59 protein-coding genes, 1 tRNA gene and 1 other annotated feature (2 of these 61 only partly in view) are annotated in these 57,671 nt (G+C 38.1%); of the genes, 54 read left to right on the forward strand and 6 right to left on the reverse strand.

Features of this window, described 5'->3' with window-relative positions; translation table 11 throughout:
* From OZZ83_RS03860 to dinB, 4 genes are all read left to right on the forward strand, one after another.
* Window positions 1-790, forward strand: partial view of a PSP1 domain-containing protein gene (locus tag OZZ83_RS03860; protein ID WP_002335412.1) — the 3' portion only. Its footprint begins 35 nt before the window's first position; only the last 790 of its 825 coding nucleotides appear in the window; its start codon lies beyond the left edge, outside the window; it ends in the stop codon at window positions 788-790.
* On the forward strand, window positions 783-1,130 hold the full coding sequence (locus OZZ83_RS03865) for a DNA replication initiation control protein YabA (protein ID WP_002288076.1): 348 nt from the start codon (window positions 783-785) through the stop codon (window positions 1,128-1,130). Before OZZ83_RS03860 ends, OZZ83_RS03865 begins: the two co-directional genes overlap by 8 nt.
* Before the next feature lie 68 nt (window positions 1,131-1,198).
* Window positions 1,199-2,071 carry a 16S rRNA (cytidine(1402)-2'-O)-methyltransferase gene (gene rsmI / locus OZZ83_RS03870; RefSeq protein WP_002314230.1) on the forward strand — a complete coding sequence of 291 codons (873 nt, stop codon included), beginning with the start codon at window positions 1,199-1,201 and terminating at the stop codon, window positions 2,069-2,071.
* Window positions 2,072-2,179: 108 nt separating this feature from the next.
* The gene (dinB, locus tag OZZ83_RS03875; RefSeq protein WP_002316927.1) at window positions 2,180-3,301 is read left to right on the forward strand and encodes a DNA polymerase IV; all 1,122 of its coding nucleotides are present in this window, start codon (window positions 2,180-2,182) and stop codon (window positions 3,299-3,301) included.
* Between the two features lie 53 nt (window positions 3,302-3,354).
* Here dinB and nrdG read toward each other — a convergent pair whose 3' ends face one another.
* Window positions 3,355-3,957, reverse strand: coding sequence for an anaerobic ribonucleoside-triphosphate reductase activating protein (nrdG, locus tag OZZ83_RS03880; protein WP_002292348.1), 603 nt, complete (start codon window positions 3,955-3,957; stop codon window positions 3,355-3,357).
* Between the two features lie 557 nt (window positions 3,958-4,514).
* Window positions 4,515-6,704 (reverse strand): anaerobic ribonucleoside-triphosphate reductase, encoded by a 2,190-nt coding sequence (gene nrdD / locus OZZ83_RS03885; protein WP_002292349.1) that lies wholly within the window; start codon window positions 6,702-6,704, stop codon window positions 4,515-4,517.
* Between the two features lie 319 nt (window positions 6,705-7,023).
* Between nrdD and OZZ83_RS03890 the strand changes: the two genes are divergently transcribed.
* The 11 genes from OZZ83_RS03890 (at window position 7,024) to OZZ83_RS03940 (ending at window position 18,377) form a co-directional block, all read left to right on the forward strand.
* Window positions 7,024-7,791, forward strand: a complete 768-nt coding sequence (locus OZZ83_RS03890; RefSeq protein WP_002310242.1) for an ABC transporter ATP-binding protein — start codon at window positions 7,024-7,026, stop codon at window positions 7,789-7,791.
* A complete protein-coding gene (locus tag OZZ83_RS03895; protein WP_278023456.1) occupies window positions 7,781-9,823 on the forward strand; it encodes an ABC transporter permease in 2,043 nt (680 codons plus the stop codon). Before OZZ83_RS03890 ends, OZZ83_RS03895 begins: the two co-directional genes overlap by 11 nt.
* 279 nt (window positions 9,824-10,102) lie before the next feature.
* Window positions 10,103-10,252: a teichoic acid D-Ala incorporation-associated protein DltX gene (locus tag OZZ83_RS03900; RefSeq protein WP_002292353.1), complete on the forward strand. Its 150-nt coding sequence runs from the start codon at window positions 10,103-10,105 to the stop codon at window positions 10,250-10,252.
* Between the two features lie 10 nt (window positions 10,253-10,262).
* Window positions 10,263-11,777 (forward strand): D-alanine--poly(phosphoribitol) ligase subunit DltA, encoded by a 1,515-nt coding sequence (dltA, locus tag OZZ83_RS03905; RefSeq protein WP_278023457.1) that lies wholly within the window; start codon window positions 10,263-10,265, stop codon window positions 11,775-11,777.
* A complete protein-coding gene (dltB, locus tag OZZ83_RS03910; protein WP_086310134.1) occupies window positions 11,774-12,979 on the forward strand; it encodes a D-alanyl-lipoteichoic acid biosynthesis protein DltB in 1,206 nt (401 codons plus the stop codon). Before dltA ends, dltB begins: the two co-directional genes overlap by 4 nt.
* Window positions 12,980-13,023: 44 nt before the next feature.
* Window positions 13,024-13,257 carry a D-alanine--poly(phosphoribitol) ligase subunit DltC gene (dltC, locus tag OZZ83_RS03915; protein ID WP_002310246.1) on the forward strand — a complete coding sequence of 78 codons (234 nt, stop codon included), beginning with the start codon at window positions 13,024-13,026 and terminating at the stop codon, window positions 13,255-13,257.
* Window positions 13,258-13,259: 2 nt separating this feature from the next.
* Window positions 13,260-14,525, forward strand: coding sequence for a D-alanyl-lipoteichoic acid biosynthesis protein DltD (gene dltD, locus OZZ83_RS03920; RefSeq protein ID WP_002316928.1), 1,266 nt, complete (start codon window positions 13,260-13,262; stop codon window positions 14,523-14,525).
* A gap of 141 nt (window positions 14,526-14,666) precedes the next feature.
* On the forward strand, window positions 14,667-15,749 hold the full coding sequence (locus OZZ83_RS03925) for a M42 family metallopeptidase (RefSeq protein ID WP_002310248.1): 1,083 nt from the start codon (window positions 14,667-14,669) through the stop codon (window positions 15,747-15,749).
* A complete protein-coding gene (locus OZZ83_RS03930; RefSeq protein WP_002310249.1) occupies window positions 15,749-16,552 on the forward strand; it encodes a DUF975 family protein in 804 nt (267 codons plus the stop codon). The genes OZZ83_RS03925 and OZZ83_RS03930 overlap by 1 nt, the downstream gene beginning before the upstream one ends.
* A gap of 69 nt (window positions 16,553-16,621) precedes the next feature.
* Window positions 16,622-17,362 (forward strand): MBL fold metallo-hydrolase, encoded by a 741-nt coding sequence (locus OZZ83_RS03935; protein WP_025477114.1) that lies wholly within the window; start codon window positions 16,622-16,624, stop codon window positions 17,360-17,362.
* Window positions 17,363-17,372: 10 nt separating this feature from the next.
* Window positions 17,373-18,377, forward strand: coding sequence for a lipoate--protein ligase (locus tag OZZ83_RS03940; RefSeq protein WP_002310251.1), 1,005 nt, complete (start codon window positions 17,373-17,375; stop codon window positions 18,375-18,377).
* A gap of 46 nt (window positions 18,378-18,423) precedes the next feature.
* Here the strand turns inward: OZZ83_RS03940 and OZZ83_RS03945 are convergent, their stop codons facing one another.
* On the reverse strand, window positions 18,424-20,268 hold the full coding sequence (locus OZZ83_RS03945) for a hypothetical protein (protein WP_278023458.1): 1,845 nt from the start codon (window positions 20,266-20,268) through the stop codon (window positions 18,424-18,426).
* 210 nt (window positions 20,269-20,478) lie between these two features.
* Here OZZ83_RS03945 and OZZ83_RS03950 point away from each other — a divergent pair, with 210 nt between their 5' ends.
* The 5 genes from OZZ83_RS03950 to OZZ83_RS03970 all read left to right on the forward strand — a co-directional run bounded on the left by OZZ83_RS03950 (window position 20,479) and on the right by OZZ83_RS03970 (window position 24,463).
* Entirely contained in the window at window positions 20,479-20,997 is a 519-nt protein-coding gene (locus OZZ83_RS03950) for a signal peptidase I (RefSeq protein WP_002292363.1), read from the forward strand.
* A gap of 127 nt (window positions 20,998-21,124) precedes the next feature.
* Window positions 21,125-21,808 (forward strand): O-methyltransferase, encoded by a 684-nt coding sequence (locus OZZ83_RS03955; RefSeq protein ID WP_002310254.1) that lies wholly within the window; start codon window positions 21,125-21,127, stop codon window positions 21,806-21,808.
* Between the two features lie 313 nt (window positions 21,809-22,121).
* A tRNA-Arg gene (locus OZZ83_RS03960) sits at window positions 22,122-22,195 on the forward strand.
* A gap of 156 nt (window positions 22,196-22,351) precedes the next feature.
* Window positions 22,352-22,711: a DUF1304 domain-containing protein gene (locus tag OZZ83_RS03965; protein WP_002310256.1), complete on the forward strand. Its 360-nt coding sequence runs from the start codon at window positions 22,352-22,354 to the stop codon at window positions 22,709-22,711.
* Window positions 22,712-22,831: 120 nt separating this feature from the next.
* The gene (locus OZZ83_RS03970) at window positions 22,832-24,463 is read left to right on the forward strand and encodes a SulP family inorganic anion transporter (RefSeq protein ID WP_002314221.1); all 1,632 of its coding nucleotides are present in this window, start codon (window positions 22,832-22,834) and stop codon (window positions 24,461-24,463) included.
* Between the two features lie 61 nt (window positions 24,464-24,524).
* Here OZZ83_RS03970 and OZZ83_RS03975 read toward each other — a convergent pair whose 3' ends face one another.
* Window positions 24,525-25,166: a uracil-DNA glycosylase gene (locus OZZ83_RS03975; RefSeq protein WP_002310259.1), complete on the reverse strand. Its 642-nt coding sequence runs from the start codon at window positions 25,164-25,166 to the stop codon at window positions 24,525-24,527.
* 189 nt (window positions 25,167-25,355) lie between these two features.
* Window positions 25,356-25,432: a sequence feature (ribosomal protein L21 leader region), on the forward strand.
* Window positions 25,433-25,451: 19 nt separating this feature from the next.
* Here OZZ83_RS03975 and rplU point away from each other — a divergent pair.
* The 20 genes from rplU (at window position 25,452) to recN (ending at window position 42,905) form a co-directional block, all read left to right on the forward strand.
* The gene (gene rplU / locus OZZ83_RS03980; RefSeq protein WP_002289450.1) at window positions 25,452-25,760 is read left to right on the forward strand and encodes a 50S ribosomal protein L21; all 309 of its coding nucleotides are present in this window, start codon (window positions 25,452-25,454) and stop codon (window positions 25,758-25,760) included.
* Window positions 25,761-25,787: 27 nt separating this feature from the next.
* Window positions 25,788-26,132: a ribosomal-processing cysteine protease Prp gene (locus OZZ83_RS03985; protein WP_002289451.1), complete on the forward strand. Its 345-nt coding sequence runs from the start codon at window positions 25,788-25,790 to the stop codon at window positions 26,130-26,132.
* Between the two features lie 12 nt (window positions 26,133-26,144).
* Entirely contained in the window at window positions 26,145-26,438 is a 294-nt protein-coding gene (gene rpmA / locus OZZ83_RS03990) for a 50S ribosomal protein L27 (RefSeq protein WP_002289452.1), read from the forward strand.
* Between the two features lie 431 nt (window positions 26,439-26,869).
* Complete coding sequence (locus tag OZZ83_RS03995) at window positions 26,870-29,677, forward strand: sigma 54-interacting transcriptional regulator (RefSeq protein WP_172757305.1); 2,808 nt, start codon at window positions 26,870-26,872, stop codon at window positions 29,675-29,677.
* A gap of 190 nt (window positions 29,678-29,867) precedes the next feature.
* On the forward strand, window positions 29,868-30,359 hold the full coding sequence (locus tag OZZ83_RS04000; RefSeq protein ID WP_002289455.1) for a mannose/fructose/sorbose PTS transporter subunit IIB: 492 nt from the start codon (window positions 29,868-29,870) through the stop codon (window positions 30,357-30,359).
* Between the two features lie 102 nt (window positions 30,360-30,461).
* Entirely contained in the window at window positions 30,462-31,451 is a 990-nt protein-coding gene (locus OZZ83_RS04005; RefSeq protein ID WP_002289456.1) for a mannose/fructose/sorbose PTS transporter subunit IIB, read from the forward strand.
* A 32-nt stretch (window positions 31,452-31,483) separates the two neighbouring features.
* Window positions 31,484-32,287, forward strand: coding sequence for a PTS mannose/fructose/sorbose transporter subunit IIC (locus OZZ83_RS04010; RefSeq protein WP_002310261.1), 804 nt, complete (start codon window positions 31,484-31,486; stop codon window positions 32,285-32,287).
* A gap of 20 nt (window positions 32,288-32,307) precedes the next feature.
* Window positions 32,308-33,222: a PTS system mannose/fructose/sorbose family transporter subunit IID gene (locus OZZ83_RS04015; protein WP_002310262.1), complete on the forward strand. Its 915-nt coding sequence runs from the start codon at window positions 32,308-32,310 to the stop codon at window positions 33,220-33,222.
* Window positions 33,223-33,304: 82 nt separating this feature from the next.
* Window positions 33,305-33,679: a DUF956 family protein gene (locus OZZ83_RS04020; RefSeq protein WP_002310263.1), complete on the forward strand. Its 375-nt coding sequence runs from the start codon at window positions 33,305-33,307 to the stop codon at window positions 33,677-33,679.
* A gap of 137 nt (window positions 33,680-33,816) precedes the next feature.
* Window positions 33,817-34,062: a GlsB/YeaQ/YmgE family stress response membrane protein gene (locus OZZ83_RS04025; protein ID WP_002310264.1), complete on the forward strand. Its 246-nt coding sequence runs from the start codon at window positions 33,817-33,819 to the stop codon at window positions 34,060-34,062.
* Between the two features lie 172 nt (window positions 34,063-34,234).
* Window positions 34,235-35,299: a M24 family metallopeptidase gene (locus tag OZZ83_RS04030; RefSeq protein WP_002310265.1), complete on the forward strand. Its 1,065-nt coding sequence runs from the start codon at window positions 34,235-34,237 to the stop codon at window positions 35,297-35,299.
* A 245-nt stretch (window positions 35,300-35,544) separates the two neighbouring features.
* Window positions 35,545-35,970: an Asp23/Gls24 family envelope stress response protein gene (locus OZZ83_RS04035; RefSeq protein ID WP_002291889.1), complete on the forward strand. Its 426-nt coding sequence runs from the start codon at window positions 35,545-35,547 to the stop codon at window positions 35,968-35,970.
* The gene (gene nusB / locus OZZ83_RS04040; RefSeq protein WP_002286662.1) at window positions 35,963-36,412 is read left to right on the forward strand and encodes a transcription antitermination factor NusB; all 450 of its coding nucleotides are present in this window, start codon (window positions 35,963-35,965) and stop codon (window positions 36,410-36,412) included. Before OZZ83_RS04035 ends, nusB begins: the two co-directional genes overlap by 8 nt.
* A gap of 96 nt (window positions 36,413-36,508) precedes the next feature.
* On the forward strand, window positions 36,509-37,363 hold the full coding sequence (locus tag OZZ83_RS04045) for a bifunctional methylenetetrahydrofolate dehydrogenase/methenyltetrahydrofolate cyclohydrolase (RefSeq protein WP_002310266.1): 855 nt from the start codon (window positions 36,509-36,511) through the stop codon (window positions 37,361-37,363).
* Window positions 37,364-38,701, forward strand: a complete 1,338-nt coding sequence (xseA, locus tag OZZ83_RS04050; protein ID WP_002310267.1) for an exodeoxyribonuclease VII large subunit — start codon at window positions 37,364-37,366, stop codon at window positions 38,699-38,701. It begins immediately after the preceding gene.
* Window positions 38,702-38,705: 4 nt separating this feature from the next.
* The gene (locus OZZ83_RS04055) at window positions 38,706-38,930 is read left to right on the forward strand and encodes an exodeoxyribonuclease VII small subunit (protein ID WP_278023459.1); all 225 of its coding nucleotides are present in this window, start codon (window positions 38,706-38,708) and stop codon (window positions 38,928-38,930) included.
* Between the two features lies 1 nt (window position 38,931).
* Window positions 38,932-39,822, forward strand: a complete 891-nt coding sequence (locus tag OZZ83_RS04060; protein WP_278023460.1) for a polyprenyl synthetase family protein — start codon at window positions 38,932-38,934, stop codon at window positions 39,820-39,822.
* An 8-nt stretch (window positions 39,823-39,830) separates the two neighbouring features.
* Window positions 39,831-40,649, forward strand: coding sequence for a TlyA family RNA methyltransferase (locus OZZ83_RS04065; RefSeq protein WP_002310269.1), 819 nt, complete (start codon window positions 39,831-39,833; stop codon window positions 40,647-40,649).
* 106 nt (window positions 40,650-40,755) lie between these two features.
* Window positions 40,756-41,205 (forward strand): arginine repressor, encoded by a 450-nt coding sequence (locus OZZ83_RS04070; protein WP_002286653.1) that lies wholly within the window; start codon window positions 40,756-40,758, stop codon window positions 41,203-41,205.
* A 17-nt stretch (window positions 41,206-41,222) separates the two neighbouring features.
* Complete coding sequence (recN, locus tag OZZ83_RS04075; protein ID WP_002316937.1) at window positions 41,223-42,905, forward strand: DNA repair protein RecN; 1,683 nt, start codon at window positions 41,223-41,225, stop codon at window positions 42,903-42,905.
* Window positions 42,906-42,958: 53 nt separating this feature from the next.
* On the opposite strand, the gene OZZ83_RS04080 is transcribed toward recN, so the two are convergent.
* A complete protein-coding gene (locus tag OZZ83_RS04080; protein ID WP_002291876.1) occupies window positions 42,959-43,075 on the reverse strand; it encodes a DUF4044 domain-containing protein in 117 nt (38 codons plus the stop codon).
* A 72-nt stretch (window positions 43,076-43,147) separates the two neighbouring features.
* Window positions 43,148-44,104: a magnesium transporter CorA family protein gene (locus OZZ83_RS04085; RefSeq protein ID WP_002310271.1), complete on the reverse strand. Its 957-nt coding sequence runs from the start codon at window positions 44,102-44,104 to the stop codon at window positions 43,148-43,150.
* A gap of 170 nt (window positions 44,105-44,274) precedes the next feature.
* Here OZZ83_RS04085 and OZZ83_RS04090 point away from each other — a divergent pair, with 170 nt between their 5' ends.
* The 14 genes from OZZ83_RS04090 to OZZ83_RS04155 all read left to right on the forward strand — a co-directional run.
* Window positions 44,275-44,643 (forward strand): DUF3397 domain-containing protein, encoded by a 369-nt coding sequence (locus tag OZZ83_RS04090; RefSeq protein WP_002310272.1) that lies wholly within the window; start codon window positions 44,275-44,277, stop codon window positions 44,641-44,643.
* Window positions 44,644-44,812: 169 nt separating this feature from the next.
* Window positions 44,813-45,244, forward strand: a complete 432-nt coding sequence (gene mraZ, locus OZZ83_RS04095; RefSeq protein WP_002291870.1) for a division/cell wall cluster transcriptional repressor MraZ — start codon at window positions 44,813-44,815, stop codon at window positions 45,242-45,244.
* Between the two features lie 20 nt (window positions 45,245-45,264).
* Entirely contained in the window at window positions 45,265-46,224 is a 960-nt protein-coding gene (gene rsmH / locus OZZ83_RS04100; protein ID WP_002314217.1) for a 16S rRNA (cytosine(1402)-N(4))-methyltransferase RsmH, read from the forward strand.
* Between the two features lie 4 nt (window positions 46,225-46,228).
* Window positions 46,229-46,630 (forward strand): cell division protein FtsL, encoded by a 402-nt coding sequence (gene ftsL, locus OZZ83_RS04105; RefSeq protein ID WP_278023462.1) that lies wholly within the window; start codon window positions 46,229-46,231, stop codon window positions 46,628-46,630.
* Window positions 46,631-48,823, forward strand: coding sequence for a penicillin-binding transpeptidase domain-containing protein (locus OZZ83_RS04110; RefSeq protein ID WP_002310275.1), 2,193 nt, complete (start codon window positions 46,631-46,633; stop codon window positions 48,821-48,823).
* Between the two features lie 25 nt (window positions 48,824-48,848).
* Window positions 48,849-49,811, forward strand: coding sequence for a phospho-N-acetylmuramoyl-pentapeptide-transferase (gene mraY, locus OZZ83_RS04115; RefSeq protein ID WP_002291862.1), 963 nt, complete (start codon window positions 48,849-48,851; stop codon window positions 49,809-49,811).
* 13 nt (window positions 49,812-49,824) lie between these two features.
* A complete protein-coding gene (gene murD / locus OZZ83_RS04120; protein ID WP_002314216.1) occupies window positions 49,825-51,186 on the forward strand; it encodes a UDP-N-acetylmuramoyl-L-alanine--D-glutamate ligase in 1,362 nt (453 codons plus the stop codon).
* Between the two features lie 25 nt (window positions 51,187-51,211).
* Entirely contained in the window at window positions 51,212-52,300 is a 1,089-nt protein-coding gene (gene murG, locus OZZ83_RS04125) for an undecaprenyldiphospho-muramoylpentapeptide beta-N-acetylglucosaminyltransferase (RefSeq protein ID WP_002310278.1), read from the forward strand.
* A gap of 14 nt (window positions 52,301-52,314) precedes the next feature.
* Window positions 52,315-53,547 carry a cell division protein FtsQ/DivIB gene (locus OZZ83_RS04130; protein ID WP_002316940.1) on the forward strand — a complete coding sequence of 411 codons (1,233 nt, stop codon included), beginning with the start codon at window positions 52,315-52,317 and terminating at the stop codon, window positions 53,545-53,547.
* A 155-nt stretch (window positions 53,548-53,702) separates the two neighbouring features.
* On the forward strand, window positions 53,703-55,028 hold the full coding sequence (ftsA, locus tag OZZ83_RS04135) for a cell division protein FtsA (protein WP_002291855.1): 1,326 nt from the start codon (window positions 53,703-53,705) through the stop codon (window positions 55,026-55,028).
* A 22-nt stretch (window positions 55,029-55,050) separates the two neighbouring features.
* Window positions 55,051-56,292, forward strand: coding sequence for a cell division protein FtsZ (gene ftsZ, locus OZZ83_RS04140; protein WP_002291854.1), 1,242 nt, complete (start codon window positions 55,051-55,053; stop codon window positions 56,290-56,292).
* 16 nt (window positions 56,293-56,308) lie between these two features.
* The gene (locus tag OZZ83_RS04145) at window positions 56,309-56,986 is read left to right on the forward strand and encodes a YggS family pyridoxal phosphate-dependent enzyme (protein WP_002310280.1); all 678 of its coding nucleotides are present in this window, start codon (window positions 56,309-56,311) and stop codon (window positions 56,984-56,986) included.
* Between the two features lie 13 nt (window positions 56,987-56,999).
* A complete protein-coding gene (locus OZZ83_RS04150; protein ID WP_325066012.1) occupies window positions 57,000-57,599 on the forward strand; it encodes a cell division protein SepF in 600 nt (199 codons plus the stop codon).
* A 23-nt stretch (window positions 57,600-57,622) separates the two neighbouring features.
* Window positions 57,623-57,671, forward strand: the 5' portion of a protein-coding gene (locus OZZ83_RS04155) for a YggT family protein (RefSeq protein WP_033627191.1). Its footprint extends 230 nt past the window's final position; 49 of the gene's 279 nt are visible here — the first part of the coding sequence; it begins with the start codon at window positions 57,623-57,625; its stop codon lies off the right edge, out of view.

The raw sequence follows: 57,671 nt of genomic DNA on the forward strand, positions 1-57,671 counted from the left end.
AGGTCATATCTATTATTTTGCACCAGGAGACTCTGAATATAGTTATAATGACAAGGTATTAGTCGAATCTCAGCAATCCTTACATATTGCTACTGTTGTCCTTCCTAAAAAAGAGATTGATCCAAATGACCTTCCTGAAGCTATTCGTCCAATCTTGCATAAAGCGTCAAAAGCTGAACTAGAAAAAGACAAAAAAAATAAAGAAGATGCGTGTGATGCATTGCAAATCGCAAAAGAAAAAGTGCAGTTGCGTGAGCTGGAAATGAAAATAGTCAAAGCTGAATATACATTTGATCGAAACAAACTGATTTTTTCTTTTACGGCGGACGGGCGAATCGACTTTAGAGAATTGGTAAAGGATCTAGCCGCTGTATTTCGTACTCGTATTGAGCTTCGACAAATTGGTGTACGCGATGAAGCGAAGATAATAGGCGGAATTGGTCCATGTGGGCGTCCATTATGCTGTTCTTCTTTTTTAGGCGAGTTCGTGCCCGTATCGATCAAAATGGCAAAAGACCAAAGTTTATCTTTGAACCCAACAAAAATTTCCGGTTTATGCGGACGCTTGATGTGCTGTCTACAATATGAGAGCGAAGAATACGAGACAGCAAAAAAAGAACTCCCTGACTTTGGAAAAGTAATTGTTACACCTGATGGTAAAGGGAAAGTCGTAGGGTTGAATCTGCTTAGCCGTATCGTTAGTATTCGGCTGACTGGACGGGAAAATCCTGTCGAATATGAATGGGATGAATTGAAAGAATTTATCCAAGTAGGTGAGATAAATGGATAAGAGATCATTATACGACGGATTGAATCAGTTAGAATCAGAGTTGAGAAATACATTAACAGAACTTGTTGAAATGAAGCATGCTTTGCATGAGATCGTAGAAAAAAATACGACTTTGGAGATGGAAAATCAACGCTTGCGAGAACATCTTCGGGAATTGAATCAAGTTGCACAAGCTCCAGCTGAAAATGTGAAGCAAGAACTTTCCAAGTCTCGTATGAATCTTGAAAAAATTTATGAAGAAGGCTTCCATGTCTGCTACGATTTATATGGATCAAGACGGGACAATGACGAGCCTTGTGCGTTTTGTCTAGAAGTGATCTATCGCGAAAGCGGTCGATGATCAATAACAAGAGGAGACTGGAGCGGAGAAAGACTGCTCCAGTTTTTTTATTAAGGAGATTGTGACAGATGTATAATCAAAAAAGTTTCAAAGGAAATCCAGTATACGGAAATTTATATCTTGTACCAACGCCAATCGGAAATCTAGAAGATATGAGCTACAGAAGTGTTCGTATGCTACAAGAAGCAGACCTTATCGCAAGCGAAGATACGCGTAATACACAAAAATTATTGAATCACTTCGAGATTCATACACCCCAAAAAAGTTTACATGAACATAATTATAAAGAACGTGTCCCTCAATTGATTGCTTTGTTAAAAGAAGGAAAAACGATTGCTCAAGTCAGTGATGCAGGAATGCCTTCCATCAGCGATCCTGGACATGAGCTAGTTTTAGCTTGTATAAAAGAAGGGATTTCTGTGATCTCTATCCCAGGACCTACAGCTGGGATGACGGCTTTGATTGCTTCAGGGTTAGTGCCTCAACCATTTTTATTTTATGGCTTCCTTCCACGCAAGAAAAAAGAACAGAAAGAAACATTGGAAAAACTAAAAGAACAAACAGCTACGCTGATTTTCTATGAGTCACCTTATCGAATCACAGCTACGTTGACGAATTTCTTAGACATTTTTGGTAATCGCCAAGTCGTTTTGTGTCGAGAATTGACAAAGATCCATGAAGAATACCTTAGAGGAAGTACAGAAGAACTACTTGCATATATCGAAGAACATCCAGTAAAGGGGGAATGTTGTCTGCTTGTAGAAGGAAATTCGTTTGAAACGGCAGGGACAGAAGTGGATGAAGAGCAGGGAACCTTAAAAGAACAGGTAGAAGCAAAGATTGCATCAGGCGAAAAGCCAAATGCTGCTATCAAAGCAGTAGCGCTTAAAAATGGACTGAAAAAACAAGAAGTTTACCGTCAATATCACGAATTAGGCTGAAATAGTATAAGTAGTATACAATGAAGCGACAATGTGGAAAACAGCTACTAACTTCTCAAATCTCTTGAACGCGAACGAACGTTCCTGTATAATAGCTAAGAGGTGAGGATGATGGAGCTGCAATTTCCTTTACATAATGATACATCAAGAAAAATCATTCATATCGATATGGATGCTTTTTTCGCTTCTGTTGAAGAACGAGATCATCCTGAGTTTCGTGGGCACCCATTAGTAATTGCTAGACATCCCAGTGACACTGGTGGGCGTGGAGTAGTGACTACGGCAAATTATGAAGCAAGAAAATTCGGAATTCATTCAGCAATGAGTGCACAAAAAGCGTATGAGCTTTGCCCACAAGCCATCTTTAAGCCTGGCGACCATCATAAATACAGCGAGATTTCCAAACAAGTACGGGAAGTATTCTATCATTATACAGACATTGTGGAACCAGTTAGTATCGATGAAGCGTATCTTGATGTGACCGAAAACAAAATCAATTGCAAGTCAGCCATCAAAATCGCCCGAATGATCCAGGCAGATATTTGGGAAAGAGTCCAGCTAACATGTTCTGCGGGAGTAAGTTACAATAAGTTTTTGGCCAAATTAGCATCAGACTATCAAAAACCTAGAGGAATCACAGTAGTTGCACCTCAAGATGCTGTGCCATTTTTAAAAACTTTGCCAATTGAAAAATTTCATGGAGTAGGGAAGAAAACTGTACCTAGAATGCATGAGTTAGGAATTTATACAGGAAAAGACCTATATGAATGCACAGAAATGACGTTGATTCGAAATTTTGGAAAAATGGGCTATTCTCTTTATCGTAAAGTGAGAGGAATCCATGATTCTCCAGTAAATGTTACAAGAGAGCGAAAATCTGTGGGAAAAGAGCATACGTATGGACAGCCATTGCAAACGGAGGAAGCCGTGCTGGCTCAGTTGCGCCAACTAGCCGAAAAAGTAGAAGAAGCACTGAGAAGAGTCCAAAAACATGGGAAAACAGTGGTTTTGAAGGTCAGGTACACCGATTATTCTACTGTGACCAAAAGAGTGACATTGCCAGAATACATCTATAAAAAAGAAGCGCTCTTTTATCAAGCAAGTCTTATATGGGAGGAAATCTTGGGAGTAGAAAAAGGGATCCGATTGTTAGGAATCACCTTGACGAATCTTGACCCGATGACCTATGAAAATATCGTTCTTCCGTTATGGGGAAATCAAGAAATATAAAAACAGCTTTGAGAGTTGAAAATGGAAATCCGTTTTCTCTCTCAAAGCTGTTTTTATATCAAGTCTTGTTTTTTGATTTGTTCATAGGTTTCTGTTGCATCCGTACATTTTTCCCAAATCATAACTTGGTTGGATTCTAAAGATTTTTGGACATCAATGATTCGCTGGTTGCTGCTTCCTCGAAATTGTAGTTTTAGGTCACGTTTGCTCAATTCAAAGCGTCCGTCAACAAGGATATCGATTTGCGAAAGGAGTTCTAATTTATCTTCTGAATCTTGTAGCAATTCATCAAAGGTATAGCCTGTCCATGACCAGATATCTTTTGTCGTACCGAACTCTTTTCGGATACGTCGTACGACTTGCAAGCAAACATCTGTATTCAAAAAAGGCTCGCCGCCCAATAAAGTCAGTCCTTGTACGTAATCGTTGCGCAAGTCAGCGATGATTTGTTCTTCTAATTCAGGTGTGAATGGTTTGCCATATCGAAAATTTTGTGCCGCTTTGTTGAAGCAACCTTCGCAGGCGAATAAGCAGCCACTAACGTAAAGACTGTTACGGACACCTTCACCATCGACAAAATTAAACGGTTTGTAGTCAGCAATATAGTTTTGACTGTAGTCTTTTGCTAACCATTCTTTTGGTTTTGGATTTCTCATAAAAAAACTTCTTTCATTTAAGGTTCAAAGATATAGCTATTGAAGATAAAATCCACTCGACCATATAAATAAGAACAAACTGACCTAAATCCATTGTTCAAGAAAGCTTGTTCTTATTTTGATAGAGGGCGTTCAAAGATACAAAGCCATCGAAAGAGGGTGGTGAAAAAAGACTTGTCACAGCCTCTTATTCTGAATAAACGGTGTTCAAAAGCCAGTTTCTCGGTATTAAGTTCAATTTATGCAAAAATGTGGAAAGCCATTTTCACAAAATTTTTCTTAATACTCGAAACTAAGCGGCTTTTTCACAACCTCTCAATAAACGGTGTTCAAAAGCCAGTTTCTCGGTATTAAGTTCAATTTATGCAAAAATGTGGAAAGCCATTTTCACAAAATTTTTCTTAATACTCGAAACTAAGCGGCTTTTTCACAACCTCTGATAAACGGTGTTCAAAAGCTTGCATCTGTGGTAATAAGCCCAACTAAACGAAAAATATGAGGAGCTATTTTTGTTTAGCTGTTCTTATTACTTGATGCAGGACAGCTTTTTCACAACCTCATTTCATGTGTTTCACACGTGAGGAAATTTCTTTGTGGCGACCATGTACCATCGGACGAGCTTGTGGATTTCCTAAATAGCCACAAGTACGTTTGACTACATCACATGTTTTTGGGTCATGATTTCCACATTCTGGACATTCGAATCCTCGTTCTGTTGGTTTGAAATCACCTTCAAAACCACATTGGTAGCAATGGTCAATTGGCGTATTCGTACCAAGATACCCGATTTTATCATATGCAAAATCCCATACAGCTTCTAAGGCTTTCGGGTTTTGTTGGAGCATAGGGTATTCACAGTAGTGGATGAATCCACCTGAACAATATTTTGGATAATCCTTCTCAAATTCCAATTTTTCAAATGGCGTTGGGTTTTTACGCACATCATAGTGGAAACTGTTTGTATAATATTCTTTATCTGTGATGTTTTCGATGATACCAAATTTTTCTGTATCTAAACGACAGAAACGATCAGTCAGACTTTCACTTGGTGTTGAATAGACGCTGAAATGATAACCGTATTCATCACCCCATGCATCCGCATTGGCTTTTAATTCTTTGACGATGTCAAGTGTGAAAGCTTTTGCCTCTGGGTTTGTTTCCCATTCGCCACCGAAGAAAGCTGAAGCAACTTCATATAATCCAATGTAGCCTAATGATACAGTAGCTCGACGGTTTTTGAATAATTCATTGACAGAATCGGTACGTGAAAGACGTTTTCCGAAAGCACCATACATATATAAGATTGGCGCATTTGCTGGAATGGCTTCTTTACAACGTTCTACACGATAGAGAAGCGCATCTTTCATGATTTCTAAACGGTCAGACAATAGCTGCCAGAATTTGTTCTGATCTCCTTTTGATTCGATCGCGATTCTTGGTAAATTCAATGTAACCACACCTAAATTCATTCGTCCAACATTTACTTCTTGACCATTTTCGTCTTTCCATCCTTGCAAGAATGAACGACAGCCCATAGGTACTTTGAAACTTCCAGTTAATTCGACGATTTTGTCGTAATTCAGAATATCAGGATACATTCGTTTCGTTGCACATTCCAATGCTAGTTGTTTGATGTCGTAATTAGGATCTTCAGGGTTTAAGTTTACACCTTTTTTCAAAGTGAAGATCAGTTTAGGGAAGATAGCTGTGCGCTTTTCACTCCCTAATCCATTGATTCGGATCTGTAAAATCGCTTTTTGGATTTCTCTTTCAAACCAGTTTTCCCCCAAACCAAACCCTAATGAAGTGAAAGGGGTTTGCCCATTTGAAGTAAATAAGGTATTGATTTCATATTCCAAACTTTGCATAGCATCGAAGATATCTTTTTTGGTTTTTGCTTTTGCATATTCTTTTTGGCGTTCTGGCGAATCGATCCATTCTTCCGCGTCTTTTAGATGTTTTTTATAGTTCAATTCTGCAAAAGGAGCCAGCAATTCATCTGTTCGGTCGGCAGAACAGCCACCATATTGACTTGACGCAACATTAGCAATAATCTGTGAGATTTGTGCTGTCGCTGTCTGGATAGATTTAGGTGATTCCACTTCCGCATTTCCAATTTTGAAACCGTTGTTCAGCATACCTTTGAAATCAATCAAGCAGCAATTTGTCATCGGTGTGTAAGGATGATAATCCAAATCATGGTAATGGATATCACCTTTTTGATGCGCATTTGCTATATGTGGCGGCAACATTTTCAGTCCGATTGATTTTCCGACGATGCCGGCTGTTAGATCACGCTGTGTATTGAAAACATTACTGTCTTTATTTGCATTTTCATTCACGACAGTCTGGTCTTTGTTGATTAGTTTTTCAATCGAAAAGTTGATATCTGTCGCTTTACTACGAGCAAAATCCCGTTTTGTACGGTAATTGATATACTCTTCTGCTAATTCATATTCGTTTTTTTCTAATAAGATATGTTCCACGATGTTTTGAATCTCATAGATTTTGACATTTTCAGCAAACCGGCTTTTGATTTCTTGGACAACCAAGTCTGCAATCATTTGGATTTTTTCGTAAGTAAGTGGGGATAATGAGCCGTGAATTTTCTTTTCAGCTTTGATTAGTGCTTCGTTGATCTTTTGTTCATCGAAATCAACATGGCGACCATCTCGTTTGATAACTTTCATCTGGTGTGCCTCTGGTTGCTGAGTAACGACTGTTTTCTCTTCATAATTTACTTTCATTATCTTCAACTCCTGCTAAATTGTTCTTGTCTATCATAAAACAAAATTTAGGAAGGAGCAACTAATTATCAGCTATATATAGTATTCAATCTGCTGTATAATTGGATTTCTATACTATATGTAGTGTATATTTTATTGTGAAAAAAAGTGAAAACTTGTAGTTGATGGATTTATTTTTTGCATATTTAATTTAGCTGAATAAAATAATTGAATAAAATTTTTTTATTTGGGCTAAGAAAAAGTGACAAAAACATAAGAGCAAATTGTTCGTAGATATGCTACTATGCAAATAAACAGAAATGAAAGAGGAGAAGAAGAATTGGAAAAGATGATCGAAGTGAAACATCTCAGTAAAAGCTACGGTAGCAAACTTTCTCCCGTCAAAGCTTTAGATAATATCTCATTCACAGTCGAAGAAGGCGAATTTGTTGGAATCATGGGTCCAAGTGGTGCAGGTAAAACGACGTTGATGAATATTTTATCCACGATCAATTTGCCTACGATGGGTAGTGTCTTGATCCAAGGAAAAGAAATAACAAAAATGAAAAATAGTGAGCTGAGTGACTTTCGTCGAAAAAAACTAGGATTCATTTTTCAAGAATTCAATTTGATTGATACTTTAAATGCCAAAGACAATATCCTATTACCCCTAGCAGTTGAACGGATGACTAAGGAAGAGATGGAAAAGAGAGTAAGACACGTAGCTCAATTGTTGAATATAGAAGAACTGCTAAAACGATATCCAGATGAGCTTTCTGTCGGTCAGCGACAACGAATTGCAGCCGCTAGAGCCCTTGTTGTTCAGCCACAAGTAATCTTTGCAGATGAACCAACTGGATCTCTAGATTCGAAGTCGGCCACAGAATTGTTGAATTATTTACAGACTATGAATCAAAAAGAAAAAGCGACAATTTTGTTAGTCACCCATGACCCATATACAGCGAGCTACTGTGACAGAATTTTATTTATTAAAGACGGCGTGATTTTTTCAGAAGTTGTGAGAAGAGGGACAAGAAGGGAATTCTTTGAAAAAGTAATCGACATGCAGGCGACGATTGGTGGAGGAGGAAAAATGAATGCTGTATAAACTAGCCGTCAAAAGTTTTTTTCGGCAGTCCCGAGGGTATCTTGTTTATTTTTTCAGTTTGACTTTATCCGTGATGATTTATTATTCATTCAGCGCAATGACCTATGATCAATCTTTAGTTAGAAGAGCAAGTCCAGATACTTCGATAGATGGCGGATTGAGTTTTGGCGGACTGATCATTACTGTCGTTTTACTTTTTTTCGTATTCAGTGCCAACCGATTTTTTTTGAATAGAAGACAAAAAGAAATAGGTATCTATCAACTTTTTGGTATGAACAAACTACAAATTTCAGGCATATATGTGTTGGAAATCATGATAATCGGGTTATTTGCCTGTATTTTTGGGATATTGCTCGGTATTATTTTCTCCAAACTCTTTTCCATGATTTTGGTTCGAATGATGGATATGGATCTTAATAGTCCGTTTTTTATCTCCATTCCATCAGTCGCAGATACTTTATTTGCTTTTTTCATCATCCTTTTAGCAGTATCTGTGTATTCGATATGGAAAATCTGGCGCTACCCGATAATTCGAAGTTTTGGAGAAAAAGAACAAGCAGATAGTTCAACGATGCGTTTCAGAACAAGGCATCGATTACTCGCTGTCATTGGGTTATTGCTTTTAACGAGCGGATATTTTGGGGCTAGTCATTTTAGAGAAATCACTTCATGGATGGTCAGTCATCATTACCTTGAGACATTCATTCTCTTTTTGCCTTTTCTGATCTTTTTCATTTGTGTGATTGGTACTTATTTGTTTTTCTGCTATACATTTCGGCTCTTTTTGATCATATTGAGTAAATGGAAGCTCTATTACTATGGGATCAATTTTTTAATAATAGGTAATACACAAGTGCACCTGCTCAAAAGCTGGCGTACGAATTCTCTAATTACAGTCATTCTTGGAATTTCTTTAATGACGATTGGCGGTACGGCTAGTATTTCTACTATTTTATCGTATCAGGAGAAAATATCCTCCCCGATGGATTATCAGTTTGATGTCGAGACAGAAAAAAAAATCAAGCCTATTCTGGCAGAGGAAGGACAGAAGATAACTAAAGAAATCACCTTGCATTATAAAGTCATAGGTAGTATCTACAGACCAGATCTCGAAGAACCTATGTTTCAAACTGCTAATCTGATCTCAGAAACAGAATATCAAGCCTTCAGAAAAGTTAATCCGGATTTGCCGAACGTTTCTTTGAAATCTCCTAACCATACTGTTTTGCTTGATCAAATGCAAACTCTTTTTCGGAATATTTCATTATATGGTTCTAGTATTGGATTGCCAGATAATCAAGAGTTGAAGATTCAGCAAATGCTTCCAAGTGTATTAGGTGACGAAACGATAGTATATCTAAGTCCTGTACTAGTCGTGGATGATAACGTTTTTGAAAAAGCAAAAGGTGTAGATTATCAAGTAGTCAATGTGGATGTATCAGGTGGAAATAATGAAAAGATAGATGAACGATTGAGCAGTGAAATGTCGATAAAGTGGCTCAATGCTATTTATTATTCTTATGATATCGTAAATGGGCGTCTGCAAGGAGACATTAGTACAAAGAAACTGCCAGATGACAAAATGAAGGAAGCGCAGTTTAGTCAAGAAGGTTCTCGGTTGAACTTCTCTTCCAGCTATTCAAAATTGCGTGCAGTCAACCGACGGATTGGTATCAATATTTTTGTCACACTGTTTGTCGGAATGATCGTCATTATTGCTACTGGCAGTATTCTGACCGTTCGACAATTAGCAGAAGCAGAGGAAGAAAAAGAAAATTATCACCTATTAACTAAACTGGGGATACCACAAAGAAGAATTAGAAGGATGATTTTCGAGCAAAACGCACTTACCTTTTTTCCACCCATGATATTAGGAATCACTCATGCAGTATTTGCAATCAATGTTTTCACTCAGTATATCAAAACTGCCGATTATTGGCTGGCTTATCTTGTCAGTGGCTTATTGATCCTTATCTATCTTTTGCTTTATGTCATTACGAGTCAGTTATATTGTCGGATTATCGAGGAATGACAGGCGGAATAAGACAAGATAATAAAAAGTACTAAATTTTAAACACCATTTATTTGGAATAAGAGGTTATGACACGTTTTTGTCACAACCTCTTTATTTTTTATATTTTTTAAAATTACTAGAAATTATAAAGAAAAAAGCAGTGTTTTGATGTGCTATTTTTATAAAAGCTATGTGACAAAACTGTTAGTAAAAAAACGGTTTCTGTAAGCTAGACACATGTTTCTTTTTGTCAAAATTCGTTACACTTTGTGTGAGGTTATATGAGGAGGGAATTCAATGAACAAATGGTGGTCTAATCCAAAATTGAATTATTGGGGAAAATTCATCATTCGAACAATTTTTTATAGTGCGGTACTGCTGTTCCTAATCTACCTGTATCACTATAAAAATATTCAAGGAGGAACATTTATCTATAACGAATTTTAGGAGGAAGAGTATGGAAATCAAAACGATTATTGAAGCAATCGATGATTGGGGAATAAGCGAACCTGATCGAATTGCTTATCAGGCGGATGAGATGCATACTTTTGGAGAATTGAAACAAGCATCAGACGCACTTGCTTATTATTTAGAAGAAAAGGTAGAAGGGGATGGACCAATCGTCGTTTTTGGTAATTTAGAATTTGAGATGATTGTCGCATTTCTAGGAATTGTCAAATCTGGTCATGCTTATTTGCCAATTGAAGAACATACACCCAAAGAACGTATCCTGTCGATCTTTCGGGTGGCTAAACCATCTATGGTCATCAGTATTGGGAATTGGATAGAAGATATTCCTTCTGTTCCTGTCGTAACAAAAGAAGAATTTCAAGAAATCGAGAAGATACCAGTAGAATTTTATCCCAAAAATAGCGTAAAAGGCACAGAAAATTTTTATATTATTTTTACCTCTGGTACTACTGGAGAACCAAAAGGCGTACAAATCAGTCATGATAATCTAGTCAGCTTTGTTCAATGGACGATGGAATACTTTGGGATCAAGCCTGGGATGCATTTCTTAGCTCAAGCGCCATTTTCTTTTGATTTATCGGTATTTTCTATTTATCCTGCATTAGTTTCTGGTGGAATGCTGAAGCCGTTAAATAAAGCAGTTATTCAAGATTTTCGTCAATTATTCGCGACATTGCCTAACTTGAAGTTGAATATTTGGGTTTCTACTCCATCTTTTATGGATATTTGCTTGATGGAGCCTACCTTCAATGGAGAAAATGTACCAGAATTGGACATGTTTTTATTTTGCGGAGAAGAATTGACAAAAAAAACTGCAGAAACACTACTTGATCGATTCCCAAATGCACGGATATATAATACTTACGGCCCAACAGAAGCAACTGTGGCTATTTCAAGTATCCAGATTGATCAGCACATACTAGATAAATACGACCGACTACCAATCGGCTATGTAAAAAAAGACACCAAAGTTTCTATTGTCCAAGAAGACAAACTTGTTTCAAAAGGAGAAACTGGCGAAATCATTATTGCAGGACCAAGCGTATCAAAAGGTTACCTGAACAATCCAGAAAAAACAGCAGCTGCGTTCTTTTGTCAAAATGACTTAGCAAGTTACCATACAGGGGATGCAGGAAGGTTGGATGAAGATGGGCTTTTATTTTATGAAGGCCGTATGGATCAGCAGGTCAAATTGCATGGTTACCGGATCGAGTTAGGGGATATCGAACATTATCTGTTGCAAGACTCCCGGATCAAACAAGCCGTTGTCGTACCAAAATATCAAGGAACAAAAGTGCAGCAGCTTGTTGCTTTCATCGTATTAGAAAACATAACGAAACAACCGGATTTTCAACTGACCAAATCGATCAAAGAACAATTACTGCAAGTTGTGATGGAGTATATGATTCCTCAGAAGTTCCATTATGTCAATCTGCTGCCTCAGACAGTAAATGGAAAAATTGATCGAAAAAAATTAACAGCTGAGGTGAATCCTGAATGATGTTTCCTCATATGATCCCTTACGCAGAGCCGTTTTATTTTTTTCTTTTAGCCATTGCGCTTATACCAATCGTTCTATCTTTATTGATATGGAAAAAAAGATTACCAATTTATCAATCAGTGGTGACACTTTTCTTTTTATTTGTCAGCTTTGGAGGTACTTATTGGGAGCAGGGAACGGCGCTGATAGGGTATGTTTTTTGGCAGACAATCCTTGTATGGGGCTATTTTGTTCACCGGCAAAGGAAAAATCAAACAGGATGGTTTTACGCCGCCGTTATTTTAGCAATAATTCCACTGTTTTTAACGAAAGTGACTCCTTTTTTTGAACATGGAAAAGCATCGCTGCTTGGTTTTTTAGGAATCTCTTATTTAACCTTTAAGTCTGTGCAAATGATCATGGAAATAAGAGATGGCATGATCAAAGTATATAACCCATTTCGTTATATCCAGTTTCTGCTGTTTTTCCCGACAATATCTTCTGGACCCATCGATCGTTATAGGAGATTTGAAAAGGATCAGCTCCATCCACCTGTTCGTGATAAATATGTTGATCTCTTGGGAAAAGGCGTCCAAAATATTTTTGTCGGTTTTTTATATAAGTTCATTATCGGTTATTATTTTGGTCAAGTACTGCTCCCTGTAGTAGGGCGCATCGCATTACAGCATGGTGGGATTTCATGGGCGTTAGTGGGTTACATGTACGTGTATAGCATGTATTTATTTTTTGATTTTGCAGGTTACAGTTTGTTTGCAGTCGGTACAAGCTACATGATGGGGTATCAGACGCCAATCAATTTCAATAAACCATTTTTATCATGGAATATCAAAGAGTTCTGGAACCGATGGCATATGACCTTGTCTTTTTGGTTCCGCGATTACGTGTATATGCGGTTGATGTTCTTCATGATGAAGAAAAAAATCTTTAAAAGCAAGATCGTAATGTCAAATATTGGATATTTCGCTTTGTTTCTTCTAATGGGTGTCTGGCATGGATTGACGTGGTACTACATCGTATACGGTCTGTATCATGCTTGTCTGATCTGTCTAACAGATGCATGGATCCGATTTAAGAAGAAGCATAAAGATCAGTTACCTTCTAACAAATTTACGCATGGCGTAGCCGTATTTTTGACATTTCAAGCGGTATGTTTCAGCTTCCTGATTTTTTCAGGATTTTTAGATAAACTTTTTTTTAGCTAACGAATAGTGACATATTAATTTATATAACAAAGGAGAAAAGGAAAATGGAAGAACAAATTTTATCAATCTTAGAAGAAATAACAGGAACAGATGAAGTAAGAAAAAATCGTGATATTGATCTATTTGATGAAGGTTTGCTTGATTCTTTAGCATCTGTGCAATTATTAGTCGAGCTAGACGGAGAGTTGGATATCCAAGTCCCAGTCTCTGAATTCGAGCGGGAGGATTGGTGCACACCGAATAAAATCATTCAACAAGCAACTGCATTGAAGGGTTGAGTATGAAAAAGAAACTCTTTGCTATTTTTGGACCTGTTGTTCTCGCTTTTGGTCTGCTTGCCCTATTTTTCACTTCTTCCTATCGAGTAAATATTGATAACCCGGAAGTAATCAAGCGAGCGTCTTCATCTATGTCAGCAAATGTACTAAAGGGCGATGCAATAAAAAACAAAGCTTTGTCTGAAAAACAATATATCCCCTTTTTTGGGTCGAGTGAATTAAGCAGGATCAGTCCATTCCATCCGTCTGTTTTGGCTGAAAAATATGATAGAGGTTATCGTCCTTTCTTGCTAGGAGCGCCGGGAACACAATCATTAAGTCAATATATGATGATGCGATCTGCAGGGGATGATTTGAAAAACAAAAAAGTGGTGTTTATTATCTCGCCTCAATGGTTTGTAAAAGATGGTGTAAAAACAGATTATTTCAACACTTACTATTCTGAACTTCAGACCTATGATTGGTTGTTCTCATTGAAAAAAGTCACATCAGCTGATCGCTATTTAGCTAGAAGACTATTAACTTTTTCAAAAGTAAAAGAGAACGATACGCTGACAGGAATTCTACAAACGATTAAAGAAGGAAAGTTACCTTTACCTGAATCTTTGGATCAGTTGCACAGCCAATGGAACATGTTGAAGCGTGAGGATGAGATATTCAGTGATATCGGTTTGAAAGATCGTCAGCAAAAAATCGATCATGAATCAAAACGATTACCAGACCACTATCAAGAAACAGAATTATCCATTTTGGCAGATAAGATTGGAAAACAAGAAACGACAAATAATCCATTTGGTTTGAAAAACGATTTTTACACACATCGTATCCGATCCCACGAGCCAGAACTCAAACAGTCACAAAAAGATTGGGATTATCGTTTTTCACCAGAATTTTCTGATTTTCAGCTAATCTTGGATCAATTAGCAAAAAATCATAATGAAGTGTTGTTTATCATTCCACCGGTTAACGAGAAATGGAGCGATTATACCGGACTATCTCAAGAAATGCTACAAGGATTTGCCAAAAAAATCAAATTTCAATTAAATAGCCAAGGATTCAATCGAATAGCTGATTTTGTCAATCAAGCTGGTACCAATTATTTTATGGAAGATACGATCCATTTAGGGTGGAAAGGCTGGCTAGCCGCAGATCAACAGATTAGACCGTTCTTAGAAGAAAACCAGCTTCCTAGTAGGTACCATCTCGATGATGCTTTTTTCAGCAAAGCTTGGCAACAACAAGTACCAGATAAACTACGATTAAAATAAATAAAACAGGTGGAGGATATCTGCCTGTTTTATTTATTTTAGAATATTCTGAAATAAACAGTAAAAATACCAAGTTTGCCTGAACAAAAAACAAAAGCAATGGTATAATCACAATATGAATATAGAAATGGGGGAAAACATTTGGATACAAAAGAAGAACAGCTACTAATTGATTTGACTTCTGCAAAAGGAGTACCTGGGAATGAAGAAGAGGTAAGAGAAGTATTCAGAGAATATGCTAAACCATTCGCTGATGATATTTTTTATGACGGATTAGGCAGTGTGATTGCAAAGCATGGCGCTGGCGGAGGACCAAAAGTCTTTATTTCTGGTCATATGGACGAAGTTGGTTTTATGGTAACAAAAATAACCGAAAAAGGCTTCTTGGAATTCCAAACACTTGGAGGCTGGTGGGGACAAGTGATGCTTGCTCAGCAAGTTGAAATCAAAACACGAGAAGGAAAAATCATTCACGGGGTAATTGGTTCAAAACCACCGCATGTTTTAACACCTCAAGTAAGAAATAAACCATATGAAATCAAAGATATGTTTATTGATATCGGTGCATCAAACCAAGAAGAAGCCAAAGAGTGGGGCATACGTCCGGGAGATATGGTCACCCCATATATTGAATATAAACGAATGAACGGCAGTAAGTATTTGCTGGCAAAAGCATGGGATAATCGGATAGGGACAGCTGTTTCTTTGCGAGTATTGGAGAATCTATCTAAAGAAGCACATCCAAATGTTTTATTTGCAGGAAGCGATGTGCAAGAAGAAGTGGGCTTGCGAGGCGCTCGAACAAGCACGCACCTTGTAAATCCGGATATTGCTTTTGCTTTAGATACTGGTACAGCAGGTGATACTCCAGGAATGACACCAAAAGAAGCAGATTCGGTTTTAGGAAAAGGTCCACAGATTTTGATTTTTGATGCATCGATGATTCCGCACAAAAAATTATTGAATTTCGTTATCGATGTAGCAGAGGAAATGGCTATCCCATTCCAATATACAGTGATCTCTGGCGGTGGAACGGATGCAGGACAAATGCATTTGACAAGAGACGGCGTTCCTTCTGTAGCCATTACTGTTCCTGTTCGTTATTTGCATTCCCACACATCAGTGATCCATGAAGATGATTATTTGAATACAGTGAAGCTAGTTACTGAGTTAGTGAAACGACTTGATAGTGAAACAGTTGAAAAAATCCGGAGTTATGAATAATGAATAATAAAATGCCTATTTCTGAATATCGAAAAAAAGCGCGAGCTTCTTTGGAGAATCAATGGGGAATCAATGCTTGGCTTGTTTTCTTATCCATATTGTTCACGAGCGTCATACAGAATTTTTTTGACGGTTTCAGTCCTTTTACGGAAGAAAGCATGCAGCAAAACCTATTGAGTTTTCTAGTCGATAATTTGCTTTTATTCGCATTCAACTATGCATTGTTTTATATTGCGTTAGTAGTTGTACGAGGTGGCAGACCAAAAAGCAATCTTCTATTTTCAGTTTTTCAAAAAAAATATTTTGGTTCGATACTTGTCATCAATTTGATTAATTCAATCATCAACTGGTTGCTCAACAGTTTGATCTTTCTGCCCATGTTTTTAATCAGCGGAGTGAGTGCTTATACGCAGTTGCTTTTCAATTCAAGTACGGTACCTACGGATGTCATGCCAGGAGATTTTCTTGATATCAGCTTTGTTTTATCAACGGTAGGGATGATTTTTGTTTCAGCACTTATCATGAGCATCGTTGGCGGATTGTTCCAATTTGCTGCATGGACGAAGTTCGACTATCCTGATTTGTCGGTCGTACAATGCTTAAAATATGGCTGGTTCTTATTGAAAGATAGAATCGGTACGTATATTTTGTTGCAACTATCTTTTATCGGCTGGTATTTGTTAGGGGCAATCGCTTTATTCATCGGTCTTTTGTGGGTCATCGTTTATGTTAATGTATCAGTTGCAGAATTTTATGAACAAGCACGGATTGAAAAAGGTGGTCCAGAAGCCTATTTTGCTTAATCTGTAAGCAGTTTATTCATTAGAAAAATAACTTTTGTGGTAGGATAAATCTTTGAGGGGGAATATATGATGAAATTAACTGTTTTAGGCTGCTTAGGGGCGTATCCTTATAAAAATCAAGGGACAACAGGTTATTTACTTCAATCTGACGGTTTCAACTTGTTGATTGATGCAGGTAGTGCTACGCTCATTAAATTACAAGAACATCTTGATCCACTTGATTTGGATGCTGTGATCCTTAGCCATTATCATCATGATCATATTGCTGACCTTGGTGTATTACAGTATTACTGGCAACTTCATCCCAAGAGAGATCCGGAGACATTGCTTTCAATTTACGGGCACACAAAAGATTCTGTCCACTTTGAAGAATTGACGATGGCGAATGTCTCAAAAGGACATCCTTATTTTGAAGCCGAAGAATTAAAAATTGGTCCTTTTCTGATTACTTTTATGGAAACAATCCATCCAGTAGTATGTTACGCCATGCGAATCGTAGAAGAAGCAACGGGGAAAGTATTCGTATTTACAGGAGATTCAGGTTATTTGGAAAGTTTCGCTGATTTTGCGAAAGAGGCTGATTTGTTTCTAGCAGATACCTATCTATTTGAAGGAAATGAACATCATCATGCACATTTCACTTCAAAAGAAGCTGGAGAACTGGCGAAATCAGCTAACGTAAAGAAACTTGTACTTACCCATCTACCTCAGTTTGGCGACTTAGAACAATTGAAAAATGAAGCGCAAAAAGCAGCAGGTAAAGGGATAGATGTAGAACTTGCTGCAGTTGACAAAGTGTTTGACATTTAGGAGGAAGAACATGATTTTTGTACCAAATGAAAACCACGACCCAAGAATCAATTTAGCAATTGAACAATACTTGTTGCAAGAAATGCCATTAGATGAACCCATTTTGCTCTTTTATATCAATGAACCTTCAATCATCATCGGTAGGAATCAGAACACGATTGAAGAAATCAATCGAGATTATGTGGAAGAACATGGTATTCATGTGGTCCGCCGTCTAAGTGGAGGCGGAGCTGTCTACCATGATTTTGGGAACTTGAACTTTAGTTTTATTATGCCTGATGATGGTGATTCCTTCCGTGATTTTGCGAAAGTAACACAACCAATCATCCAAGCACTTCATGAATTGGGTGTTGCCGGGGCTGAGTTGAAAGGCCGAAATGATTTAGTCATTGATGGTATGAAATTTTCCGGTAATGCGATGTATGCTACCAACGGCCGGATGTTTGCTCATGGAACGATCATGTTCGACTCTGATATCAATGAAGTAGTCAATGCATTAAAAGTAAAAAAAGACAAAATCGAATCAAAAGGAATCAAATCGATCCGTTCTCGTGTGACGAATATCAAACCGTTTCTTCCCGAAGAAAAACAAAAAATGACAACGGAAGAATTTCGTCAAGAAATCTTGTTGAAAATTTTTGGTGTAGAATCAGTAGAGGAAGTAAAAACATACGAATTGACCGACGAAGATTGGAAAAAAATCAATCGAATCTCTGAAGAATATTACCGAAATTGGGATTGGAATTACGGAAAGTCCCCAGATTTCAATTTCTCTCGTCAAAAACGTTTCTCTATCGGTTCGATCGAAGTCCACTTGAATGTATCAGAAGGAATGATTAAAGAAGCAAAAATCTTTGGTGATTTCTTCGGACTAGGAGATATCTCTGATGTCGAAAAAAAATTGGTGGGACAGAAATATGATAAAGAATCTCTATCAAAAATAGTTGACCAAATTGATGTGAAAAAATATTTTGGTGCGATAGAATCAGAAGAATTACTTACCTTACTTTATTAAAAACAAAAAGCAGCGGAATCCTTATGTATTGGATTCCACTGCTTTTTTATATAGAATTCGAGTAATTTCGGGAAAGCTGAACAGTGATCCGATCAATCAATGTATCTTTTTCCTGCGTTAGTGTTCCAGTGTAACGATCTGCCACATCTTTCATCATCATCAAATCAAAGCGTTCCTGATCATCTAATTCTTCTGTGATACCTCGACTAAATATATTCGTATCATAATGTGCACTATGTTCGCAACAAATGACGAAATGATTCTCTTGCTCATATATCGACAAATGAATTTTTCGATACAGCGGATTTTCGATGGCATGAGTTTCTCTAAAGGAATGCTCTAGGGCATGAATCAAAAGCTGGGCTAGATCATCATCTTTGATAGGAAGCTCCTCCGGAAGTTCTGCTTCGAAGGTGATCTGGATATTCCGTTTATCAGCTAACTGTTGATAGCGCGCGAAAATCAGATTTGTCATCTGATGATTGCAAAAAGAACACAGCATTTCAAAATTTTTTGCTTCTTCCAAGATTGTTTCCACATATTTTTTTGCTTTTACTTGATCCGTATGCATTAAGTCTTGCAGATTTTCCATTTCCTGAACAAATTCTAAACGAAGCGTATTTACTTCTTGGATATGCTGTCGCAGTTGCTCATAATGCTGTTCCAGCAAATCGTTTTTGATTTTTAAGAAATCTACTTGTCTTCGGTCTTTATCTGTGTTCAGAATGTGGTCAATCAGATTGTAACTGATAATAACAATCAAAATAATAATGAATAAAATCGTAGACCAATTGATCGTCGTTTGATAAATACCTAGTGCTGTTTGGATATAAATCAAGCAGTGGATAATGGCAACCAAGACGATCCAAGGTGTGCAAACTACATAAAAACGATTGTTCTTATATGCTTCACCAATGCAGGTAAGCGAAGTGACTAGAGTACTGATAACACTAGCTATATTAGCAATTGGCATCAATTCAGGAAGTTCAGCAGAAGTAAAAGCTGCATAAAGCAGAACACCAGAAAAGATCGAAAGCTGGATTATACAAAAAATCCCATACCATTTTTTATAATAAATCATCCGGCTCCAATAATAGCAGATAATGAAAGACGAGGTTAGGATAATAAATAAATGAGATAAAAAAGAGTGAACGAATGGTTCAAAAAGGATGCCACTTAAAATATCTTCTGAAACAGCTTCAAATCCTAATGCCAAAGCAAAGCAGCTTAAGATAATCAGCGAGTATTCAAGCCGTTTTTGTTTGTACATCAAGTAGATAGTATAGATAAACGTCCCAATAGCAATGAAAACTGCAATGATCATCGTTAATACTTGTGGTACTGATTGAGAATAGATAAAACCGATTAACGGACCAGTTGTACCCAGATAGACTTTCGGCGGTAACCCAGCGTAGTTCTGATAAGGAGATGAGACAGAGATCATCAATTTTTTTCCGATGTAATCTGATGGTAAATCTATCACAGCCAGTGATAGTCCAGGGTTGCTTTCTGCGTCGTAATCTTCCCGTTGGTATAAAATGTTTCCGTTTAGATACACAGTAATCCATTGATGATTTCCTTTGATTAGTAAATTTGCTTCGTTCAACGGTTTCTCAAGTGTCGTTTCCATAATAAATGTTTCGTCTTTGTCTACGGTAGGAATCGTACGAGTGTACTTGCTGTCAAACTTAAAATCAGGATCATCTTTTGAATAGAAAACCCATGAATCTTTTATTTCTTTCATTTGATTACTATTAGCAGGAGAGAAGATAAAATAGAAGAAATAAGCAATCCCTGCTAAAAATAACACTGATAATATAATTATTATGCTCCATTTTATGCGCATATAGAAAGATTCTTTTTTATTATATATGTTATTAAAAAAAGCCATAAAGGTATTCCTTTCTAAAACTTGTAATTTTAGGGTAAACGTTTTTTTAACTATCGTCAATTATTTATAATAAAAAATGAGATAAAGATGAGGAAATAGAATCAAAAAACGTCGTTGTCATAAAAATGTGTTTTTACAGTTATAATTTGAAAAAAAATTATCGTTATTATATGATTAAGAAGGATTGAAGAAAGAAAGGAGCTGAAAACGATGCCTGATTATAAAAAAATAACTTTTGTTAGTTCTGTAACACTGATTATATTTTTAATACTTATTCTTCTCGTCGTCTTGGTTCCTCGAATTTTTGGATTGACTCCTTACATTATTGAGGATAGAGAAATGAACCCATATTATGCACAAGGAAATCTGATATATGTACGACCAAAAAATACAGATGAGATTTTAGTCGGAGATATTATTACATATTATGAAAATTCAGGTAAAAAAATCTCGACACGTCGCGTAATAGCCATTGAAAACAACTACAACGACTTTTATACAAAAGCTGACACACGGACTTATATCGAGCCTGGAGTAGTAAAAAAGAGAAATATTATCGGTAGTCCAATCTTCCAGATTCCATATATTGGTCTGGTCCTTTCAAAAACAGCATTTGCATGGATCCAGGGGTTATTCTTTACGATTGCTTTTTGCTTAACAGGAATCACAGCTTGGAATACTTTTGTAGAGTTGAAGAAGAAGCGGAGACGAACACAGAAATTTTTGTGAGAATGTTGAAAAAGACAAATATATTCAAGAGATACCACTACTCTTCTGAACGAGTGATACGGAAAACACTAATACAGCTTGTAGATTTAGCTAGTTGTTCGTATAATGTGTAAAGAGGAGGAGTAGTATGCGCAATGAAATGATGCATCGTCCTGTAGTCAAAGAAGAACTATTGGACTTTATGCGTACCCAGCAAAAAAAATTACCGGGTGAGCTAGGCAAATTGGAAGAAGAAGCTCATGTAGCAGAAGTACCGGTTATTCCCCACGAAACAGTTGTATTTTTGAAATTTTTACTTGGACAAATTCAGCCTGAACGAATCTTAGAGATCGGTGCAGCTATCGGTTTTTCATCAAGTGTCATGGCGACAACAATCGGAGAAAACGCTCATGTTACGACCATTGATCGTTTCGATGTCATGATCGAGAAAGCGAAAAAAAACTATGAACGTCTAGGATTGACAGATAAAGTAACCTTGCTTGAAGGGCAAGCCGCAGATATTTTGCCTGAGTTGTCTGGTCCATATGACTTTATTTTTATGGATAGTGCAAAATCAAAATATATTGAATTTTTACCTGAATGTTTGCGTTTGTTACGAAAAGGTGGCGTTTTGATGGTAGATGATATTTTCCAAGGAGGGACGATCTTGCTCCCTGATGAAGAGATTCCTCGTGGCAAACGAGCTATCCATCGTAAATTAAATGAATTCCTTCGTGTCGTGATGAACCATCCTGATTTGACATCGACCATCTTACCATTAGGCGATGGTGTAATCTTAATGACAAAAGAATCAGAAGAAATCGATTTGTGATACATGATTATGACAATCAGTAAGTGATTGATTATATCAAGGAATCCATCTAAATTTGATGTGAAAGAAACTGTATTTGTAAAACAACTGAAGGAAATAGTGAATAGATTGAAATAAACAGGAGTAAGCATGAAGACAGTGCAACTCCTGTTTTCGACTGATAACCTTAGAATAGATGGAATCGAATGTGTCTTTTCAAAGGATTGATTTGGTAGTTGAATTAAAATAATTGGCTATTTGCTAATTAAATAACTATTTCGTATTGACAGAAGCAATTTAATTATCTATAATTATTGATGTTCCGCTGATTCCTGTCATAGTAGCTCAGCTGGATAGAGCATCCGCCTTCTAAGCGGACGGTCGGGGGTTCGAATCCCTCCTGTGACGCTAAAAAACCGTTAGAAACCTCAGTTTCTAACGGTTTTTCTTTGTTTTTTGTGCCAATATTGTTTGTTTTCAAAGGCAAATAAAATAAAAAAAACATCTTTATCTAGTACAATTATAGGAAGTAAAAATAAAATCCATCAGAAAGAGGAAGCAAATATGTCAATGTTATCAAAATTTTTAGTCACTCTAGTGGCCATCGAATTTTTTTATATCATGTACATCGAAACAGTAAGAACTGATTCCGATACGACAAGCAGAGTTTTTAAAATGAATAAAGAAGAATTAAGCAGAAAATCTGTTCAAACATTATTTAAGAATCAAGGAGTATACAATGGACTATTAGGAGTTGGACTACTTTACGGAGCTTACCTTTCTTCCGCACCTAAAGAAATTACAAGTATGCTGTTGCTATCAATTTTTATTGTTGCATTGTATGGAAGTCTGACTAGCGATCGTTGGATTTTACTAAAACAAGGTGGGTTAGCTCTGCTGGCCTTGCTTTCTATTTTCTTCTAAATGTAGAAAAACAAGGATTTATTGGACAAGAAACTTTGTGAAAAATATTACTTTATCTCATGAAATATGCTATTCTAATGAATGGTATTTTAGAAAATTTCATGAAAAGGAGTTAGATAGGTGTTCAAAAATTATGTTTTATCACTAAAAAAAGAATTTTCAGGTTATGATCTTTCAAGATTTCAGAAAGATCTTTTGGCTGGAATCACAGTAGCTGCTGTAGCATTGCCATTAGCCTTGGCTTTTGGGGTATCAAGCGGAGCCGATGCGTCCGCAGGTTTGATTACGGCTATCATTGCCGGTCTCGTTATTGGCGGTTTATCAGGCGGTTTTTATCAAATATCAGGTCCGACAGGCGCAATGGCAGCTATTCTAATGTCTATTGCGGCAACAAAGGGAATGCAAGGTGTGTTGCTTGCTACTTTTTTGGCTGGTCTATTTTTACTTGTAGCAGGGCTTTTCCGATTAGGAACACTAACTTCTTTTATCCCAGCACCAGTAATCACAGGATTTACTTCAGGTATTGCTATTATTATTGCATTAGGTCAGATCGATAATTTATTTGGTGTTCATTCGGAAGGTACAAATGTTATTGAAAAGCTAAGTAGTTATCAAACACTAGGTTTTCCAATAAACATAGCATCTTTGATTATGGGAGGACTAGTCATTTTAGGGATGTTCATCTATCCGAAAAAATGGTCGAAACGAATGCCTAGTTCGCTGTTAGCCATCATTTTAGCAACAGTAGTTACGCTACTGTGTCATTTACCAGTAGCCACTGTTGGTAACATCCCACAAACATTGATCAGCAGTAATCGCTTGGGCTTGGGAGATTTTAGCTTTTCTGCCTTGCAACAAGTAGCAGTTCCGGCTATTAGCATTGCTCTGTTAGGGATGATTGAGAGCTTATTATGTGGTGCTTCTGCTGGTCGAATGGCAAATAAATCATTAGACAGTAACCAAGAATTAGTGGCACAAGGGGTGGGAAATCTATTGCTTCCTTTTTTTGGCGGGATTCCTGCTACTGCAGCCATTGCTCGTACAAGTGTGGCCATCAAATCTGGCGCACAAACCAGATTAGCTGGCATGATCCATGCAGTTGTCTTGTTGCTTTCCATGCTTGTTTTTGCGCCAGTGATGTCACAGATTCCGATGCCGGCACTTGCAGGTGTTTTGATCGTGACGGCTTGGCGTATGAATGAATGGAGAACGATTAAGGAGCTATTTGTTCATAAATATTGGTCAGCTATTCTATTGTTTGTTCTTACAATGATTTGTACAGTGATCTTTGATTTAAGTATTGCTATTGTAATTGGGATTATCGGCGGTTGTGTATTTTTTGTTGTAAAAAGTGCGGCTATCACGATTTCATTAGAAACAATCGATTGGCAAAGAATAGGGCTGCCAGAAACGGAAAAGCTGAATAATTGGACAGTAGTGTACATTAGCGGTCCGCTGTTTTTCATGTCTTCAGAGAAACTAAAAAATAAATTGGAAGAACTAAACCATCACGACGGTGTCATCTTCTCCATGCGTGGCGTACCAAGTATTGATTTGACGGCACGCGCAGTTTTTGATGAATTTCAAGAAAAAGCAGAACAGAGAGGACAAACGATTATCTATACTTCCTTGCAGCCGGAAGTAGAAAAACAACTTTCTCACTTATGGGAATATACATCCACACATCAACATCAAACAGTTGCCCATGCGTTGACAGCATTGCATGCGAAATATACTGCAATGAGCCATTAAAACAATGAAAAAGAACAGACAAGACTGTAAACTAACAATTTCACCGTCTTGTCTGTTCTTTTTAATCTTGTTGTAAAAGTGAAGCTAGTACTTGCCAATCTTGATGGATAACAGGTACAAGGGAACGATTATAGAAAATAGCTGCTGGATGAAAAAGTGGAAGGATACGGTAGTTTTTTTCTGACCATTCGTAGGCATCTTTTTGTTTTGTTAGCTGTAAGACGGGACCTGTATAGAGTTGACCATGGTTTTTGGTAACAGTATATTCTTTACCAAGTAATCGTTGCAGGCCGATATTTCCAAGTGTCGCAATTAATTTTGGCTGGACTTCCATCAGTTCGTAATCCAGTATTGGTGCGTGTGCAAATACTTCGGATCGCGTAGGTGTACGATTTGGATAAACAGTTTCTGTCTGTTGTGTCCGTTTATTGATCCGATGGGTCACGCGATACGGGCGACTCCGTACAGCACTGGTGATATAGACATCTTCTCGTGTTAAACCAGTGGAAGAAAGTGCCTGCATCAATTCTTTTCCAGCTTGTCCGCTAAAAGGGATGTGTGTATCAATCTCTGTTTTTCCTGGGGCTTCTCCTACAAGCATTAATTTAGGATGAAGAGGTCCTTGCCCAGCGACAAACCCTTCTACAGGACGGCCGTTCATCCTTAAAGAAGCCTCTAGTATCAATTCTGTTGGGTATTCCATTTGTGCTCCTCCTTTTTCTTTTATTATAAGAAGAAAAGAAACGCAATGCGACTATTTTATTTGGCAGAAACGAAGAGGAAAGAAAAGCAGGAGCACGATTGTTTAAATCTTTATTTCATTTTTTGACTTTAAATTTAGTTGACGAACAGCGGCTGTTCTGGTAAGCTAGTACTGTTGTAATTGTGGACTCCACAGCTACAACCGCTCAGAACAAGTAATAAGCACAGCAGATGCTGTCACTTCGGATGGCGAGTCTAAGTATATCAGAAGGAGGTGCTTTATAGCATGTACGCAATTATTAAAACTGGTGGTAAACAAGTAAAAGTTGAAGTTGGACAAGCAATCTATGTTGAAAAACTTGACGTTGAAGCAGGAGAAAAAGTTGTTTTTGACGAAGTTATCTTAGTAGGTGGCGAATCTACAAAAGTAGGCGCTCCAACTGTTGCAGGTGCAACTGTTGAAGGTACTGTTGAAAAACACGGCAAACAAAAGAAAGTCGTTACTTTCAAATACAAACCTAAAAAACATTCACACCGCAAACAAGGTCATCGTCAACCATATACAAAAGTGGTTATCGACGCGATCAACGCTTAATCAGCGTTTGAGAAAGAAGGCCTATATATGATCAAAGGAACATTTAAGCGAAATGACGCAGGTCAGATCGTTTCATTCACTTTGACCGGGCATGCTGATGCTGGTCCTTATGGAAGTGATATCGTTTGTGCAGGTGTTTCTGCGTTAGCGATCAGCACTGTCAACGGGATTGCCTCATTAGCCGGTTTTGAACCGATTGTTGAAATGAATGAAGAAGAAGGCGGTTATCTTTATACCGAAGTCACTTCAGGAATGACACAAGAACAAAACAATATTGCTGAGATTCTATTAGAAAATCTTTTATTAGGTTTACAATCAATAGAAGCTGAAAACTCAGAATATATCCAAATTAAAACAATCAATGATAAATAGGAGGTGCAGACCATGTTGTTATCTATGAATCTACAATTATTTGCCCACAAAAAAGGTGGCGGTTCTACATCTAACGGCCGTGACTCAGAATCAAAACGTCTAGGTGCTAAACGCGCTGATGGACAAACAGTTACAGGTGGATCAATTCTTTATCGTCAACGCGGTACAAAAATCTATCCAGGTGTAAACGTGGGTATCGGTGGAGACGACACTTTATTTGCAAAAGTTGATGGCGTAGTACGTTTCGAACGTAAAGGCCGTAACAAAAAACAAGTGTCTGTTTATCCAGTAGCTCAAGAAGCTTAATTGAAGCTTGCGATTAAAGAGGTTGTGACAAGATTTTTGTCACAACCTCTTTTTTGTTTATAAAAAAAGTTGGAATGAAGGATGCGAAGGTTGCCATGTCTTTTTACGCTTAAGATTTTTTTGCCATTTTGTAATCAGAATGTTTTGATAACTATTGTTTTTATTGATGAAAGCGATATCGTTTGCTATCAGCAGCATCATTGTAGGATAAATAGTGTTCTTTTTCTTGTTTCCGATATAAAAATGGAGTTGATATTTTGTGTTCTTTTATCTTCATTACGCTTGTCCCTTCGCTTGTTGTCAACGAAACAAAATCAGGTAAATAGTTGACGAAACGGAAATAAATACATAGTATTATGTTTTGAAGCCTAAGAACAACAGTCTATAGAAAAGGAGCGATACCATTGGCAAAACGCATGGACCGAATTTATATGTATGTCAAAGAAAAAACCGCTCATTTAACAAAGGCAGAATATGACCAAGGAGTAACGACACAAGAAATTGCTGAAGTGTTAGGAATCCAAAGAACGAATAGCAGTAAAGATCTGAATCAGCTAGTGCGCGAAGGAAAACTGATAAAGACAGATGGACGACCAGTACGTTACATATATCAAACACTCGCTACGCACGTAAAGCCAGCTGCAAAACATGTGGTCAGTTACAAAGAAACGCCGGTCTCTGAAGAAAAAAATACGCTCCAGATAGATACTAAGGATATCTTTGCAAAAATCATTGGAGCTAATGGTAGCATGAAAAACTCAGTGGAACAGGCAAAAGCTGCGATCTTGTATCCGCCAAGAGGATTAAATTGCTTGATTACAGGACCTACCGGATCAGGAAAGACTTATTTTGCGCACGCGATGTATCATTTTGCCAAAGCACATCATGTAATAGATGAGGAAACGGAACTGATTGTTTTCAATTGTGCTGATTACGCGAATAACCCTGAGCTTTTGATGAGCCATTTATTTGGGTATGCAAAAGGAGCCTTTACAGGTGCAGATGAAGAAAAAATGGGAATTATCGATCAAGCGGATGGTGGTATGTTATTTCTGGATGAAATTCACCGATTGCCTCCAGAAGGTCAAGAAATGATCTTTTACTTTATGGATCACGGGACTTACAGTCGACTTGGAGAAACAACGAAATCTCATGAAGCAAATGTACGAATCGTAGGTGCGACCACAGAAGATCCAGGCTCTTCGCTATTGGAAACTTTTGTTCGGCGTATCCCAATTAATATCAAACTTCCGGCTTTTGAAAAACGCCCTGCAAATGAGAAAGTCGATTTAGTAAAAATTATGATTGCCCACGAAGCGAACCGCACGCAACGAAAGATCTCTTTGACAGAAGATGTAGCAAAAGCACTGATTGGCAGTGTGACTTATGGGAATATAGGTCAATTGAAGTCGAATATCCAGTTAGTATGCGCACGAGGATTTCTAAATCATATGCAATCTCCCGAAATATCGATTACGATTGATGATTTGACAGAAGGGATTCGTAGCGGATTGATTCAATTAGCAAGCAACCGCAGTGCAATGGCAGAGCTTTCTAAAATATTGGAGCCAAAGATAACTGTAGCACCAAACGATACAATCATGAAAATCCAATCAGACTCCTATGAATTACCTTATAATCTATATGATATCATCGGAGATAAAGCAGCTTTGCTGAAGTCGGATGGGTTGGACCAAGAAGCAATCAATCACTTTATTTCTACAGATATCAACATCCATCTGAAGTCTTTTTATAAAGACCATGGGTTTTCTTTTAATGCAGATAGCAAATTAGCAGAATTTGTAGATCCAAAAATCATAGAAGTGACCAATCAGATTTATGTAATGGTCAAAAGATCTTTACCATATGACTTTCAGCAAAACTTTATTTATGCTATGAGCTTGCATATCAGTTCGTTTTTGAAAAAGATCAATTTAGGAGAAGAACGGCATACGAATGATAATATCCGTGAGATGGCATTTGATTTTCCAGATGAATATGCTGTTGCGAAAGAAGTGCGTAGTTATATAGAAACGTATTTTCAAGTGGATATTCCAGAAAGTGAAGACTACTACTTGACTGTTCTACTCGTCTCGTTACGGGCGAACCAAGCAAGCGGCAGAATCGGTGTAGTCGTTGCAGCTCACGGAAACAGTACAGCGAGCAGTATGGTTCAGGTTGTCCAACAGTTGTTAGATGCAGAGAACGTACGAGCAGTAGACATGCCGTTGGATATGGATCCGAAAACAGCTTTAGACCGCATTGAACGCAATGTACAAGAAGTAGATGAAGGAAGTGGGGTCATACTATTAGTGGATATGGGGTCCCTCGCCTCATTTAATTCGCAAATTCAGCGAGACACCGGGATACCTGTACGTACCGTTGACATGGTAACAACTTCTCTAGTTTTGGAAACTGTACGAAAGGTCTCTGTATTAGGGACAGATTTAGATATGTTGCATGAATCATTGAAGAATTTTCGAGGTTACGCAGAAATATCTTCTGTAGAACCTGTCCAGGAAACAAAACCTATCCATAAGAAAAAAGCTGTTTTGGCCATTTGTGCATCTGGCGAAGGTACAGCGCAAAGAATCAAAGAATTGATCGAACGAGCGGTAAATAAGCGTCAAGAAACAGAATTAGAAGTTCTAGCTTTGTCGATTGTGGAAGTGAAAGAAGAATTGCCAGTTATCCAAAAAGAATATCAGATCATAGCAACTACTGGAATTACTGATTTGAATATCCAAGCACCATTTATTCCTTTAGAGCGCTTCATTGATCAAAATATCGAAGTCATTTTGGATCAGTTGCTTATGGAATCAGAAATGGAAGAAACTGAATTCATCTCGCTAGATGAAGAGACAGCTAAAAAAACATGTGTTGAATTTATCTCTGAGAACTTCATCTTTATCAATGGTAGTAAACTAATTGATCCAATGTGGCAATTTTCTACACAAATCTCTCAGACGATGGGAATTGGCAATGAAGAATATGGCTTTAAGATCAACTTAGTGATGCACACAGCAGGAATGATCGAACGGATTATTCGAAATGAAACGTTGATGGTGGAACAAAACGAATTGACGAATATAACGAGTGATCCTCTTTATAATCAATTAACAGCCTCGGTTGTCCTGCTGGAAGATAAGATAAAAGTAAAAGTGCCAATAGAAGAAATGTATTATCTGCTACGTCTAGTGCATAATCAGCTAGATAAAAAAGAATACACTATGCCTTAAATACACAAAAACGATACACTTTTGTAGTGTATCGTTTTTGTGTATTGGTTAAGAATCCTTTAAATTCAATTAGTGTATCACAAAAAAATTGGCACGCTTTTTGCTTATAGTAGTGTGTGCTAGGAGGTGGTTGTTCACACAGAAATGATAGGGGTTTCTGTGAAGTAGTGAGGAAGAAGGAGTTTTGCAGATGGATATTCGATTGGCACGTATAGATGATCGTTTAATCCACGGGCAGGTCGCAACAGTTTGGTCGAAGCAAACAGGTGTTGAACGTATCATTGTGATCAGCGATGTAGTTGCTCAAGATAAATTGAGAAAGTTTCTATTAAAAGAAGCTGCACCGCCGGGAATCACAGCAAATGTAATAACCGTGCAGAAAATGATTCAAATCTATCATAGTGGACTATTATCACGAGCAAAAGTGATGCTTTTATTCACCAATCCTCAAGATGTTGAAGCGGTTGTCCGCTGCGGTGTACAGTTGAAGTCGTTGAATATCGGCGGTATGAGTTTTACTGAAGGCAAATCAATGATTACCAATTTTGTTTCAGTAAATCAACAAGATATTGATTCCTTTCGTTACTTGAACAGTCAAGAAGTGGAGTTAGAGATTCGAAAAGTACCTGCTGACAGGAAAATCCTTTTGATGGAACTACTAGCGAAAATCAAAAAGGTGTAACAAAAATGGTTGTTGGAAAAGGTCAAATAATTCTGTTGTAATGGTTAGCAATTATTAATATTTTTAAATTTGTTACAACAAAAGTAAATAGGAGGTATAAATATGGTAGGGATTATCCTAGCAAGTCATGGACAATTTGCTGAAGGAATCTTACAATCCGGTTCAATGATCTTTGGCGAACAAGAAAACGTCAAAGCCGTGATTTTGAAACCAAGTGAAGGTCCAGATGACTTGAGAGCCAAATTGGAAGAAGCGGTTGCTTCTTTTGATAATCAAGACGAAGTGTTATTCTTAGTTGATTTATGGGGCGGAACACCGTTCAATCAATCAAACACATTATTCGAAGAGCACAAAGATAAATGGGCAATCGTCAGCGGTTTGAATTTGCCAATGTTGATTGAAGCCTATGCATCACGCTTTTCAATGGAATCTGCTCATGAAATTGCAGCGCATATCATTGAAACAGCAAAAGATGGTGTAAAAGTGAAACCGGAAGAATTAGAACCGGCAGAAGCACCGAAAGCAGCAGTTGAAGACGCACAACCTAAAGGAGCACTTCCAGAAGGAACTGTGGTCGGAGACGGGAAAATCAAATATGTATTAGCTCGTGTTGACTCACGTCTGTTACATGGACAAGTTGCGACAGCTTGGACAAAAGCAGTGCAACCAAACCGTATTATCGTTGTTTCAGATGCAGTATCAAAGGATGATCTGCGTAAGAGACTAATCGAACAAGCTGCTCCTCCAGGTGTAAAAGCAAATGTTATTCCTATTAGCAAAATGATCGAAGTCGCAAAAGACCCTCGTTTTGGAAATACCAAAGCATTGCTTTTATTTGAAAATCCTGAAGACGTATTGACAGCTGTTGAAGGTGGCGTGGACATCAAAGAATTAAATGTTGGATCAATGGCGCATTCAGTTGGTAAAGTCGTTGTAAGTAAAGTATTGTCTATGGGACAAGAAGATGTTGAAGCGTTTGAGAAGCTTGAACAAAAAGGTGTGAAATTCGATGTACGTAAAGTACCTAATGATTCACGCGATAACATGGATGACATTTTGAAAAAAGCAAAAGCTGAATTAGCAAAAGCGTAATAAATAATATTAAAGTTTATAGGAGGCTTATCATGTCTATTATTTCAATAATTTTAGTCGTATTAGTTGCCTTTCTAGCTGGTATGGAAGGTATTCTTGATGAATTTCAATTTCATCAACCACTAGTGGCATGTACATTGATCGGTTTAGTTACCGGTAACCTCGAAGCTGGTATCGTACTTGGCGGTACACTTCAAATGATCGCTTTAGGTTGGGCAAATATCGGTGCCGCTGTAGCACCAGATGCTGCATTAGCATCAGTAGCATCAGCAATTATTTTAGTTCTAGGTGGACAAGGTGTTAAAGGTGTTCCTTCTGCGATCGCGATTGCCGTTCCTTTGGCTGTTGCAGGGTTGTTCTTAACAATGATCGTACGTACAATCGCTGTTCCAATCGTTCATTTGATGGATGCGGCTGCTGAAGAAGGAAACATCCGTACGGTTGAAATGTGGCACATCATTGCTGTATGTTTACAAGGGGTTCGTATCGCGGTCCCAGCAGCAGCATTGCTATTTATCCCAGCACAAACTGTGCAATCATTCCTTGAATCAATGCCAGCATGGTTAACAGATGGTATGGCAATCGGTGGGGGAATGGTCGTAGCTGTAGGTTACGCTTTGGTAATCAACATGATGGCTACAAAAGAAGTATGGCCATTCTTCATTATCGGTTTTGTTGTAGCTGCAATTTCTCAATTAACATTGATTGCTCTAGGTGCTTTAGGTGTTGCATTAGCTCTTATTTACTTGAACCTTTCTAAAATGGGTGGTTCATCAAATAATGGAGGCGGAAGCAACTCTGGTGACCCTTTAGGCGACATTTTGAATGACTATTAATCTTGAAGGAGGAAAATAAAATGGCAGAAGAAAAAATCAAATTATCAAAAAAAGATCGTTTAGCTGTTGCATGGCGCTCTACCTTCATTCAAGGTTCATGGAACTACGAACGTATGCAAAACGGTGGCTGGGCATTTTCTATGATTCCAGCAATCAAAAAATTATACAAAACAAAAGAAGAACGTTCTGCAGCATTGAAACGTCACTTGGAATTCTTTAATACACACCCATACATTGCTTCTCCAATTTTAGGGGTTACATTGGCACTGGAAGAAGAACGTGCGAATGGCGCACCTGTTGATGATGTAGCGATTCAAGGGGTTAAAGTAGGTATGATGGGTCCTTTAGCTGGTGTTGGTGACCCAGTGTTCTGGTTTACAGTACGTCCAATGCTAGGTGCACTAGGTGCTTCATTAGCTATGGGAGGAAATATCCTTGGACCAATCATCTTCTTCTTAGGTTGGAACATTATTCGTTGGGCATTCATGTGGTATACACAAGAATTCGGCTACAGAGCTGGTTCTAAAATTACGGATGACCTTTCTGGCGGATTATTACAAGACGTAACAAAAGGTGCTTCTATTTTAGGGATGTTCGTATTAGCTGCCTTGGTACAAAGATGGGTATCAATCAAATTCTTACCAGTTGTATCAACTGTAAAATTAGATAAAGGTGCTTACATCGAATGGGATAAATTGCCTTCAGGTGGTGAAGGAATCAAGAGCGCATTTGAACAAGTTAATAATGGCTTAGCCCTTTCTCCTGAAAAGGTAACAACGTTACAAGACAACTTAGACCAATTGATTCCTGGTTTAGCTGCATTAGGATTAACATTGTTCTGTATGTGGTTGCTTAAGAAAAAAGTTTCTCCAATCGTTATTATCCTTGGTTTATTCGTAGTCGGTGTTGTAGGACACGTCATCGGACTTTTATAATCCATAAAAATATAGCTCGGGCGTTGTCCCGAGCTTTTTTTATATAGTATACTGTGAATAAACAGATATTTGGAGGGAGACAATGGTTCAATCAATCAATACAAAAGTAGACTTAGTAATTGACGCTACTTCATTTACGGGGCTGACAGATTACGGACAAATCATGATAGGCGATAATGGCTTTGAATTTTACCATGCGCGAGATAAACGCAAATATATCCAAATTCCATGGGAAGAAGTGGATTATGTACTAGCATCGGTCATGCTAAAAGGAAAATGGATTCCTCGATATGCCATTCAAACGAAAAAAAATGGTACATACACATTTTCTTCCAAAGAACCTAAAAAAGTACTTCGTGCGATCAGAGAATATGTAGATGAAGATAGAATGGTACAATCATTGAGTTTCTTTGATGTAGTGAAACGTGGTATCCGTAGCATGTTTAAACGCAAATAAAAAATAAAGAAAACTTCTAAGGGGAGGTTTTCTTTATTTTTTACTTTGCAGAAGAAAATATGAAATAGCAGTACCAATTATTTGTCCCCTTTAAATCCCTTATGCTAAAATTGATTAGCAAAGAAGGAGGTTATATTATGAGTTGGTTATGGACATTGATTGTTGGAGCTGTGATCGGAGCGATTGCAGGTGCAATCACCAGCAAAGGAAATTCGATGGGCTGTATCACGAATATCATTGCTGGATTAGTTGGTTCAAGTATTGGACAAGCGATTTTCGGCGAATGGGGACCAGAAGCTGCAGGTATGGCACTTATTCCATCTATTTTAGGTGCAGTAATTTTGGTAGCAGTTGTCTCGTTTTTCTTTGGAAAACGGTCATAAGTTTTTTACAAAATAGTAAACTAAAAGGAGTTGCAGCGAGACTGTGACTCCTTTTTGGCTTTCTTTCTTTAAAAGAAAAAGAAGTTTTCCGGAAATTTTTATTTAACTGTCGTGTACGAAGAAAAGTTTGCTATAATAGAAAAAAGCGTGCAAAGAAAGAGGGAGTTTCATTATGATGCTACGTGTAGAAAAATTGCGCAAAAAAATGCAAGAAGAAAATTTGGATTCATTTTTGGTTACCAGTCCGTACAATCTTCGTTACTTAACGAACTTTACAGGTACGACAGGATTAGCTGTTATTACTTTGGAAAAAGCATTTTTTATTACTGATTTTCGTTATACCGAGCAAGCGGCAGCGCAGGCTCAAGGGTTTGAAATTATTAAAAATGTCGGACCTATTTTTGATGAGGTAGCAAACTTAGTACGCAAAGAAGAACTGCACTCATTAGCTTTTGAGGAAACAACAGTCTCATTTTTAGAATATTCTGTTTTAGAAGAAATCATCGATGCGGAATTAGTACCTGTTTCACAGATGATTGAAGAACTCAGAGAAGTGAAAGATGAAGAAGAAATCGCCATTATCGAAAAAGCATGTAATATTGCGGATATGGCTTATGATCACATCCTGAAAATGATCCAACCGGGCATGACTGAGATTGAAGTCGCAAATCAACTAGACTTTTATATGCGTTCTCTTGGCGCTTCAGGTGTTTCTTTTGATACGATCGTTGCTAGCGGATTGCGTTCGGCTATGCCGCATGGTGTAGCAAGCAAGAAACTCATCGAACAAGGTGACTTGATCACGTTGGATTTTGGCTGCTATTACGAAGGGTATGTTTCTGATATGACACGTACATTCGCTATTGGTGATCCTGGAGAAAAATTAAAAGAAATTTATCAAGTAGTTCTAGACGCGCAATTAGCGGTTATTGATGCTGCGAAACCAGGAGTGACTGGTGTACAATTAGACGCAGTTGCTAGAGATTATATTTCAAAACATGGTTATGGTGAAGCGTTTGGACATTCTACAGGACATGGGATTGGTCTTGAGATTCACGAAGGACCAAATGTTTCTTCTCGTGCGGAAAAGCAATTTGTACCAGGAAATGTAATTACTGACGAGCCAGGGATCTACTTACCAGGAATCGGTGGGGTACGTATTGAGGACGATTTGCTGATCACAGAAGATGGCAATCGTGTATTGACTCGTTCACCAAAAGAATTGATCATCTTATAGTCTCGTCCATAAAAGAAGTAAGCGTAAAAATCAGTGTTCACAGACTTTGTTATAGAAAATCGCTTGATTTAATGATACACTATAGAAGAACTTTTAAGCTGTAAGAGATAATAAAGTTGGATATTTTCTCCAATTCATAGCAATTTGCAGCTGATCGGCGGCAGTTTTTTACCAAATGATCATTATAGCCGCATCATAGAGAATTCGGATGTATCTCGTGCTTAGGCAAAGGGAGGAATAAATAAATGGCAGATGAAAAAAATTTGATTTTAAACGCAAACCAAGATTTGGGAGAGATTGTGATTGCTCCTGAAGTCATCGAAGTAATCATCGGGATTGCTGCTTCTAAAGTAGAAGGCGTATACGGAATGCGCGGAACTTTTGCCAGCAATGTCACTGAATTATTAGGACGAGCAGCTCACGGAAAAGGTGTTTACTTGGCAAATGAGGAAGATGGCTTGAAAGTAGATCTTTACTGCTACCTGGAATATGGTGTTTCAGTTCCTAAAGTTGCAATGGAAATGCAAGAACGGGTTAGCCAGCAAGTCCTTTTCATGACAGATATCGATCTAGCTGAAGTCAATATCCATGTAGTAGCTGTTGTTCCTGAAAAATTAGAACAACCAACAATCGAAGAACTTTTTGAAGACGAAGAGGAAGAGAATGAATAAAGAATTATCAAGACACGAGATTCGGGAGATGGCATTGCAGGCTTTATTTCCGTTAGACTTCAATGCAGACCTAACAAAAGAAGATGCGATTTTCAACGCAATCGAATTAGACCACCGCGACATGATCAATGAAGATGAATCAGAGTTTGTTCCTGTTTATCTTGACACGCTAGTTGGCGGTGTCTGTGCAAAAAAAGATGAATTGGATAAAGTGATCGAAAAACATTTGAAAAATAATTGGCATATCAATCGGATCTCAAAAATGGATTTGGTGATCTTGCGTATCGCAATTTTTGAAATGACTTATGTGACAGATGTACCAGCGGCTGTTGCTTTAAATGAAGCAATTGAGTTGGCAAAAACATTTAGTGATGACCGTTCGCGTAAATTCGTCAACGGTGTCTTATCCAATGTATTAAAAGAATTAGAAGCTGGGGCGTAAGTCCTAGCTTTTTTCTGTGAATCATCATAAACCTGTTATAAATCGGGAAAATTCTATGGTAGAATGAAAACACAAAAAATATCTGGGAGTGGTTAGATGGCAGAATTGATTAACGGAAAAGAATTAGCTGAAAAAATGCAGGCAGAGATTGCTGAAAAAATCCAAAAATTGAAAGATAATGGTATCCATCCCGGATTAGTTGTTTTATTGGTAGGGGAAAATCCAGCCAGTCAAATCTATGTAAGAAATAAAGAACGCGTAGCAAAAGAAATCGGAATCCATTCATCAGTAGAGCGTTATCCTGAGACAATTTCTGAAGACGAACTACTTGCAGAAATCGAAAAATACAATCAAGATCCTAGATTTCATGGTATATTGGTCCAATTACCATTGCCAAAGCATATAGATGAAGAAAAGATCCTGTTAGCTATCCGTCCTGAAAAAGATGTAGATGGCTTTCATCCAATGAATTTAGGCAGACTCCTTGCGGGTAAACCGGACAAGATTCCTTGTACTCCATACGGCATCATGAAAATGTTTGAAGCTTATTCTATCGATCCGACGGGTAAACGAGCAGTAGTTATCGGACGAAGCAATATCGTCGGTAAACCGATGGCTCAGCTGCTCTTGATGGCAGATGCAACTGTTACTGTTGCTCATTCTAAAACCGAAAATCTGGCTGAACTGGCACAAGAAGCAGATATTTTAGTCGTAGCAATAGGACGTGGACATTTTGTCACAAAAGAATTCGTAAAACCAGGTGCTGTAGTGATCGATGTAGGGATGAACCGTGATGCTAACGGTAAGCTGATCGGTGATGTGAAATTTGATGAAGTGGAGCCTGTTGCAGGCTGGATCACTCCTGTGCCAAAGGGTGTAGGGCCAATGACTATCACGATGCTGATGTATCAAACCGTAAAATCTGCCGAAGCTTTTGGAGCAGGTGAATAAATGGCACAAGAATATTTAACTGTCACTACATTAACGAGGTATTTGAAACGTAAATTTGATGCCGATCCTTATTTAGAACGAGTATATTTAACAGGCGAAATATCGAATTTCCGTTTACGCGCCAATGCCCATCAATATTTCAGCTTAAAAGATGATCATGCAAAAATATCTGCTATCATGTTCAAAGGTGCATTCCAAAAATTACGATTCCAGCCAAAAGAAGGAATGAAAGTCCTTGTTGTTGGGCGTATTTCACTCTATGAAGCGGGAGGTTCGTATCAAATCTATGTAGAGCACATGGAGCCTGATGGAATAGGTGCTTTATATCAAGAATTGGAAGAACGAAAAGAAAAGCTGATGAAGGAAGGCCTTTTTCAAGGTCCTAAAAAAATGTTGCCGCGTTTTCCAAAGCGAATCGCAATCCTTACCAGTCCAAGCGGAGCGGTTATCCGCGATATCATCACGACGGTAAAAAGAAGGTATCCAATTGTCCAATTGGTTTTGTTCCCAACCGTTGTACAAGGGAATCAAGCAGCGGACAATGTTGTCAAAAATATCCGACGAGTAGAAGAGATGGGCGATTTCGATACAATGATCATTGGTCGTGGGGGCGGATCAATTGAGGATTTGTGGCCGTTTAATGAAGAACGGGTTGCCCGAGCGATTTATCAAGCCAATACGCCGGTAATCTCATCTGTGGGACATGAAACAGATACCACGATCGCTGATTTAGTAGCAGATGTTCGGGCTGCTACTCCAACAGCAGCTGCAGAATTAGCTGTTCCTGTTTTGTCAGAAGAGTTGATGCGCATTCAAGAACGGCAAGCTAGATTGCAGCAGGCGTTTGTACACCAGATCCAGCGGAAACAAGAACGGTTCGAGCGTGCTCGACGTTCCTATGTCTTTCGGCAGCCTGAAAGATTGTATGAAGGTCAGACCATCAAATTAGATCAATTGAAACAGCGATTATATCAAGCTACACAGCAGATTTATCATGCAAAAGAAAAGCAAACGATCGCGTTAAGCCACCAATTGGAACAAGTGGCTCCGATTTATCGAGTCAAAGCAGCCCGCCAAGAAACTGCTTATCTAGAAAAACGTTTAGAAGAGAAAATCCAACAATATATGAAACAACAGCAGCAGCGTTTTGCTCAAGCTGTTCAATCTCTTGATTTGTTGAGTCCATTGAAAATCATGGGAAGAGGCTACAGCTATACGACGTTAAATGATCAAGTAGTAAAAAGTGTCTCCGAGATCCATCAAGGGGATTTGCTGACGATCCATTATCAAGATGGAATCGTTAAAGGACAAGTACAAGAGATAGACAAAGGAGAATAAAAATATGGAAAATCCAACTTTTGAAGAGTCACTGCAAGAATTAGAAAAAATCGTCATGCAGCTAGAACAAGGAGACGTTTCATTAGAATCAGCTCTAGATTCGTTTAAACGAGGAATGGAATTAAGCAAACATTGCCAAGATACCTTAGCTAAAGCAGAAGAAACCTTGACGAAAATGATGACAGAATCAAATGAAGAAGTTGATTTTGACGGAAACGAGGAAAGCTGAAATGAGATTAACTGACTTTTCAGCTATTCATCTACCAGCTGTAGAAAAAGAAATCTTGTCTTTTTTAGATGAACATACGACGGATAGAGCACTTTGTGATGCGATGACTTATTCAGTGAAAGCAGGTGGAAAAAGAATCCGTCCCTTATTACTTTTAACGGCTGTTGCTTCCTTTGATGAACCTATCGATGTTCCCGTCTATCAAGTAGCAGCTGCTTTAGAAATGGTTCATACGTATTCCTTGATCCACGATGATTTGCCTGCGATGGACAATGATGATCTTCGAAGGGGAAAACCTACCAATCACAAAGTATTCGGCGAAGCGTTAGCTATATTGGCTGGAGATGGTTTACTGACAGGCGCATTCCAGCTGATCAGTATGGCACACTTGGGTCATTCTCCTAAGCTTCTGTTGCTTCAGCAATTAGCTGTTTGTGCGGGGTCACAAGGTATGGTGGCTGGACAAGCTGCAGATATCGAAGGCGAATCGAAAAAGCTTTCATTAGAGGAATTAGCATTTATTCATGAAAGAAAGACAGGGCGTTTGATTCGTTATGCCTTGCTAGCTGGAGGTATATTAGCGAAGCAACCTGAAGAAATCTTATTGCTACTTCAACGATTAGCCGAACATTTAGGTTTGGCTTTCCAGATAAGAGATGATCTACTTGATGTGATTGGTACAACGAAAACATTAGGGAAAACAGCTGGTAAAGATGAACGTATGGAAAAAAACACTTACCCGCATTTATTAGGCCTGGAAAAGACACGTGAGGCGTTGGAGATTGAGTTGTTATCCGCTAATAAGATCATAGACAAATTAGAAGAGGATGTTTTTTCTTTTGATGGCGGGCTGATGCGCCAGATGATCAAGCAATTTGATGTGGAGAAATGAGGGAAAGAATGGAAAAAGAACGCGTAGATGTATTAGCGGTCAAACAAGGATTATTTGAAACAAGAGAACAGGCCAAACGTTCAGTTATGGCTGGTTTGATTTACAACGAAAAAAACGAGCGGTTTGATAAACCGGGAGAAAAAATTCCAGTAAGTAGTGAATTAAGAGTCAAAGGTAAAAAACTTCCTTATGTTTCTCGGGGTGGATTAAAATTAGAAAAAGCGCTCAAAGCATTTGATCTATCTGTTGAAGGAAAAACATTGTTAGATATCGGTGCTTCCACTGGCGGATTTACTGATGCAGCTTTGCAAAATGGTGCAAAAATGAGTTATGCTTTAGATGTCGGTTACAATCAGCTAGCTTGGAAAATCAGACAAGATCCTAGAGTTGTCGTAATGGAAAGAGTGAATTTTCGTTATGCAAAACCCGAAGACTTTACCTTAGGAATTCCAGAAGTTGCTGTTATCGATGTTTCTTTTATTTCACTAAAACTGATGCTACCTCCATTACATGCTATTTTAAAAGAAGAGGGAGAAGTGATTGCCTTAATCAAACCTCAATTCGAAGCAGGTAGAGAAGCTGTAGGGAAAAACGGAATTGTTCGTGACGCACAGACCCATCAAAAAGTTTTAGAAGACATTTTGTCATTTGCGGCACAAGGTGGATATGATGTGCTGGAAGTAAGTTATTCTCCGATCACGGGGGGAGAAGGAAATATCGAGTTCTTGGCTCACTTGAAGAAAGTACCTGAAAGCGGCACGATCAATCCAGCTATTAATATGGCAGAAGTGGTTTCAAACGCACATGAACAGTTTGACCATAAATAAATTGTAACTGTGAAAATCAAGTGAGAAGTATGCGGATTCTTCTTTATTATACCAAGGAAATAAGCTATCATTGGATAAGAAGAATAAGCTAAGGAGCGAAGACGTAATGAGAAAAAAAGATCGGCATCGTTTGATTACTCGATTGTTGAGTGAGCAAGATATCCGAAAGCAGGAAGAATTTGTTGAAATCCTGAAAAGCAAAGGAATATCTGTTACTCAAGCTACGATTTCCAGAGATATAAAGGAACTGAAACTGATTAAGGTACCGGCCTCAGATGGCGGCTACCGTTATAGTATACCAGCTGAAACAAATGAAGATGTAAATACTAAATTGGAAAAACTGTTAAAAGACGCTTTCGTAGCAGTTGACCAAATGGAAAAATTTGTTATTTTGAAAACTTTGCCGGGGAATGCTTCGGCAGCAGCGAATTTGATCGATAAGCGCTACAAGAAAGAATTATTTTCGATTATCAATGATGACGATAATGTTTTGATGATTACACGAACTGAAGACCAGGCAGTTTTACTAAAGAAAGACTTCCTGCATTACCTTTAAGTTGAGGAGCGAATGTGATGCTACAAGAAATCAGTATTACTAACTTTGCGATTATTCCGGAATTGCGGCTTTCTTTTCACGAAGGAATGACCGCGCTGACCGGAGAGACTGGTGCGGGTAAATCCATCATTATCGATGCCTTAGGTTTGTTAGCAGGAGGAAGAGGTTCAAGCGATTATATACGTCAAGGCGCAGAAAAATGCATTCTTGAAGGATTGTTTGAACTTCCGAAACAAGAAGGATTCTCTGAATTGATGGTTGAATTAGGTATCGAAACGGATGAAGACAATCTGATCGTTCGACGGGATATGTCGTTGACTGGAAAAAATGTTTGCCGAGTGAATGGTCACATCATCACGCTAGCTAATCTAAGGAAAATCGGAAGTTATTTAGTGGATATCCAAGGGCAAAACGAACATCAGGAACTGCTCCAGCCTGAATCACATCTTGCTTTATTGGATCGTTTTGGAGATGCAGCTTTCCAACAGAAGAAAAAGAGTTATCAGCAAGAATATACCTCTTATCGTGAGCTGGAAAAAAGGGTACGAAAAGTGCAGCAAAATGAAAAATCCTATGTTCAGAGAATAGATATGCTTCACTTTCAGCAAGAAGAAATAGCTGCTGCTGATTTGCAAGTCGGAGAAGAAGAGAAATTAAAAGAAGAAAGAGAAAAACTTAGCAATTATCAAAAAATTGCTGATGGATTAGCTGCAGGCTACGGAGCACTGACGAATAATGAACAAAACAGTGTAGATGGTGTTGGCTTGGCCGTTGCAGAATTACAAGGGATCGCACATCTAGATGTGGAGTATGAAGCAATTTATGAAAATATCCAAAGTGCTTACTATTTGCTACAAGATGCAATCGGAGACATGAGTCGTCAAATCGATTTGTTGGAGTTAGATGAGAGTCGTTTAGAAGAAGTGACTCAACGTTTAGAATTAATCCGACAGTTGAAACGCAAATATGGCGAATCCATTGAGTCGATATTGGCTTACTATGACGAAATCACCGAAGAGCTAGCTTCTTCTGATTTTTCAGAAGGTCAATTGGACAAAATGAAAGAGGAACTAGAGCAAAAAGAGCTTCTACTTCAGCAACAAGCCGCAGATCTTCATGAAGCGCGTAAAAAAATCGCAAAAGAATTGGAAAAATCCATTCTGCATGAATTAAAAAGTCTGTATATGGAAAACACTGAGTTTGAAGTACGTTTCTTAAAAGAAGAAAACAGACAATTGAATCATGATGGGTTTGACCAAATCGAATTCTACATTACGACCAATCCAGGAGAGCCGCTGAAGCCTTTAGTGAAAGTCGCTTCTGGTGGCGAATTATCTCGTATGTTACTGGCTTTGAAAACTATTTTTTCTTCTGAGCAAGGTGTGACAAGTATTATCTTTGATGAAGTGGATACAGGTGTAAGTGGAAGAGTTGCACAAGCCATCGCGGATAAAATTTCTCAAATATCGAAACATTCTCAAGTTTTGTGCATTACTCATCTGCCGCAAGTCGCCGCAGTCGCTGACTATCAATATTATATCGTGAAAGCAGTGATTGATGGTCGTACGCAAACTTCTGTTTCAGAATTGAAAACAAAAGAAAGAGAAGAAGAAATTGCACGTATGCTAGCTGGAAGTGAGATTACAAAACTGACACTCGAACATGCAAAAGAACTATTGCAACTCGCAAAAAGGACCTGATCCACTGTAGTGGTTCAGGTCCTTTTTAGCAACTGATAGCTATATTTTATTTTTTACATGACACTCATGACAGCAGTCAATACAACAGACCCAATCGTTAAAATCAGCATCGTCCAAATGACAAATTTTGTTACTTTAGCAAAAGTACTTGTTTGTTTTTTTTCACGCATTGTTTTCAACCTCGTAATTAATTAGTTAATCCAAGTGTACAATCTTTTTGTCTTTTCTACAAGAGGTCTTTTTTATAAAAACTTCCCTTTTTTTAAATAATAGGTAGTTACGATACAAATAAATAATGTTAATAGAACTAGCCAGATAAACGCATCATCTCTTTCAGCAATGGGTAGCTTGATGTTCATCCCATAGATACTTCCGATGATTGTTGGTATAGTTAATATAATCGTTAAAGAAGTTAAAATTTTCATAATATTATTCAAATTATTCGATACAATTGCTGAAAAAGTCTGATTCATTTGTTCTACTAGTTTTAACTGAATGCGAGAAGTAGTCATTGCTTGCTCTGTTTCTATCAATACATCACGTAGATGGTTTTTCAACGCATGATTTTCTTGGAAAAGTTTATTTTGCGCTAATTCTTTCAATGCATCTAAATTAGCAGAAGTCGCTTCTCTGAAATAAACAAGGCTTTTTTGGATATCCATGATTTGATAAAGTTGTTTGTTTTCAGTTGATACTTGAAGTTTGGCTTCCAAAGTATCGCATTGAGATTGAAGCGTAGCTAAATAACTGTTATAAGACAGGGTAACCTGCCAGATGAATTGAAAGAAGATATTGAGATTGGGTGAAACATCGCTTTTTGGAAAGGTTTGACTAAAGACTTTCTTTAAAAATAGTGGTTCATGATTCGTAATTGTGATAAGCTTCTTTTTGGGCGTCAAAATGATAGAGAGCGGGTATGTATCCACTTGAAAATAACCGCTAGGACTTGTTTTAGCAAACGGATATTGTAACAATAATAACGCTGGTTTTGTCAACTTTGATTGATTGAATTCTTCTGTACGGGAATTTTCTGCATCGTCCAATATGGAAGTGATGTAATCTGACGGAATTTCAAATTGATGTGTCAGCTGATGAATCTCTTCTTGATTGGGACGTTCTACACAATACCAGATTGTTTGATCAGTTTCCTTTCCGGTATTACGCAGTTTTTCATTATCTAATGTAAAATATTTGATCATGATTTTCCTCCTGTTGCCTGTTTCTTTTATTATAACGGATAGGGAATTGGAATACATGGAATGTGTTTGTAAGATATAGAATATAACTGCATAAATTTAAATAAAATGAAACAGTTGTGTAAAGTATATACAGTATACTTGAAGCAACGATAAAAAAGGAGTTTACGTTCATGGGCACATTCACACCACTTATCTTGTTTTGGTATATTTACCCGGTAATCGTTTTGTTTGGTTGCCAATTTCTTGTAAAATTATTTTCGTTAAATCGTCGTTTTAAAATAAAAGCCCCTGATTTGGCGATTCCTTTTTTGTGGGGCGGTATGCATGCGTTGTCTAGAAACACAGCGACAATTTCTATCCTGCCGTTTTTCTTTATTTCTGTTTTACTACTGGGCATCTGTATTGCTATTTTTCAAGCATATTATTATGAAGAAATCATTTATTCGCGTTATTTCAAGATGACTTGGCGTTTGGTTTTTCTGCTGACAATCGTCTTGTACGCGGTCTTGATCATTGTGAATATACTTTCTTACCTATGAAAAAAGCAGAAAAGCTGCAAAAAGTCTTTTAAAAGGCTTTTTGCAGCTTGATTCTTAAAAAAATGTTTATGAATAAAAAAAGTTGTTCCCGGATTTCCTAGAAAAGGTGGTAGAAAGTGGGGGATTGTGGTAGACTAATTTTAGTTAGTGGAGGAATGGGGGGCTTTCAATGTTGATGGGTGAATTCCAACATAATATTGATGCAAAAGGACGTTTAATCGTTCCCTCAAAACTTCGTGAAGAACTTGGCGAAAAGTTTGTTCTGACACGCGGATTGGATGGTTGTCTTTTCGGCTATCCGATGAGCGAATGGGAAAATCTGGAAGCTAAGCTGAACGAAATGCCGTTGGCTAAAAAAGACGCACGTACATTTGTGCGATTCTTCTATTCGGCTGCCACTGAATGCGAACTTGATAAACAAGGACGGATCAATATACCAAGCACGTTAAGAAATTATGCAGCTTTGACAAAAGGGTGCGTAATCATCGGCGTATCTAACCGAATTGAAATTTGGGATGAGACACGATGGGAAGATTTTTCTGCAGAAGCAGAAGAGAATTTTGACGAAATTGCTGAAAATATGATTGATTTCGGACTATAAGAATAGGAAGAGGCTGACTAATGACTGAAACATTTCAACACTATACAGTCATGTTGAAAGAAACGGTAGATGGATTGAACATCAAATCGGATGGCGTTTATGTAGACTGTACACTCGGCGGTGCCGGACATAGTGAATATTTATTGAGCCAACTAAGTTCTAAAGGGCACCTGTATGCGTTTGACCAAGATCAAAAAGCAATCGATCACGCCAAGCTGCGTTTAGCTTCTTATGTCGAACAAGGGATGGTCACATTTATCAAAGCGAATTTCAGAGAATTAGAAGAACGCTTGAGTGAGTATGTAGATAAGGTAGATGGTATTTTGTATGACTTAGGGGTTTCCTCTCCTCAACTAGATGAAGCAGAACGTGGATTTAGTTATCATCAAGATGCACCCTTGGATATGCGTATGGATCAGTCAGCTCCTTTAACCGCTTATCACGTAATTAATGAATATTCCTACCATGAATTAGTAAAGATTTTCTTCCGCTATGGCGAGGAGAAATTTTCCAAACAAATTGCTCGTGAAATCGAACGAGTACGAAAAACAAAACCAATCCAAACAACTGGTGAGCTTGTCGAAATCATTAAACAAGTCATCCCAGCTCCCGCAAGAAGAAAAGGCGGGCATCCTGCAAAAAGAATTTTTCAAGCTGTGCGGATTGCAGTAAATGACGAACTTGGTGCCGAAGAGACCTCTTTAGAACAGGCAATCCGGTTATTGAAAGTCAATGGAAGAATCAGTGTGATCACATTCCACTCATTAGAAGACAGAATTGTCAAAAGTATGTTTAAAGAATATAGTACGGTACAAGATTTACCACCGGGACTTCCTGTCATACCTGACGAATTTCAACCGGAACTGAAAGTTATTACTCGTAAACCAATCCTTCCTTCAGAGGAAGAGTTAGCAGAAAACAATCGATCACGCAGTGCAAAGTTACGTATTGCAGAAAAAATAAGAATGAAAGAGGAGTAGAATGATGGCAGAATTAAAGAAAATGCAAGAGTACGAATATGATTTACCTGAATTGGTGGATCAGCCAGAACAACAAATGCCAGATTCTTCTTCGAATCAAGAAATCATTCCTCCACAATCACCAGCAAAACGATTGAAGCAGATTTCTGCTTTGGAAAAAATTGCTGTGGCAAGCGTGGCGATTGCTATTGTTGCTTTATGTGTTTTAACAGTCATGTTGCGTACAAATATCAGCGGAGCTGAAAAAGAAATCACATCAATACAAACAGAAATCAATGATAAAAAGCAAGAAAAAACGAGTTTAGAACAAGAAAAAAATGAACTTTCTCGTACTGAACGGATTAAACAAATCGCAGAAGAAAAAGGATTGTCTATTAATGACGACAATTTAAGGAAAGTGAAGTAAATGAGTCTTAAAAATAAAATTCGGCGGTTTATGGAAAAGAAAAATCTAAATCCGATGAACAATCGCAAAAAAGTAGGTATCATTTTATTTGCTACGAGTATTGGATTGTTCTTTTTATTTGCCGTCCGTTTCTCGTATATCGTTATTGGAGGTCATGTTGCTGGTACCTCATTAGCTGAAAAAACAAAACAGTTGTACCAAGGAAGTGAAGTAGTAAAAGCAAAAAGAGGAACGATTTATGATCGTAACGGTGTGGCGCTCGCAGAAGATGCCTCCTCTTATTCAATTAAAGCGATACTCTCAAAAACATATACTTCTGGGGATAAAAAATTGTATGTCGAAGAAAAGAATTTTGATAAAATAGCAGAAATCCTGCATAAGAATCTTTCTATAGACAAAAAAGATGCACTGAATATTTTAGAAGACGGCGCAAAAAAAGAGCTGTATCAAGTTGAATTTGGTAGCTATGGGAAAAATATCTCCCAAGAAACCAAGCAAAACATCGAAGCAGATATGAAAAAAGAAGGTGTCGCTGGTCTTTACTTTGTCGACCATCAGGCTCGGATGTATCCAAATGGCGTCTTTTCTTCTCATTTTATCGGATATGCAGTTCCAGACAAAGATGAGAATGGCTTAGTTGGTAAACTAGGTTTGGAGTCTGCTTACAATGATATTTTGAGCGGTAAAGATGGTAAGATTATTTATCAAAAAGATAATTTTCAAAATCCTCTGCCAGGTACAGTAGCAGAAGAAGAAAAAGCTGTTGATGGACAAGATATCTACACGACTTTGGACAGTAGACTACAAAGTTATTTGGAAACACTGATGGATCAAGTAAATGAAGAATATCAACCGGAAGAATTGACAGCAGTCTTGATGAAAGCAAAAACTGGAGAGATTTTGGCGATGGGGCAGCGTCCTACTTTCAATCCCGAAACAATGGAAGGTTTGACTGGAGAAGATGCTATCTGGCGTAATTTCTTGGTACAAGATAGTTATGAGCCAGGATCAACCATGAAGGTTTTCACTACTGCAGCCGCTATCGAAGAAGGAGAATTCAACGAGAATGAAACCTTCCAATCTGGAAAAATCCAAGTAGAAGACGCGACGATCAATGACCATGACTTTGGTGAAAAAGGTGTGCTGACCATGCGACAAGCTCTTTCATGGTCAAGTAACGTCGGGATGGTCATACTGGAACAGCGATTAGGCGGACGATGGTACAATTATTTACAAAAACTAGGATTTGGACAAAGTACCCATTCTGGATTAGATGACGAAGTAAATGGTGCTTTGCCTACATCAAATATTGTCGACCGAGCAATGAGTGCTTATGGACAAGCGGTAGGTGTGACGAATTTCCAAATGATGAAAGCTTTCACTTCTATTGCGAATAACGGTACAATGATTCAACCTCGATATATCAGCAAAGTAGTGGATCCTCAAACTGGAGAAGAGCGAACAACTCAAACAGAAGTTCTAGGACAACCTTTTTCAAAAGAAACAACAGAAAAAGTCCGTGAATATATGAGAGATGTTGTCGAAAGCGAAAACTACGGTAGTGCTTATGGCGTATATAGTGTACCTGGATACAATGTATCGGCAAAAACCGGAACAGCCCAAATCGCTTCTGATACAGGGGGATACCAAACAGGAGATACAGCCTACCTGTATTCGATTGTGGAGATGGTTCCTTCTGAAGATCCAGACTATGTCTTGTATCTAACAATGAAACACCCTAAGACATATGATCGAATGGCTTTGGCTAAAATCGCAAATCCATTGATGAAACGGGCAATGGATTTTAAAGAAACTGAAGAAGATACGGATACAGAAACCAAAACAGAAAAAGTATCCGTAGCCGATTATCGTAATCTAGAAGCAGATGTTGCAGCAGCGGATGCTCAAAAAAGCGGACTGCAACCTGTCGTTATCGGTAACGGGAAAAAAGTACAAAAACAATCTACTGCCAACGGTGATCAGTTGATCTCTGGAGAAAAACTGATTCTATATACTGGCGGCGACAAGCTGATGCCTGATGTAACTGGATGGTCAAAAGCAGATATCATGAAGCTAGGGAAAATCCTTGGTATCGAAGTTAGTTTTGATGGGGATGGTTATTGTGTCAAACAAGAACTTGCTCCATATGAAAAAATCACAAAAGAAAAACTTAATTTTACTTTAGAAGAATAAGAAGAGAAATAGGAGAGAAAAGAGCATGGAATGGACACAAGCATTGATTCCCATTGTCAGCAGTTGTGCAATGACGATTGCCGCAATGCCGCTATTTATTGGTTACTTTCAAATGAAAAAGCAAGGTCAGGCGATTCGCGAGGAGGGACCAAAGTGGCACAATATCAAAGCCGGAACTCCTACAATGGGCGGCTTAGTGTTTCTGATCGGCTCTATTTTGACAGGGATTTGGGTTGGAGCTTGGCAAAAACAGCTGACTCCTACTCTTTTCATCTTGCTTTTTGTATTAGCATTATATGGAGTAATTGGTTTTCTTGATGATTTTATAAAGATCTTCAAGAAAAGAAACATGGGGCTGAACTCGAAACAGAAACTGATTGGACAGGTTCTAGGGGGAATCATCTTTTATCTTGTTTACCGTTCTGAAGGCTATCCAGGTGTATTGAATTTCTTTGGGTTGGATCTGCCTTTAGGAATCATTTATGGGGTTTTCGCTATCTTCTGGCTTGTTGGATTTTCAAATGCGGTCAATCTGACGGATGGTATCGATGGATTAGTTGCTGGCTTAGGCAGCATCTCTTTTGCAGCTTACGGTCTGATTGCTTGGCATCAGCATCAGTATGATGTATTAATCATTTGTCTCAGTGTCTTAGGTGGCTTACTTGGATTCTTCGTCTATAACCGGAAACCTGCCAAGATTTTTATGGGAGATGTTGGTTCATTAGCTTTGGGCGGACTTTTAGCGGCAATTTCTATGATGCTGAACCAAGAGTGGACATTGCTTTTGATTGGCTTGATTTATGTTATGGAAACTGCAAGTGTGATGCTTCAAGTTACATCCTTTAAACTTACGGGAAAACGAATTTTTAAAATGTCTCCAATCCACCATCATTTTGAAATGTGCGGATGGTCGGAGTGGAAGATTGATACAGTTTTTTGGTTGATCAGCATTGTGACTTCATTGATCACATTATGGATCGTTTGGTAGGAGATGACAGGAAATGAAAAAAATATCAACATATGAAAATAAAAAAGTGCTTGTCTTAGGACTCGCAAAAAGCGGAGTAAGTGCGGCCAAATTATTACATGAATTGGGCGCACTTGTCACCGTTAATGACGGAAAACCTTTTGATGAAAATCCGGAAGCACAAGAATTGCTTTCTTTAGGGATAAAAGTAATAACAGGCAGTCATCCAATCGAATTACTAGATGAAGAATTTTCGTTGATGGTCAAAAATCCTGGGATTCCCTACAGCCATCCTTTAGTAGCAAAAGCCCAAGAAATGGGTATTCCGGTAATTACGGAAGTGGAGCTAGCTTACGAAGTAGCGGAATGCCCAATTATTGGGATTACAGGAACGAATGGAAAAACCACGACAACAACAATGACTGGACTACTACTGAATGCAGGCGTAGACAAAGGAGTTGCACGTTTAGCAGGAAATATTGGGTATCCAGCAAGTGGTGTCGCGCAAGAAGCGAAACCAGAAGATAAAATCGTGATGGAGTTATCTAGTTTTCAACTCATGGGAATCACAGATTTCCATCCTCATATAGCGGTGATCACCAATATTTATGAAGCACATATTGATTATCATGGGACAAGAAAAGAATACGTCAAAGCTAAATGGAACCTTCAAAAAAATATGACAGCTGAAGATTATCTGGTTCTTAACTGGAATCAGTCAGAACTACAAGAATTAGCGCAAAGAACAAAAGCACGCGTCCTGCCTTTTTCGACAAAAGAAGTGTTGGAAGATGGTGTGTATGCTGACGATCACGCAATTTATTATAAAAAAGAAAAAATAATGGAAATTTCTGAACTTGGCGTACCAGGTACGCATAATGTAGAAAATGCGCTAGCTGCTATTACTGTAGCAAAATTGTATGGTGTATCAAATGAAGCTATACGACAAACGTTGCATTTATTCCATGGCGTGCCGCATCGTACGCAATATGTAGGAGAAATTCAAGGCAGAAAATTTTATAATGATTCAAAAGCAACCAATATTTTAGCGACTAAAATGGCTCTAAGCGGATTTGAAACGGCTAAGGTCGTGTTATTGGCAGGCGGATTAGATAGAGGAAATACATTTGATGAATTGGTTCCTTCACTAAAAGGAATCAAAGCAATGATTGTATTTGGTCAAACAAAAGAAAAATTGATCGATGCTGGAAAAAAAGCAGGCATCGAGACGATAGTAACAGCCGATTCTGTAGAACAAGCAGTTCCTTTAGCATTAGAAAACAGTACAGATGGTGATGTGATTTTATTATCACCAGCGAATGCCAGCTGGGATCAATACCCTAATTTTGAAACTAGAGGAAACCGATTCATGGAAGCTGTGAATCAATTAAAATAGAAAAAGTAGAAGCGAGCGATAAAAAATGAAAATTTTGGTTACAGGCGGAGGAACGGGAGGACATATTTATCCAGCTCTTGCCTTTGTCAATTATGTGAAGACACAAGTACCGAATGCGGAATTCATGTATGTGGGGGCAAAACGTGGTCTGGAAAATAAAATTGTCCCTGATACAGGAATGCCTTTCCATACTTTGGAGATTCAAGGCTTTAAACGAAAAATTTCCATGCATAATATCAAGACAATCCGATTGTTTCTTAAGAGTATCCGTCAAGCAAAAAAAATCCTCAGTGATTTTCAACCAGATATCGTTATCGGTACTGGAGGATATGTATCCGGAGCGGTAGTGTATGCTGCATCAAAAATGGGAATTCCAACTATTATCCATGAACAAAACAGTGTACCAGGTGTTACCAATAAATTTTTAAGCCGATATGTGGATCGGATCGCTCTTTCATTCAAAGATGCGGCTCCTTTTTTTCCTGAAAACAAATCAGTCCTTGTAGGTAATCCTCGAGCACAAGAAGTAGCAGATACTAAAAAATCAGATATTTTGAAAACATTTGGGTTGGATCCAGAAAAGAAAACAGTCTTGATTTTTGGCGGCAGTCAAGGAGCACTTAAAATCAATCAAGCGGTATCGGTTTTTTTAAGTGAATATATTCCTTCCTCTTATCAAGTCTTGTATGCTTCAGGAGAAAGATATTATGAAGAAATCCTAAATAAAATAAATCCTGAAATACAAAACATTAGTGTCCAACCTTACATCAAAAATATGGCAGAAGTCATGGCTTCGAGCGATCTGCTAGTGGGACGTGCTGGTGCAACTTCGATCGCAGAATTTACAGCTTTGGGGCTTCCGGCAGTGCTGGTTCCTAGTCCATATGTTACGAATGATCATCAGACTAAAAATGCAATGAGTCTTGTTCATGCAGGAGCAGCAAAAATGATTGCGGATAATGAGCTAACGGGTGAATCACTAAGTCAGACAATTAACGAAATCATGGATGATGAAGAATTGCAAAAGCAAATGTGCCGAGCTTCTAAAGAACAAGGCATCCCTGATGCTTCAAAACGTCTTTATGACGTAGTGAATCAAATAATCAAAAAATAAAGGCGGTGGTCTTAGTGAGTAAGAAAAAAGAACCTAAAAAATTGTCTCATCCGTCTTCTGATGAAAACAATTTGACTCCTTGGCAAAAGGCTAACCGAAAATATCTGGCAGAACAAGGGATGAAAAACCAAGAGCCAAAAAAAGAAGACACACCATTAGATACACCCCTTTCAGATTCTGAAGAAGAAAGAACGGTTCAAGAGGAACAGCAAGAAATAAGCCAGTCAGAAAGCCAGTCCGAGAAAAAAATCGAATTTTTTGAAGAGATCAAGCAAAAGAAAAACGGTGGCCCGTATAACGGTTCTTTTTTGAATCGTCTCCCCAATTTAAAAAGTCAAAGGCATAAAGTACTGTTTCGTCGGTTAGCATTGATTATTACTGTATTGGGCATACCGCTGATTTTTTTGATCTATTATGTTTCTCCTTATAGCAAGCTACAAGCAGTTGCAGTGTCAGGTAATAAGGTAGTCAACAGTCAGGAAATCATCTCTGATACCAAATTGTCATTGGGAGAAAATGTCTGGGGGCAGTATTTCGATCGATCCACTTATATCGAACGGCTAAAAAAAGCACAGCCGAGAATCGAAAAAGCAACTATACACTTCAAAGGGATAAATGAGTTCGATTTGGATGTGACAGAATATAAAGAAATCGCTTTGATTGCAAAAGATAATCAATACTATCCAGTAATTGAAAATGGAACAGTATTAGATGAAAAAGTAGCAAATCCTACAAAAAATCTCCCTATCTTGGAAGAGTTCAAAGATTCAGCAAAAATCAAAGAATTAACAAAGCAATACAATCAGTTATCATCAGAATTGCAAAAAGCAATCTCTGAAATCAAGTATACACCAAGAGCAAGTAATAAAAACCTGATCCAATTGAACATGAATGATGGCAATCAAGTCATTGTAAATATCAATAATCTTGCGAACCAAATGAAATATTATTCGCAAGTAGCCAAAGACATGGATGAAAAAGGTGTAATCGACATGGAAGTTGGCATCTACTCATATCCTTACAGCAGTACTCAAGAAACGGCAGAATCGGACCAAACGGAAGAAACAACTGGAAGTGAAGAAAACGCGGATCAAATAAATGGGTCAAGTGAAGAGTCAGAAACGCAAGCAGCAGATACTCCTGAATCGTCTGATACAAACGGCTCATCTGATTCAAATAATTCAAGTGAAACAAGTCAAATAGAAGACAATCCAAGTACAACTCCGTCAAGTTTAAATGAAAATTGATAAAACAACTTTAAAAAGTAAGAATGTACTTTCTAAAAACCAGTAATTTATGGTAGAATTGAAAGCAGTGAATATATCTATTAATAAGTATATTTTAAAACGGACGCTAGTTGTTCGCTTGTATATGGAATAGTAAGTAGGAGGGAATCCCATTCATGGCAAAAACAGGAATGTATGTAGGCCTTGATATTGGAACGACATCTGTTAAAGTTGTCGTGGCTGAATATATCGACAGCCAAATGAATATTATTGGAGTAGGAAACGCAAAATCAGAAGGGATTAACCGAGGCATTATCGTTGATATCGATAAAACGGTCCAAGCGATACAACGAGCAGTACGACAAGCAGAAGAAAAAGCAGGTATCCAGATCAAAGGCGTAAGTGTCGGTTTGCCAGCAAACATGCTTGAAGTAGAAAATTGCCAGGGAATGATTGCAGTTAACGGAGATTCAAAGGAAATCACCGATGAAGATGTCAGAAATGTGGCTTCTGCTGCCCTTGTTCGTTCAATACCTCCTGAACGTCAAATCGTGTCAATTTTGCCACAAGATTTTACTGTCGATGGATTCGAGGGGATCAAAGACCCGCGTGGAATGATCGGCGTAAGATTAGAAATGTACGGTCTGTTGTTTACCGGACCAAAAACGATCATCCATAACATACGTAAATGCGTGGAAAATGCCGGATTAATCGTCAATGAAATGGTGATTACTCCTTTAGCGCTGACAGAATCAATTCTTTCTGACGGAGAAAAAGATTTTGGTACGATTGTTATTGATATGGGTGGTGGCCAAACGACAACAGCTGTTATGCATGATAAGCAATTGAAGTTTACCAGTCTCGACCAAGAAGGTGGCGAATTTGTCACTAAAGATATCTCTATTGTATTAAATACGTCTTTTAACAATGCAGAAGCGTTGAAAATAAATTACGGGGATGCATATCCAGAACGGACATCACCAGATGAAGAGTTTCCAGTAGATGTAATTGGCCAGTCAGAACCAGTGAAAGTCGATGAACGCTATTTGTCAGAAATTATTTCAGCTCGTATGGAACAGATTTTCAACAAAGCAAAAGATGCATTGGACCAAATCGAAGCATTAGAGTTGCCAGGTGGCGTCGTATTGACAGGCGGAGCTGCTAGTCTTCCAGGTGTTGTGGACTTGGCGCAAGAAATCTTCGGCGTAAATGTGAAACTGTATGTTCCAAATCACATGGGACTGAGAAACCCGGTATTTACAAATGTAATAAGTATCGTTGATTATTCAGCAAACTTGAGCGAAGTGTATCAATTGGCAAAAATTGCTGTTACAGGTGAAACCTCAGCAGCTCGTCAAATGGTAGTTGAACAAGAAACAACAAACACATATGAAAGCTATGAAGCACCTGAAGAAACAGTCTACGATGAGCCGGAACCAAAAGAATCCGGAGAAAATGTAAAAAATAAAATCAAGGGTTTCTTTACAAATATTTTTGATTAATTCATCCTGGGAGGAATAAGATATGGAATTCTCAATTGATAATAATATCAATGACGGCGCAGTAATCAAAGTCATCGGAGTCGGCGGTGGCGGTGGAAATGCTGTGAACCGAATGATTGAAGAAAACGTCAAAGGTGTTGAATTCATTACGGCCAACACAGACGTGCAAGCATTAAAAAATTCAAAAGCTGAAACAGTTATCCAATTAGGACCAAAATATACTCGTGGTTTAGGTGCTGGTTCTCAACCAGAAGTTGGACAAAAAGCGGCAGAAGAAAGTGAACAATCCTTACGCGAAGCTTTAGACGGTGCAGATATGATTTTCATCACTGCAGGAATGGGTGGAGGAACTGGTACAGGTGCTGCGCCAATCGTTGCAGGGATTGCTAGAGAACTGGGCGCATTGACCGTTGGTGTCGTTACACGTCCATTCACTTTTGAAGGACCTAAACGTGGTCGTTTTGCTGCAGAAGGTATCGCTCGTTTGAAAGAAAATGTGGATACATTATTGATTATCTCAAATAACCGTTTACTAGAAGTTGTAGATAAAAAGACACCAATGCTTGAAGCTTTCCGTGAAGCAGATAACGTTTTACGTCAAGGTGTACAAGGTATCTCTGACTTGATTACGGCACCAGGTTACGTTAACCTTGACTTTGCTGACGTGAAAACAGTGATGGAAAACCAAGGTACAGCATTGATGGGAATCGGTGTAGCTAGTGGAGAAGATCGCGTAGTAGAAGCAACGAAAAAAGCAATCTCCTCTCCATTGCTTGAAACATCTATTGATGGAGCGGAACAAGTACTTCTTAACATCACAGGCGGTTTGGATATGACATTGTTTGAAGCACAAGATGCTTCAGATATCGTAGCAAATGCAGCAACTGGCGATGTAAATATTATTCTAGGTACATCTATCAATGAAGAAATGGGCGATGAAATCCGCGTGACGGTCATCGCAACAGGTATCGATGAATCAAAAAAGGAGCGCAAGTCTAGCCGTCCAGCTAGACAAGCACAAATGCAATCACCTGCTCAAAAGACTGTATTAGATATGGATCAAGCTAAACCAACTTCTGCAGAAGAAGAAAACAGTTTTGGCGATTGGGATATCAGACGTGAACAAAATGTTCGTCCTAGAGTTGATGATTCCAATTTTGACAATATCGAAAAAAAAGAATTTGATACATTCAACCGCGAAGAAACAAAATCTCATGGCGATGATGAATTAAATACGCCACCGTTTTTCCGTCGTAAAAAATAAAGGAGAGGAAGAGCACATGATTGCTGACAACTTGCAGAAAATCAAGCAAGAAATTCAGGATTCGTGTGCTCTTGTTCATCGTGATCCGAAAGAAGTTACATTAGTAGCTGTAACAAAATCTGTTGAATCAGCTCAAGCTGAAGAATTGGTCAGAGCTGGCGTTATGAATTGTGCAGAAAACCGAGTAGATAAACTATTACAAAAGAAACAAGATTTATTTGATTTTCCCGAAATAAAGTGGCATTTAATTGGTAATTTACAGCGCAGAAAGGTAAAATTGATTGTAAATGAAATTGATTACTTTCATGCGTTGGACAGTTTAAGATTAGCAGAAGAAATCCAGAAGCGGTTAGAAAAAGAATTATCCTGTTTTATTGAAGTAAATGTTTCTGGTGAGGAATCAAAACATGGAATTTCACCAGATGAGCTTTTACCGTTTGTGGAATCTTTAGCTGCCTGCACAAAAATCAAGGTTGTTGGGTTAATGACTATGGCGCCTAAAGAAGCTTCTGATGAGCAAATCCATAAAGTGTTTGGTACGCTGAAAGAATTGCGTGATCTTGTTCAAGCAAAAGGTTACGCCCATGCACCATGTAATGAATTAAGCATGGGGATGAGTCAGGATTTTCAAATTGCGATTGAAGAAGGTGCAACATTTATCCGTGTAGGAACAGCGCTATTCAAAGACGAATAAAGGAGGAACAAAAATGCCGCTTTTAAACAGAGGAGCAATTGCTAATTTTTTCGGATTAGCTGATGAGGAAGAGTACGAATACCAAGATTATCCTGAAACAACAAAAAAGGCTGTACAGCCAACTAAAAAAAATACAACACAGAATCAACCAACTCATTCTGTATCTGCTGCGAATACTCATGAGAAACAAAAAACGGCGACTTCACGTCTTGTAACGCATGAAAGTATTCAGCCGGCTGAAAAGAAAAAAGTAATTGAACTACATCAATCACCTACAAAAACTGTAGCGAAAGAAAGAACAGCTTCAAGAACGTCTACACAACCTAAAGCAAACCTTGCAGGGAAAATCACTGTGATGGAACCAAGAGCTTATTCTGAAGCGATGGCGATTGCTAAACGAATCATCGCTGGTGAAGCAACCTTAGTGAATTTTCATTTAGTGGAAGAAAAGCAAGCGAGAAGAATCGTTGATTTTCTAACAGGAACAGTTTATGCATTAGATGGAGATATCAAACGCGTTGGAGATGAGATTTTTCTTTGTACACCGACAGGGATGGAGATTGACAGTTCAACCGCTCAATCTTTTGCAGATGCGAATTTGTTTGATCTGTAAGAGGAGGAACTACGATTTATATTATTGCGCTATTACTTCATTTAATTGAACGGGCAGCCTATTTCTATAGCA

Source organism: Enterococcus sp. E5-162, assembly GCF_035725965.1.
GTDB classification, from domain to species: Bacteria; Bacillota; Bacilli; order Lactobacillales; family Enterococcaceae; genus Enterococcus_B; species Enterococcus_B lactis.

Coding starts and splice junctions, on each gene's coding strand:
- OZZ83_RS03865 (WP_002288076.1), top strand. CDS start 783: ATGGATAAGAGATCATTATACGACGGATTGAATCAGTTAGAATCAGAG.
- rsmI (WP_002314230.1), top strand. CDS start 1,199: ATGTATAATCAAAAAAGTTTCAAAGGAAATCCAGTATACGGAAATTTA.
- dinB (WP_002316927.1), top strand. CDS start 2,180: ATGATGGAGCTGCAATTTCCTTTACATAATGATACATCAAGAAAAATC.
- nrdG (WP_002292348.1), bottom strand. CDS start 3,957: ATGAGAAATCCAAAACCAAAAGAATGGTTAGCAAAAGACTACAGTCAA.
- nrdD (WP_002292349.1), bottom strand. CDS start 6,704: ATGAAAGTAAATTATGAAGAGAAAACAGTCGTTACTCAGCAACCAGAG.
- OZZ83_RS03895 (WP_278023456.1), top strand. CDS start 7,781: ATGCTGTATAAACTAGCCGTCAAAAGTTTTTTTCGGCAGTCCCGAGGG.
- OZZ83_RS03900 (WP_002292353.1), top strand. CDS start 10,103: ATGAACAAATGGTGGTCTAATCCAAAATTGAATTATTGGGGAAAATTC.
- dltA (WP_278023457.1), top strand. CDS start 10,263: ATGGAAATCAAAACGATTATTGAAGCAATCGATGATTGGGGAATAAGC.
- dltB (WP_086310134.1), top strand. CDS start 11,774: ATGATGTTTCCTCATATGATCCCTTACGCAGAGCCGTTTTATTTTTTT.
- dltC (WP_002310246.1), top strand. CDS start 13,024: ATGGAAGAACAAATTTTATCAATCTTAGAAGAAATAACAGGAACAGAT.
- dltD (WP_002316928.1), top strand. CDS start 13,260: ATGAAAAAGAAACTCTTTGCTATTTTTGGACCTGTTGTTCTCGCTTTT.
- OZZ83_RS03930 (WP_002310249.1), top strand. CDS start 15,749: ATGAATAATAAAATGCCTATTTCTGAATATCGAAAAAAAGCGCGAGCT.
- OZZ83_RS03935 (WP_025477114.1), top strand. CDS start 16,622: ATGAAATTAACTGTTTTAGGCTGCTTAGGGGCGTATCCTTATAAAAAT.
- OZZ83_RS03940 (WP_002310251.1), top strand. CDS start 17,373: ATGATTTTTGTACCAAATGAAAACCACGACCCAAGAATCAATTTAGCA.
- OZZ83_RS03945 (WP_278023458.1), bottom strand. CDS start 20,268: ATGGCTTTTTTTAATAACATATATAATAAAAAAGAATCTTTCTATATG.
- OZZ83_RS03950 (WP_002292363.1), top strand. CDS start 20,479: ATGCCTGATTATAAAAAAATAACTTTTGTTAGTTCTGTAACACTGATT.
- OZZ83_RS03955 (WP_002310254.1), top strand. CDS start 21,125: ATGCGCAATGAAATGATGCATCGTCCTGTAGTCAAAGAAGAACTATTG.
- OZZ83_RS03965 (WP_002310256.1), top strand. CDS start 22,352: ATGTCAATGTTATCAAAATTTTTAGTCACTCTAGTGGCCATCGAATTT.
- OZZ83_RS03975 (WP_002310259.1), bottom strand. CDS start 25,166: ATGGAATACCCAACAGAATTGATACTAGAGGCTTCTTTAAGGATGAAC.
- rplU (WP_002289450.1), top strand. CDS start 25,452: ATGTACGCAATTATTAAAACTGGTGGTAAACAAGTAAAAGTTGAAGTT.
- OZZ83_RS03985 (WP_002289451.1), top strand. CDS start 25,788: ATGATCAAAGGAACATTTAAGCGAAATGACGCAGGTCAGATCGTTTCA.
- rpmA (WP_002289452.1), top strand. CDS start 26,145: ATGTTGTTATCTATGAATCTACAATTATTTGCCCACAAAAAAGGTGGC.
- OZZ83_RS03995 (WP_172757305.1), top strand. CDS start 26,870: ATGTATGTCAAAGAAAAAACCGCTCATTTAACAAAGGCAGAATATGAC.
- OZZ83_RS04000 (WP_002289455.1), top strand. CDS start 29,868: ATGGATATTCGATTGGCACGTATAGATGATCGTTTAATCCACGGGCAG.
- OZZ83_RS04005 (WP_002289456.1), top strand. CDS start 30,462: ATGGTAGGGATTATCCTAGCAAGTCATGGACAATTTGCTGAAGGAATC.
- OZZ83_RS04010 (WP_002310261.1), top strand. CDS start 31,484: ATGTCTATTATTTCAATAATTTTAGTCGTATTAGTTGCCTTTCTAGCT.
- OZZ83_RS04015 (WP_002310262.1), top strand. CDS start 32,308: ATGGCAGAAGAAAAAATCAAATTATCAAAAAAAGATCGTTTAGCTGTT.
- OZZ83_RS04020 (WP_002310263.1), top strand. CDS start 33,305: ATGGTTCAATCAATCAATACAAAAGTAGACTTAGTAATTGACGCTACT.
- OZZ83_RS04025 (WP_002310264.1), top strand. CDS start 33,817: ATGAGTTGGTTATGGACATTGATTGTTGGAGCTGTGATCGGAGCGATT.
- OZZ83_RS04030 (WP_002310265.1), top strand. CDS start 34,235: ATGATGCTACGTGTAGAAAAATTGCGCAAAAAAATGCAAGAAGAAAAT.
- OZZ83_RS04035 (WP_002291889.1), top strand. CDS start 35,545: ATGGCAGATGAAAAAAATTTGATTTTAAACGCAAACCAAGATTTGGGA.
- nusB (WP_002286662.1), top strand. CDS start 35,963: ATGAATAAAGAATTATCAAGACACGAGATTCGGGAGATGGCATTGCAG.
- OZZ83_RS04045 (WP_002310266.1), top strand. CDS start 36,509: ATGGCAGAATTGATTAACGGAAAAGAATTAGCTGAAAAAATGCAGGCA.
- xseA (WP_002310267.1), top strand. CDS start 37,364: ATGGCACAAGAATATTTAACTGTCACTACATTAACGAGGTATTTGAAA.
- OZZ83_RS04055 (WP_278023459.1), top strand. CDS start 38,706: ATGGAAAATCCAACTTTTGAAGAGTCACTGCAAGAATTAGAAAAAATC.
- OZZ83_RS04060 (WP_278023460.1), top strand. CDS start 38,932: ATGAGATTAACTGACTTTTCAGCTATTCATCTACCAGCTGTAGAAAAA.
- OZZ83_RS04065 (WP_002310269.1), top strand. CDS start 39,831: ATGGAAAAAGAACGCGTAGATGTATTAGCGGTCAAACAAGGATTATTT.
- OZZ83_RS04070 (WP_002286653.1), top strand. CDS start 40,756: ATGAGAAAAAAAGATCGGCATCGTTTGATTACTCGATTGTTGAGTGAG.
- recN (WP_002316937.1), top strand. CDS start 41,223: ATGCTACAAGAAATCAGTATTACTAACTTTGCGATTATTCCGGAATTG.
- OZZ83_RS04080 (WP_002291876.1), bottom strand. CDS start 43,075: ATGCGTGAAAAAAAACAAACAAGTACTTTTGCTAAAGTAACAAAATTT.
- OZZ83_RS04085 (WP_002310271.1), bottom strand. CDS start 44,104: ATGATCAAATATTTTACATTAGATAATGAAAAACTGCGTAATACCGGA.
- OZZ83_RS04090 (WP_002310272.1), top strand. CDS start 44,275: ATGGGCACATTCACACCACTTATCTTGTTTTGGTATATTTACCCGGTA.
- mraZ (WP_002291870.1), top strand. CDS start 44,813: ATGTTGATGGGTGAATTCCAACATAATATTGATGCAAAAGGACGTTTA.
- rsmH (WP_002314217.1), top strand. CDS start 45,265: ATGACTGAAACATTTCAACACTATACAGTCATGTTGAAAGAAACGGTA.
- ftsL (WP_278023462.1), top strand. CDS start 46,229: ATGGCAGAATTAAAGAAAATGCAAGAGTACGAATATGATTTACCTGAA.
- OZZ83_RS04110 (WP_002310275.1), top strand. CDS start 46,631: ATGAGTCTTAAAAATAAAATTCGGCGGTTTATGGAAAAGAAAAATCTA.
- mraY (WP_002291862.1), top strand. CDS start 48,849: ATGGAATGGACACAAGCATTGATTCCCATTGTCAGCAGTTGTGCAATG.
- murD (WP_002314216.1), top strand. CDS start 49,825: ATGAAAAAAATATCAACATATGAAAATAAAAAAGTGCTTGTCTTAGGA.
- murG (WP_002310278.1), top strand. CDS start 51,212: ATGAAAATTTTGGTTACAGGCGGAGGAACGGGAGGACATATTTATCCA.
- ftsA (WP_002291855.1), top strand. CDS start 53,703: ATGGCAAAAACAGGAATGTATGTAGGCCTTGATATTGGAACGACATCT.
- ftsZ (WP_002291854.1), top strand. CDS start 55,051: ATGGAATTCTCAATTGATAATAATATCAATGACGGCGCAGTAATCAAA.
- OZZ83_RS04145 (WP_002310280.1), top strand. CDS start 56,309: ATGATTGCTGACAACTTGCAGAAAATCAAGCAAGAAATTCAGGATTCG.
- OZZ83_RS04150 (WP_325066012.1), top strand. CDS start 57,000: ATGCCGCTTTTAAACAGAGGAGCAATTGCTAATTTTTTCGGATTAGCT.